At 60.0% G+C, this 57,503-nt stretch carries 50 protein-coding genes, 1 other RNA gene and 1 pseudogene (2 of these 52 cut by a window edge); 20 read left to right on the forward strand and 32 right to left on the reverse strand.

Going from position 1 to position 57,503, the window contains the following annotated elements; genetic code table 11:
• On the reverse strand, nucleotides 1-733 hold the 5' portion of the coding sequence (locus IB248_RS10885) for a D-alanine--D-alanine ligase (RefSeq protein ID WP_018858328.1). 194 nt of this gene lie to the left of the window's left edge; only the first 733 of its 927 coding nucleotides appear in the window; the start codon lies at nucleotides 731-733; its stop codon lies beyond the left edge, outside the window.
• 421 nt (nucleotides 734-1,154) lie between these two features.
• Between IB248_RS10885 and IB248_RS10890 the strand changes: the two genes are divergently transcribed.
• On the forward strand, nucleotides 1,155-2,459 hold the full coding sequence (locus tag IB248_RS10890) for an MFS transporter (protein WP_018858327.1): 1,305 nt from the start codon (nucleotides 1,155-1,157) through the stop codon (nucleotides 2,457-2,459).
• A 110-nt stretch (nucleotides 2,460-2,569) separates the two neighbouring features.
• Nucleotides 2,570-3,665, forward strand: a pseudogene (locus tag IB248_RS10895) (metallophosphoesterase).
• 2 nt (nucleotides 3,666-3,667) lie between these two features.
• On the opposite strand, the gene murB reads toward IB248_RS10895, so the two are convergent.
• The 12 genes from murB to mraZ all read right to left on the reverse strand — a co-directional run bounded on the left by murB (nucleotide 3,668) and on the right by mraZ (nucleotide 17,467).
• Nucleotides 3,668-4,642 (reverse strand): UDP-N-acetylmuramate dehydrogenase, encoded by a 975-nt coding sequence (gene murB, locus IB248_RS10900; RefSeq protein ID WP_018858326.1) that lies wholly within the window; start codon nucleotides 4,640-4,642, stop codon nucleotides 3,668-3,670.
• Nucleotides 4,639-6,054, reverse strand: coding sequence for a UDP-N-acetylmuramate--L-alanine ligase (gene murC, locus IB248_RS10905; RefSeq protein ID WP_113471581.1), 1,416 nt, complete (start codon nucleotides 6,052-6,054; stop codon nucleotides 4,639-4,641). Before murC ends, murB begins: the two co-directional genes overlap by 4 nt.
• Complete coding sequence (gene murG / locus IB248_RS10910; protein ID WP_113471580.1) at nucleotides 6,051-7,175, reverse strand: undecaprenyldiphospho-muramoylpentapeptide beta-N-acetylglucosaminyltransferase; 1,125 nt, start codon at nucleotides 7,173-7,175, stop codon at nucleotides 6,051-6,053. The genes murC and murG overlap by 4 nt, the downstream gene beginning before the upstream one ends.
• Nucleotides 7,176-7,181: 6 nt before the next feature.
• Complete coding sequence (ftsW, locus tag IB248_RS10915; RefSeq protein ID WP_018858323.1) at nucleotides 7,182-8,336, reverse strand: putative lipid II flippase FtsW; 1,155 nt, start codon at nucleotides 8,334-8,336, stop codon at nucleotides 7,182-7,184.
• Nucleotide 8,337: 1 nt separating this feature from the next.
• The gene (gene murD / locus IB248_RS10920; protein WP_192240797.1) at nucleotides 8,338-9,750 is read right to left on the reverse strand and encodes a UDP-N-acetylmuramoyl-L-alanine--D-glutamate ligase; all 1,413 of its coding nucleotides are present in this window, start codon (nucleotides 9,748-9,750) and stop codon (nucleotides 8,338-8,340) included.
• A 7-nt stretch (nucleotides 9,751-9,757) separates the two neighbouring features.
• Nucleotides 9,758-10,858, reverse strand: coding sequence for a phospho-N-acetylmuramoyl-pentapeptide-transferase (gene mraY, locus IB248_RS10925; protein WP_018858321.1), 1,101 nt, complete (start codon nucleotides 10,856-10,858; stop codon nucleotides 9,758-9,760).
• Nucleotides 10,859-10,880: 22 nt separating this feature from the next.
• Nucleotides 10,881-12,314 (reverse strand): UDP-N-acetylmuramoylalanyl-D-glutamyl-2,6-diaminopimelate--D-alanyl-D-alanine ligase, encoded by a 1,434-nt coding sequence (locus tag IB248_RS10930; RefSeq protein ID WP_018858320.1) that lies wholly within the window; start codon nucleotides 12,312-12,314, stop codon nucleotides 10,881-10,883.
• A complete protein-coding gene (locus IB248_RS10935) occupies nucleotides 12,311-13,771 on the reverse strand; it encodes a UDP-N-acetylmuramoyl-L-alanyl-D-glutamate--2,6-diaminopimelate ligase (protein ID WP_018858319.1) in 1,461 nt (486 codons plus the stop codon). The genes IB248_RS10930 and IB248_RS10935 overlap by 4 nt, the downstream gene beginning before the upstream one ends.
• A 67-nt stretch (nucleotides 13,772-13,838) precedes the next feature.
• The gene (locus tag IB248_RS10940) at nucleotides 13,839-15,581 is read right to left on the reverse strand and encodes a penicillin-binding protein 2 (protein WP_018858318.1); all 1,743 of its coding nucleotides are present in this window, start codon (nucleotides 15,579-15,581) and stop codon (nucleotides 13,839-13,841) included.
• A 2-nt stretch (nucleotides 15,582-15,583) separates the two neighbouring features.
• The gene (locus tag IB248_RS10945) at nucleotides 15,584-15,985 is read right to left on the reverse strand and encodes a hypothetical protein (protein WP_018858317.1); all 402 of its coding nucleotides are present in this window, start codon (nucleotides 15,983-15,985) and stop codon (nucleotides 15,584-15,586) included.
• A 1-nt stretch (nucleotide 15,986) separates the two neighbouring features.
• Nucleotides 15,987-17,012 (reverse strand): 16S rRNA (cytosine(1402)-N(4))-methyltransferase RsmH, encoded by a 1,026-nt coding sequence (rsmH, locus tag IB248_RS10950; RefSeq protein ID WP_018858316.1) that lies wholly within the window; start codon nucleotides 17,010-17,012, stop codon nucleotides 15,987-15,989.
• A gap of 17 nt (nucleotides 17,013-17,029) precedes the next feature.
• A complete protein-coding gene (mraZ, locus tag IB248_RS10955; RefSeq protein WP_025659370.1) occupies nucleotides 17,030-17,467 on the reverse strand; it encodes a division/cell wall cluster transcriptional repressor MraZ in 438 nt (145 codons plus the stop codon).
• Nucleotides 17,468-18,046: 579 nt separating this feature from the next.
• On the opposite strand from mraZ, the gene IB248_RS10960 reads away from it, so the two are divergent.
• On the forward strand, nucleotides 18,047-18,241 hold the full coding sequence (locus IB248_RS10960) for a hypothetical protein (RefSeq protein WP_018858314.1): 195 nt from the start codon (nucleotides 18,047-18,049) through the stop codon (nucleotides 18,239-18,241).
• Nucleotides 18,242-18,281: 40 nt separating this feature from the next.
• On the opposite strand, the gene rnpB is transcribed toward IB248_RS10960, so the two are convergent.
• From rnpB to IB248_RS10985, 5 genes are all read right to left on the reverse strand, one after another.
• An RNA gene (gene rnpB / locus IB248_RS10965) (RNase P RNA component class A) lies at nucleotides 18,282-18,677 on the reverse strand.
• Between the two features lie 98 nt (nucleotides 18,678-18,775).
• On the reverse strand, nucleotides 18,776-19,963 hold the full coding sequence (locus tag IB248_RS10970; RefSeq protein ID WP_113471578.1) for an FAD-dependent oxidoreductase: 1,188 nt from the start codon (nucleotides 19,961-19,963) through the stop codon (nucleotides 18,776-18,778).
• Between the two features lie 100 nt (nucleotides 19,964-20,063).
• Nucleotides 20,064-20,582, reverse strand: coding sequence for a lytic transglycosylase domain-containing protein (locus IB248_RS10975; RefSeq protein ID WP_026371940.1), 519 nt, complete (start codon nucleotides 20,580-20,582; stop codon nucleotides 20,064-20,066).
• Nucleotides 20,583-20,843: 261 nt separating this feature from the next.
• A complete protein-coding gene (locus IB248_RS10980) occupies nucleotides 20,844-21,608 on the reverse strand; it encodes an N-acetylmuramoyl-L-alanine amidase (RefSeq protein ID WP_113471577.1) in 765 nt (254 codons plus the stop codon).
• Entirely contained in the window at nucleotides 21,605-22,312 is a 708-nt protein-coding gene (locus IB248_RS10985) for a DnaJ family molecular chaperone (RefSeq protein WP_018858310.1), read from the reverse strand. The genes IB248_RS10980 and IB248_RS10985 overlap by 4 nt, the downstream gene beginning before the upstream one ends.
• A 413-nt stretch (nucleotides 22,313-22,725) precedes the next feature.
• Between IB248_RS10985 and IB248_RS10990 the strand changes: the two genes are divergently transcribed.
• From IB248_RS10990 to IB248_RS11000, 3 genes are all read left to right on the forward strand, one after another.
• Entirely contained in the window at nucleotides 22,726-23,937 is a 1,212-nt protein-coding gene (locus IB248_RS10990) for a pyrophosphate--fructose-6-phosphate 1-phosphotransferase (RefSeq protein WP_169681459.1), read from the forward strand.
• Between the two features lie 57 nt (nucleotides 23,938-23,994).
• Nucleotides 23,995-24,630, forward strand: a complete 636-nt coding sequence (locus IB248_RS10995; RefSeq protein ID WP_018858308.1) for a LysE family translocator — start codon at nucleotides 23,995-23,997, stop codon at nucleotides 24,628-24,630.
• Nucleotides 24,631-24,743: 113 nt separating this feature from the next.
• Nucleotides 24,744-25,679 carry a lytic transglycosylase domain-containing protein gene (locus IB248_RS11000; RefSeq protein ID WP_169681461.1) on the forward strand — a complete coding sequence of 312 codons (936 nt, stop codon included), beginning with the start codon at nucleotides 24,744-24,746 and terminating at the stop codon, nucleotides 25,677-25,679.
• Here the strand turns inward: IB248_RS11000 and IB248_RS11005 are convergent.
• Nucleotides 25,673-27,058, reverse strand: coding sequence for a serine hydrolase (locus IB248_RS11005; RefSeq protein WP_169681463.1), 1,386 nt, complete (start codon nucleotides 27,056-27,058; stop codon nucleotides 25,673-25,675). The genes IB248_RS11000 and IB248_RS11005 overlap by 7 nt on opposite strands.
• A 172-nt stretch (nucleotides 27,059-27,230) precedes the next feature.
• Between IB248_RS11005 and IB248_RS11010 the strand changes: the two genes are divergently transcribed.
• From IB248_RS11010 to IB248_RS11025, 4 genes are all read left to right on the forward strand, one after another.
• A complete protein-coding gene (locus IB248_RS11010) occupies nucleotides 27,231-28,475 on the forward strand; it encodes a DUF3419 family protein (RefSeq protein ID WP_169681464.1) in 1,245 nt (414 codons plus the stop codon).
• A 50-nt stretch (nucleotides 28,476-28,525) separates the two neighbouring features.
• A complete protein-coding gene (locus IB248_RS11015; protein ID WP_169681525.1) occupies nucleotides 28,526-29,143 on the forward strand; it encodes a class I SAM-dependent methyltransferase in 618 nt (205 codons plus the stop codon).
• A gap of 130 nt (nucleotides 29,144-29,273) precedes the next feature.
• Nucleotides 29,274-30,071 (forward strand): GH25 family lysozyme, encoded by a 798-nt coding sequence (locus IB248_RS11020; RefSeq protein ID WP_018858303.1) that lies wholly within the window; start codon nucleotides 29,274-29,276, stop codon nucleotides 30,069-30,071.
• 83 nt (nucleotides 30,072-30,154) lie between these two features.
• On the forward strand, nucleotides 30,155-31,387 hold the full coding sequence (locus IB248_RS11025; protein ID WP_018858302.1) for a lytic murein transglycosylase: 1,233 nt from the start codon (nucleotides 30,155-30,157) through the stop codon (nucleotides 31,385-31,387).
• A gap of 511 nt (nucleotides 31,388-31,898) precedes the next feature.
• Here IB248_RS11025 and metF read toward each other — a convergent pair.
• The 4 genes from metF to IB248_RS11045 all read right to left on the reverse strand — a co-directional run bounded on the left by metF (nucleotide 31,899) and on the right by IB248_RS11045 (nucleotide 36,585).
• Nucleotides 31,899-32,798, reverse strand: coding sequence for a methylenetetrahydrofolate reductase [NAD(P)H] (gene metF, locus IB248_RS11030; protein WP_113471575.1), 900 nt, complete (start codon nucleotides 32,796-32,798; stop codon nucleotides 31,899-31,901).
• A 4-nt stretch (nucleotides 32,799-32,802) separates the two neighbouring features.
• On the reverse strand, nucleotides 32,803-33,825 hold the full coding sequence (locus IB248_RS11035; protein ID WP_169681466.1) for a metalloregulator ArsR/SmtB family transcription factor: 1,023 nt from the start codon (nucleotides 33,823-33,825) through the stop codon (nucleotides 32,803-32,805).
• A gap of 166 nt (nucleotides 33,826-33,991) precedes the next feature.
• Entirely contained in the window at nucleotides 33,992-35,641 is a 1,650-nt protein-coding gene (gene ettA, locus IB248_RS11040) for an energy-dependent translational throttle protein EttA (protein ID WP_169681468.1), read from the reverse strand.
• A gap of 209 nt (nucleotides 35,642-35,850) precedes the next feature.
• Nucleotides 35,851-36,585 carry a ribonuclease gene (locus tag IB248_RS11045; RefSeq protein ID WP_192240799.1) on the reverse strand — a complete coding sequence of 245 codons (735 nt, stop codon included), beginning with the start codon at nucleotides 36,583-36,585 and terminating at the stop codon, nucleotides 35,851-35,853.
• Between the two features lie 158 nt (nucleotides 36,586-36,743).
• Here IB248_RS11045 and IB248_RS11050 point away from each other — a divergent pair, with 158 nt between their 5' ends.
• Genes IB248_RS11050 through IB248_RS11065 form a run of 4 tightly spaced genes read left to right on the forward strand, consistent with a single transcriptional unit; the run spans nucleotide 36,744 to nucleotide 41,522 of the window.
• Nucleotides 36,744-37,673 carry an alpha/beta hydrolase gene (locus tag IB248_RS11050; RefSeq protein WP_026371938.1) on the forward strand — a complete coding sequence of 310 codons (930 nt, stop codon included), beginning with the start codon at nucleotides 36,744-36,746 and terminating at the stop codon, nucleotides 37,671-37,673.
• Between the two features lie 16 nt (nucleotides 37,674-37,689).
• Entirely contained in the window at nucleotides 37,690-38,646 is a 957-nt protein-coding gene (locus tag IB248_RS11055; protein WP_026371937.1) for a DMT family transporter, read from the forward strand.
• An 18-nt stretch (nucleotides 38,647-38,664) separates the two neighbouring features.
• Entirely contained in the window at nucleotides 38,665-39,867 is a 1,203-nt protein-coding gene (locus IB248_RS11060) for a CaiB/BaiF CoA-transferase family protein (RefSeq protein WP_018858295.1), read from the forward strand.
• A complete protein-coding gene (locus IB248_RS11065; protein WP_169681472.1) occupies nucleotides 39,864-41,522 on the forward strand; it encodes a thiamine pyrophosphate-binding protein in 1,659 nt (552 codons plus the stop codon). Before IB248_RS11060 ends, IB248_RS11065 begins: the two co-directional genes overlap by 4 nt.
• A gap of 39 nt (nucleotides 41,523-41,561) precedes the next feature.
• Here the strand turns inward: IB248_RS11065 and IB248_RS11070 are convergent, their stop codons facing one another.
• The 3 genes from IB248_RS11070 to IB248_RS11080 form a co-directional block, all read right to left on the reverse strand.
• Nucleotides 41,562-41,906, reverse strand: a complete 345-nt coding sequence (locus IB248_RS11070; protein WP_018858293.1) for a RidA family protein — start codon at nucleotides 41,904-41,906, stop codon at nucleotides 41,562-41,564.
• 72 nt (nucleotides 41,907-41,978) lie between these two features.
• Entirely contained in the window at nucleotides 41,979-42,317 is a 339-nt protein-coding gene (locus IB248_RS11075; protein ID WP_018858292.1) for a TIGR01244 family sulfur transferase, read from the reverse strand.
• A gap of 69 nt (nucleotides 42,318-42,386) precedes the next feature.
• A complete protein-coding gene (locus tag IB248_RS11080; protein ID WP_169681476.1) occupies nucleotides 42,387-43,226 on the reverse strand; it encodes a DUF4432 family protein in 840 nt (279 codons plus the stop codon).
• Between the two features lie 232 nt (nucleotides 43,227-43,458).
• Between IB248_RS11080 and IB248_RS11085 the strand changes: the two genes are divergently transcribed.
• Nucleotides 43,459-44,811 carry a L,D-transpeptidase gene (locus IB248_RS11085; protein WP_026371936.1) on the forward strand — a complete coding sequence of 451 codons (1,353 nt, stop codon included), beginning with the start codon at nucleotides 43,459-43,461 and terminating at the stop codon, nucleotides 44,809-44,811.
• Between the two features lie 72 nt (nucleotides 44,812-44,883).
• On the opposite strand, the gene IB248_RS11090 is transcribed toward IB248_RS11085, so the two are convergent.
• The 6 genes from IB248_RS11090 to IB248_RS11115 form a co-directional block, all read right to left on the reverse strand.
• A complete protein-coding gene (locus IB248_RS11090; RefSeq protein ID WP_018858289.1) occupies nucleotides 44,884-45,597 on the reverse strand; it encodes a ParA family protein in 714 nt (237 codons plus the stop codon).
• Nucleotides 45,598-45,826: 229 nt separating this feature from the next.
• The gene (locus IB248_RS11095; RefSeq protein ID WP_169681478.1) at nucleotides 45,827-46,978 is read right to left on the reverse strand and encodes an iron-containing alcohol dehydrogenase; all 1,152 of its coding nucleotides are present in this window, start codon (nucleotides 46,976-46,978) and stop codon (nucleotides 45,827-45,829) included.
• Nucleotides 46,975-48,360 carry an aldehyde dehydrogenase family protein gene (locus IB248_RS11100; RefSeq protein WP_169681479.1) on the reverse strand — a complete coding sequence of 462 codons (1,386 nt, stop codon included), beginning with the start codon at nucleotides 48,358-48,360 and terminating at the stop codon, nucleotides 46,975-46,977. The genes IB248_RS11095 and IB248_RS11100 overlap by 4 nt, the downstream gene beginning before the upstream one ends.
• Before the next feature lie 104 nt (nucleotides 48,361-48,464).
• The gene (locus IB248_RS11105) at nucleotides 48,465-49,832 is read right to left on the reverse strand and encodes a glutamine synthetase family protein (RefSeq protein ID WP_018857116.1); all 1,368 of its coding nucleotides are present in this window, start codon (nucleotides 49,830-49,832) and stop codon (nucleotides 48,465-48,467) included.
• 148 nt (nucleotides 49,833-49,980) lie between these two features.
• Complete coding sequence (locus IB248_RS11110; protein ID WP_018857117.1) at nucleotides 49,981-51,528, reverse strand: amino acid permease; 1,548 nt, start codon at nucleotides 51,526-51,528, stop codon at nucleotides 49,981-49,983.
• Between the two features lie 125 nt (nucleotides 51,529-51,653).
• A complete protein-coding gene (locus IB248_RS11115; protein ID WP_018857118.1) occupies nucleotides 51,654-52,427 on the reverse strand; it encodes an N-formylglutamate amidohydrolase in 774 nt (257 codons plus the stop codon).
• A gap of 176 nt (nucleotides 52,428-52,603) precedes the next feature.
• Between IB248_RS11115 and IB248_RS11120 the strand changes: the two genes are divergently transcribed.
• The 5 genes from IB248_RS11120 to IB248_RS11140 all read left to right on the forward strand — a co-directional run.
• The gene (locus IB248_RS11120; protein ID WP_018857119.1) at nucleotides 52,604-53,476 is read left to right on the forward strand and encodes a MurR/RpiR family transcriptional regulator; all 873 of its coding nucleotides are present in this window, start codon (nucleotides 52,604-52,606) and stop codon (nucleotides 53,474-53,476) included.
• A gap of 181 nt (nucleotides 53,477-53,657) precedes the next feature.
• Nucleotides 53,658-54,761, forward strand: a complete 1,104-nt coding sequence (locus IB248_RS11125) for an ABC transporter substrate-binding protein (RefSeq protein ID WP_025659341.1) — start codon at nucleotides 53,658-53,660, stop codon at nucleotides 54,759-54,761.
• Nucleotides 54,762-54,836: 75 nt separating this feature from the next.
• Entirely contained in the window at nucleotides 54,837-55,730 is an 894-nt protein-coding gene (locus IB248_RS11130; protein ID WP_026371779.1) for an ABC transporter permease subunit, read from the forward strand.
• Nucleotides 55,727-56,515 carry an ABC transporter permease gene (locus IB248_RS11135; protein WP_018116406.1) on the forward strand — a complete coding sequence of 263 codons (789 nt, stop codon included), beginning with the start codon at nucleotides 55,727-55,729 and terminating at the stop codon, nucleotides 56,513-56,515. Before IB248_RS11130 ends, IB248_RS11135 begins: the two co-directional genes overlap by 4 nt.
• A gap of 14 nt (nucleotides 56,516-56,529) precedes the next feature.
• Nucleotides 56,530-57,503 carry the 5' portion of an ABC transporter ATP-binding protein gene (locus tag IB248_RS11140; protein ID WP_113471572.1) on the forward strand. The gene runs 88 nt beyond the window's last position, so the window shows 974 of its 1,062 coding nt (coding positions 1-974); it begins with the start codon at nucleotides 56,530-56,532; its stop codon lies beyond the right edge, outside the window.

Here is a 57,503-nt window from a genome sequence, read left to right on the forward strand (position 1 = left end):
AACCAATTGCTTGATGCGCCCTTAACGCCAATGATTGTATTTTTTGGTAAATATTCGGTGAAATTTCCGCCGGAATGACGTGTTTCGATCCACCTGCCACGTACTTGGCATCGTAGTCGTAGAAGCCATGCCCGACCGGCACGATTTCGGTGACGCCGAGCACTTGATCGCCCATCACACCGCAGGTCAGCTCTCGACCGTAGATGTAGCGCTCGACAAGAACCTGCTCGCCATAGCGCCATTCCGGAGAGCTGATGATTTGCGGAGGATGGGATTGATCTTCCTGAACGATCACTACGCCGAAGCTGGAACCCTCGCGCACAGGCTTCACGACGTAGGGAGGCTTCATCGGGTGCTCCGCCGGAAAGGCGAATCGATTGATCACCTCGGATTGAGCAACCGGAATGCCGACAGCAGCTGCAACGCCCTTGGCCTTCTCCTTGTCCATGGCGAGCGCTGACGCAAGCACGCCGGAGTGCGTATAGGGAATCTCAAGATATTCGAGGACGCCCTGGATCGTGCCATCCTCGCCATAGGGGCCGTGCAGCGCATTGAAGACGACATCGGGCCGCAAGGCAGCAAGCTTGGCAGACACATCGCGATCGACGTCAATCCGCGTCACCTGGAAGCCCTCAGCCTCGAGAGCATCCGCGCACGCCGTCCCGGAGGAAAGGCTTACCGGCCTCTCCGAGGAAAACCCGCCCATCAGGACAGCGACATGCTTGCGACTCATCAACACCCCCAAAAAATAACCTGCACTGTGAATTTCGACGCTTGCACCAAGCTTGTTTCCCGTCCGAATCTCGCTCGGTGATGCAGGTGTATTAGAGCCTGATTATGGTTAATGAAGTGTTTACTTTCGTTAATTTTTGGCTCGAACGCCCCTCCGGAAGGGGGCCGTGCAACATTCAGAAAACCCCTCGACAACGGCGGCTTTCGTGCAGGATCCCATCAGGAATCCGCACCAGTTCGATGGCTTTTCCGCCCGTCAACTTTGAGGGTCGGCCACCCAGAAGCGCTGAATCGTCGGAAAAATGCAAAGCGTGCTAATTTTTTTTTCGTTTGTTACTCGATGGGCATTTGCGCCGAATTAAAATTGCGTTAAGAGCCGCCTGCCTCCGAAGGGCACAGGTGTAATCCCAATTGGAATGAGAATGTCAGACGCGATATCAAGAGTATCGCCGACTCCCGCTTTATCGAACAATGCGCAAGTCAACTCGCCGGCGCGTGTTCTGATCGCGAGCCTTGTCGGCACCACGATCGAATTTTTCGATTTTTACGTTTACGCCACAGCCGCCGTGCTGATCTTCCCGACGCTGTTCTTCCCGAACAGTGATCCGACCACGGCCCTGCTTGCTTCCTTTGCAACCTTCTCGATCGCCTTCTTCGCCCGTCCACTGGGCGCCGTAGTCTTCGGCCATTTCGGCGACAGGATCGGCCGCAAGACGACGCTCGTCGCCGCCCTGCTCACCATGGGCATTTCGACGGTCGTGATCGGTCTTCTGCCCTCCTACGAGTCGATTGGCGTTCTCGCGCCGCTGCTGCTCGCGCTCTGCCGCTTCGGCCAGGGCTTTGGCCTAGGCGGTGAATGGGGCGGCGCCGTGCTGCTCGCCACCGAGAATGCACCGGAAGGCAAGCGCAGCTGGTACGGCATGTTCCCGCAGCTCGGCGCGCCGGTTGGCCTGTTCCTCTCCTCGGGCATCTTCTGGCTGCTGCTGCAGGTCATGTCGCAAGATGATCTGCTGAGTTGGGGCTGGCGCGTGCCGTTCATCTCTTCGATTCTGCTGATCGCCATCGGTCTCTGGGTTCGTCTCTCGATCACCGAAACGCCGGCGTTCCAGAAGGCGATTGACAAGCAGGAGCGCGTTGCAGTCCCGGTTGCCGAACTCTTCCGCAAGCACAAGCGCAGCCTGTTCCTCGGCACCTTCGTGGCGCTCGCCACTTTCGTGCTGTTCTACATCGGCTCGGCTTACCTTCTGTCTTACAATGTCAAGGTCCTGAAGATCCCGTTCCCGGACGCGCTTAAGATCCAGATCGTCGGTTCCGTCGCCTTCGGTATCTTCATCCCGATATCAGGCAAACTCGCCGAGCGCTTCGGCCGCCGCGAGATGCTGATCCTCACCACCTTGCTGATCGGTATCTTCTCGTTCTTCCTGCCCGGTCTGATGACCGGCGGCGAAGGCAGCATTGTTGTGTTCGCGATCGTCTCCATGGCGCTGATGGGCATGACTTACGGTCTGATCGGCACGGCGCTTGCTGCGCCCTTCCCGACTGCCGTGCGCTATACCGGCTCGTCGATCACCTTCAACCTTGCCGGCATCTTCGGCGCTTCGCTGGCGCCCTACATTGCCACTTGGCTGCAGGCAAACTACGGCATGCAATATGTCGGCTACTATCTCGGTCTTTCTGCCGTCATCACCTTGATCTGCATTCTGGCCTCCGGCCGCAACGAAGTCTGATCACGAAAACAGTCCAGTTCGAAGGGCCGCGACCGGAAACTGCCGCGGCCCTTTTCATTGTTGCCGGCTAACGCCTTGCCCCTAGATTCTCGAAAACGGGGAGAGCCGGGATGCTGACACGACGATCACTGCTGGCACAAAGTGTAGGCGCCGGAATCTCGCTGACACTGCCGTCCATTGCGAGCCGGCCAGCGTCCCGCCGATCAATGTCACCTTCCTTGTCATCAACGACGTCCATGCGTGCCGCTTCGGAGACGGGCTAAGTCCCAACTGCCAGTGTGAAGGCAAGACCGACGCAAATCTGCTCCGTCACATTCTTGCGCTCAACGGCATTCACCACCAGGCATGGCCCACTGAGATCGCAGGGGAGCCGAGCGGCCTTCTGCTCGCCGGTCAGCCGATTGCGAGGCCGCAGGGCATTACCGTGTGTGGCGATGTGACCGATGATCGCGGCGGCCAGACTGCGGAGTTCGCAGAAGGGTCGCAGCTACTGGAGTCTTCTCAACGCTACCAGCAAGGACGCGGTGCCGACCACGTGCACTTTCCCGTCTATGTTGGGCTCGGCAACCACGATCTCGATCAGGACGGGCGCCCGCCGCAAATCGATTGGTACCGCGACGAACTGCGTGATTACGTGCAGATGAACCACAAGCCGAGCGTCTTCTTCAAGCCGCTGGTGCCTGTCGACAACTACGACGAAGCATCGGACAACTACTCCTGGAATTGGGGTGGCCTGCATCTGATTCAGGCGCAGCGTTACGCTGGGACAACACAAGAGGTTCAGCGAGCAGCCTCGATTGGATGAAACGCGATCTCGAGACCTATGCGTCCGATGGCCGCCCGGTGGTCATCTTCCAGCACTATGGATGGGACCGGTTTTCCCTCGAGCGCTGGAATCCTGAAATGAAGACATTCACGTTAAGAGGAAGCGGTGCGCCCCACTGGTGGGGTGAATCGGAACGTCAGGAACTCCTCGCAACCCTCGAAGGCTACAACGTAATCGGTATTTTCCACGGCCACGAGCACAACACGCCGATGGCCTATCGGGTCGGCAAGCTGGAAGTTTTCAAAGCAAAAGCCGCCTTCATGGGCGGCTTCTGCCTTGTCCGGGTGACAAGCAACACGATGGATGTAGCGATCGGCGAAGCCAGTGACGACAGGGGCGGCGTAACTTTCTCCACCGCCTTCAGCAAACGCCTCACCTAACGTTACTCGTTGGTTACGCCTTGGAAAGGACGAACCTCACGTCCTGGCATGAAGACGCCGAGACGCTTGATTTCCCACTCGAGCTTGATACCGGATTTTTCGAAGACTTCGCGACGGACCTGTTCGCCGAGATATTCGAGATCATATCCCGTCGCCTGCCCCATGTTGATCATGAAATTGCAATGAAGCGACGACATCTGGGCGCCACCGATCACCAGCCCGCGGCATCCCGCTTCGTCGATGAGCTTCCAGGCGGAATGGCCGTCCGGATTCTTGAAGGTCGAGCCGCCGGTCTTCTCGCGGATCGGCTGGACCGTTTCACGATGACTGCGCACGGCATCCATCTCGGCCCGGATCTTGGCGCGGTCCTCGCTGTACCCTTCGAAGAGCACCGAGGTGAAAATCAGATCGCTCGGCACCGATGAATGACGGTAGGAATAGCCCATATCCGCGTTCGACAGGACAAGCTTGTTGCCCTTGCGATCAACCGCATTCACCTCGACGAGCCGCTCGCGCGTCTCCCCGCCGTTGGCGCCGGCGTTCATGCGCGCTGCGCCACCAATGCTGCCGGGAATACCGTAGTAGAAATGGAAGCCGCCGATGCCGTTGTCCATAGCCATGGCTGCGACATGCTTATCGGGGCAGATCGCACCAGCGCGTATGCGGTTCTCGCCCGCAAGCTCGACGGCGCCGAAGCCCTTTGCCGAAAGCCGCAACACCACGCCGGGAATGCCGCCGTCACGAACCAGGATGTTCGATCCGACGCCAACGACGGTGACCGGGACTTCCTCCGGCAAAAGCTTGAGGAAAGCAATCAGGTCGTCCTCATCATGCGGCTGGAACATCAACTCGGCCAGACCGCCAGCGTGGAACCACGTGACGCGGTCCATCGGCGCATCCGGCGTGATCCTACCGCGGATGTTCTTTACACCGTCGCCGAGCGACGCAAGAAGCTTTTCCCCATTCACCTGTTTCATGCAGATATTCCCGAAAGGCTTTCCAATTGCTTGGGCAACGCTGCCGCCCAGTATGTGATACTCCCAGCCCCCAACAGAACCACAAAATCCCCCGGCTTTGCAATCTCTGCGACCATTTCAGGCAAAAGCTCTTGGGAAGGCAGGAAGCGGGCATCGCGGTGACCGCCCGATTTGATCCGGGATACGAGTGCCTCGGAATTCACCCCTTCGATCGGATCCTCACCCGCCGCATAGACAGGCGCGAGGAAAATGCTGTCCGCATCGTTGAAGCAAGACGCGAACTCCTCGAAGAGGCTGGATAGCCGCGAATAGCGATGCGGCTGATGAACTGCGATCACGCGACCCTTGCAGGCTTCGCGCGCAGCGCGCAGCACGGCTTTGATCTCGACAGGATGGTGGCCGTAGTCGTCGAAGATCTGGACGCCATTCCATTCGCCGGTCAGCGTGAAGCGGCGCTTGACGCCGCCGAAGGAGGCCAGTCCCTTGGCAATGTCCTCGCTGGACATACCGAGGCGATTGGCAACCGCGATCGCGGCGGTGGCATTGGATATGTTGTGCCGTCCGGGCATCGGCATCACGAGATTGTCGAGCCTGATCACCTGCCCGGTTCTCCGGCGGCGGATCTCTACGTCGAAGATCGAGCGCGGACCCTCGACACGGACATTCATGAAACGAACGTCGGCCTGCGGATTCTCGCCATAGGTAACGATCTTGCGGTCCTCGATCCGGCCGACGAGCGCCTGGACTTCCGGATGGTCGAGGCACAGCACGCCGAAGCCGTAGAACGGCACGTTCTCGACGAACTGGCGGAATGCGCCGCGAACCGCATCGAAATTGCCGTAGTGGTCCAGATGCTCGGGGTCGATGTTAGTGATGACGGCAACGTCGGCGGGAAGCTTCAGGAACGTGCCGTCGGACTCGTCGGCCTCCACCACCATCCACTCACCCTCACCCATGCGAGCGTTGGTGCCATAGGCATTGATGATACCGCCGTTGATGACGGTAGGGTCGAGACCGCCTGCCTCCAACAGCGTTGCCACCAGCGACGTGGTTGTGGTCTTGCCATGCGTACCGCCGATCGCGATCGCATTGCGGAACCGCATCAATTCGGCAAGCATCTCCGCCCGGCGAACGACCGGCAGCAGCTTTTCACGCGCCGCGACAAGCTCGGGGTTGTTCTTCTTGATCGCAGTCGAGACGACCACCACTTCGGCGTCACCGAGGTTTTCTGCCTTGTGGCCGACGAAGACTTCGATGCCCTTGTCACGCAAGCGTTGCACGTTGGCGCTGTCGGCCTGATCCGATCCCTGCACGCGGTGACCGAGATTGTGGAGCACCTCGGCAATGCCGCTCATGCCGATGCCGCCGATGCCGATGAAATGAACGAGGCCGATGGCCTTCGGCATTTTCATGCGCGTTTCCCCTTGAACTCTGCAATTGTACGTCGTGCCGCAATAGCCTCTACCATGTCGGCAAGCAAGTTCGCAGCGTCGGGTTTACCCGCTTGCCTGGCTGCAGCGGCCATCCGGGCGAGCTTTTCCGGATCGTTCATCGCATGAGTGAGTATCGAAGCGATCTTCTCCGGCGAAAGCTCGGCCTGCGGAATGACCTTGGCTCCGCCGGTCGCCGCAAGCGCTGCCGCGTTCGCCGCCTGATCGTGGTCCAAAGCATGTGGGTAAGGCACAAGCACTGCCGGCCGCCCGATCACGGAAATCTCCGAAACCGTGGATGCACCGGAACGGCAGATGACGAGATGTGCCGCGGCAAGTCGTTCGGCCATGTCGCTGAAGAACGGCGCCGTATCAGCAGCCATCTTCAATTGAGCGACGCAAGCGCTCAACATGCCCATATCTTCCGGACGCACTTGCTGGGTGATGCGCAGGCGATCGCGAAGCCCGTCCTCGAGCAAGCTGATGGCTGTCGGCATCGCCTTGGAGAAATACTGCGCGCCCTGGCTGCCGCCAAAGACGACGAGATTGAAAGGCTCACCGGGATTGGACGGAGAATACGGCACTTTCGCCGCCTCGATGATGGCCGGTCGCACCGGATTGCCCGTTGTCACCGTCTTGCTCGGAAACTGGCCGTCGCCTTCGGGCAGGAACCCGCCTGCAATCGCCTGCATACGGCTAGCCAGCGCCTTGTTGGCGCGGCCCATCACGGCGTTCTGCTCGTGGATCATCGCAGGCACGCCGAGGCGCGTTGCAGCGAGCAGCGGCGGTACGGTGGGATACCCGCCGAAGCCAACGACCACCACAGGCTTGAGACGCGCGATAAGCTTCTTGGCAGCCCGCATTCCGGTCCACAGCGTCCACAGCGAGCGCGCGACAGCGACCGGATTCTTGGAGCCTATCGTCGACGACGGCACGACATGAATCTCATCGGCCGGGAATTTGCCGGCATAACGCTCGGCACGGCTATCGGTGACCAGGTGCACGGAATAGCCGCGCTCCTTCAGCTTGTAGGCCAGAGCCTCCGCAGGAAACACATGACCGCCGGTTCCCCCGGCGGCAAGCAGGACAATGCCTTTACTCATAAGCAATTACTCCGCCGGCATTCCGTGCGCGACGCGGAAGAGGCTCCGATCCTGCGCACGTTTTTCCGGCCTGTGACGCGTCAGCGCGAGAATGAACCCCGCGGTAACGCAGATGGCGACCATGGACGAACCGCCGTAGGAAATCAGCGGCAGGGTCATGCCTTTCGCCGGTAGCAGTTCGAGATTGACGCCTACGTTGATGATCGACTGTATGCCGATCTGCAGCACGAGGCCAGCGACGGCAAAGCGGTTGAAGTCGTTCCGCTCCTTGTAGGCATGCGAGAGACCGCGCAGCACGAGGACGGAAAACAGCGCAACGAGCGCCATGCAGAAGACGATGCCGAACTCTTCGGCCGCGACCGAGAAGATGAAGTCGGTATGCGCGTCGGGGATGATCCGCTTGACGATGCCCTCGCCAGGTCCCTGGCCGAACCAATCGCCACGAATGATGGCTTCGCGTGCCGTGTCGATCTGAAAAGTATCACCTTCGCCGGTCAGGAACTTGTCGATGCGCAGCGCCACGTGCGGGAAGATGTAATAGGCGCTGACAAGGCCGCCGACACCGCCTGCGCCGAGCAGGATGATCCAGATCCACGGCATGCCGGCCATGAAGAACATGCCGCCCCACACCGCCGTCGTCAGGATCGTTTGCCCAAGGTCGGGCTGCGCGACCAGAAGTGCAGCGACAATGCCGAAAAGTATGATGGCAAACAGGTTACCCGGAATCTCCGGCTGCCTTGCATGCTCGGCAAAGAGCCAGGCACAGACGACGACAAAGGCCGGCTTCATGAATTCGGAGGGCTGGATAGAGATGCCGGCAAGCGTGACCCAGCGGCGGGAGCCTTTGACCTCGACACCGAAAAACAACGCCAGCAACATCATGCCAAGGGCGACGATCAACAGGATGATCGCCGTTCGCCGCACCTGGCGGGGCGTCAGAAAGGAGAGGCCAACCATCACCGCGAGCGACGGGATCATGAAAGCGGCATGGCGCTTGACGAAGTGGAACGGCTCCAGCCCGATGCGCTCGGCGACGGCGGGCGACGCGGCGAAAGACAGCATGAAGCCGATGCCCATCAGGAAGATGAACATCGCCAGGAAGAAGCGGTCGATGGTCCAAAACCAATCGGCCAGAGGCCCACGTTCCGCGCGGCTTACCATGTTATTTATCTCCTGTTGCCGAATCGATCAGCATGGTGATTCCGTCGAGCGCTGCCACATGGCTGACAAATGCATCGCCCCTGACTTCGAAGTTCTTATATTGGTCGAAGCTTGCGCAAGCCGGGGATAACAGCACGGCCAGAGGACCGCTTTCGTCCTTTTCGGCATCGGCAGCTGCAAGAGCGACGGCGCGCTCCAACGTCCCCGAAATCTCATAGGGCACGGCCTCGCCGAGTGTCGCGGCAAACTCGGCCGCGGCTTCGCCGATCAGATAGGCCTTGGCGATCCGCGGGAAGAACCCCGTCAGTGAGGTAATGCCTCCGGCTTTCGGCAAGCCGCCGGCGATCCAGTAAATGCGGTCGTAGCTCGACAACGCCGGAGCCGCGGCATCGGCGTTGGTGGCCTTCGAGTCGTTGACGAAGACGACGTTGCCGCGACGCCCGACCGGCTGCATCCGGTGCTTGAGGCCGGGAAAGGATGCGAGCCCGGCGCGTATCTCTTCTTCGGAGACGCCGACGGCCAGGCATGCGGCAAGCGCCGCTGCGGCATTCTGTGCGTTGTGGCTGCCGCGCAGCGTCTGGATCCCGTCGAGATCGGCAATCGACTTTGTTGCGCCTCCCGAGGCCTGGATGAGCTTCGTTCCATCCGCGTAGATGCCGTAGGGAAGTGCATGACGGCGGGAAATGCGCATGACCTTGCCGCCGGCCCGCTCGATACGATCCGCGATCATCTGGCAGTGGCTGTCGTCCACGCCGATGATGGCGACGTCACTGCCGGCAACCAGCCGCTCCTTGATGTCGGCATAGTGCTGCATCGTGCCATGACGATCGAGATGATCCGGCGTCAGGTTGAGCAGGATGCCGGCGGACGGATTGACCGTCGGCGCGAGGTCGATCTGGTAGGACGAGCATTCGACGACGTAAAAACGTCCATCCTTCGGCGGGTCGAGCGTCAGCACCGCCGTCCCGATATTGCCGCCGAGTTGCGTATCGCGGCCGCTCGACTTCAGGATATGCGCGATCAGCGCTGTCGTCGTCGACTTGCCGTTGGTACCGGTAATGGCAATGAACGGGCAATCGGGCGCATGAGCCCGGCGCTCGCGCACGAAGAGCTGGACGTCGCCGACGACATCGACGCCGGCGGCACGCGCAAGATCAACGGTCCAGTGCGGCTTGGGATGCGTCAGCGGCACACCCGGTGAGAGCACGAAAAGCGACTGCGCGCTCCAGTCGATGGTGCGCAGATCGGCGGTATGGATGCCCTCGGCGGCGGCTTTGGTAACGCTATCCGGATTATCATCCCAGGCGGTCACCTCGGCGCCGCCCAGTTTCAGCGCGCGCGCCGTGGCAAAGCCGGAACCGCCGAGCCCGAATAGCGCGACCTTCTTTCCTGATAGCGTCGTAACGGGAATCATCGCCGCCTCACCGCAGCTTCAGGGTGGAGAGACCAAGCAGGGCAAGACCGACCGCGATGATCCAGAACCGGATCACCACCTGGCTTTCCGTCCAGCCCTTCTTCTCGAAATGGTGATGGATCGGCGCCATCAGGAAGACGCGCCGGCCGGTCATCTTGAAGTAGCCAACCTGGATGATGACCGAGAGCGTTTCCATCACGAACAGGCCACCGATGATCGCCATGACGATCTCATGCTTGGTAGCGACGGCAACCGTGCCGATCGTGCCGCCAAGCGCCAGCGAGCCGGTGTCGCCCATGAAGATTGCGGCGGGCGGCGCGTTGAACCAGAGGAATCCGAGGCCGGCGCCGATGACGGCCCCAAGCACCACCGAGAGCTCGCCGGTGCCCGGTACGAAGTTGATCTGCAGATAGTTTGCAAAGACGGCGTTACCCGCGAGATACGCAATCACCCCGAAGGATGCTGCGGCAATCATCACCGGCACGATGGCGAGCCCATCGAGACCATCGGTCAGGTTCACGGCATTGCCGGCACCGACGATCACGAAGCCGCCGAAGAGGACGAACATGATGCCGAGGTTGATCATGAAGTCCTTGAAGAACGGGAACGCGATCGATGAGCCGAAGGTCGAACCCGCGGTTCCGGATGCAAGCGCCGTTCGCATCATGAAGTAAACGGCAATGCCTGCGATCACGAACTCGATGCCGAGTCGCGCCTTGCCGGAGAAGCCCTTGTGGCTTTGCTTGGTGACCTTCAGGTAGTCGTCATAGAAGCCGATCGCGCCGAAACCGAGGGTGACGAGCAGCGTGGCAACCACGTAGACGTTGGAAAGATCAGCCCATAGCAGCGACGACCCGACGATACCCGCGAGGATCATCAGGCCGCCCATGGTCGGCGTACCTGCCTTCTTGAAGTGTGTCTGCGGACCGTCGGCGCGGATCGGCTGCCCCTTGCCTTGGCGGATGCGCAGCGAGTTGATGATCGTCGGACCAAAGAGGAAGACAATGAAGGCGGACGTAAACAGGGAGGCGCCCGTGCGGAAGGTAATGTACCTGAACAGATTCAAGAATTTCAGGTGTTCCGACAGTTCGACAAGCCAAATCAGCATTCAGGGCCCCTTGTTTACCCGCTCAAAAATCGCGTTGCGTGTCGGCAAATGGCGGGAACTTGTCAAGAAGCGCGGCGACGATCTTTCCGAAACCTATGCCCAGTGACGATTTTACCATCAGCACGTCGCCAGCCACGACGGAGTTCAGTACGTATTCGCTTAGTTCTTCTGTCGTCTCGTAGTGAACGACCTGGACGCTCTCCGGGAGCGATTCCTTCAGCGCAGCCATTTCACGACCGGCCAGCCAGACATGCTCAATGCCGGCAGCAAGCAACGGCCCCGCCAGATCCGAATGGACCCTTTCCGCGTAGTCGCCCATCTCCAGCATGTCGCCGAGTACGGCGATGCGCCGCCCCGCCCCCGTCGGCACCGCGCTCGCAAGCACGGCGATTGCCGCCCTCATAGAGGCGGGATTGGCGTTGTAGCTCTCGTCGATGACCGTGAAGGCGCCGTGGTCGATCATCAGCCGATGACGGCGGCCCCTGCCCTTCTCGGGCTGGAGCGTCGCGAGGGCGCCGATCGCCTGCTGCATGTCCGCACCGACTATCTTCACGACCCCGAGGGCAGCCAGCGCATTCTCCGCGATGTGCCGGCCCGGCGCACCGATTGCCACTTCCTTCGTGTCGCCGTCGATGGTGATCCAGAGCGTCGAACTCTGGTCCGAGCCGTTAAACTCTGCCAGGCGGAAATCCGCTTTCGCGTGCTGACCGAAGGAATGGATGTGGTGGATACCGCAAGCTTGTGCCGTCCGCTCCAGAAAGTTGAACTGGTCGTTGTCTCGATTGAGCACGACCTGCCCACCGGACACGACGCCTTCGAAAATCTCGGCCTTGGCCGTCGCGATCTCACGAATGCTCTTGAAGTTGCCAAGGTGTGCCGGCGCGATTGTCGTGATCACGGCGACATGCGGCTTGATCATCTTGACCAGCGGGCGGATCTCGTCCGGATGGTTCATGCCCACTTCGAAGACACCAAAATACGTGTCGAGCGGCATCCGGGCGAGCGTCAGGGGTACGCCCCAGTGATTGTTGAATGAGGCAACGGAAGCGTGCACCTTGCCCGATGGAGACAAGACCCGGCGCAGCATCTCCTTGGTGGTCGTCTTGCCGACCGAACCGGTGACGGCAATGATCTGGGCGCGCGAACGGGCGCGAGCAGCCTGTCCGAGCTTTCCGAGTGCCGCCAACACATCTTCGACAACGATCACTGGGACGGTGAGCCGCCCCATGGCTGGCAGGCGCGCTTCGCTGACGACGAGAAGAGCGGCTCCGTTTGCCATCGCCATCGACGCGAAGTCGTGGCCATCGACGCGGTCGCCCTTGATGGCGAAGAAGGCTTCGCCGGGCGCAATGGAGCGGCTGTCGATGGAAATCCCGGTAATGCCCTCAGGCAAAGTGCCGAACGGCCGCCCTGCCATGGCGGCAATCATGTCTTCCGTCGTCCAAAGCCAGTTCACGGTTTCAGCTCCTCCAAAGCCTTACGCAATTCGGCGTGATCCGAAAACGGCAGGGTGACGCCCCCTATCGTCTGCCCTTCCTCGTGCCCCTTGCCGGCGACGATCAGCGTGTCGCCGGATGTCAGCATCCCGACCGCCGTTCGGATCGCCTCGGCGCGGTCGCCGATTTCGGTTGCGCAGCCAGCGGCCGCCATGATCTCGGCACGGATGCTCGACGGCTCTTCGGAGCGCGGATTGTCGTCCGTGACAATCACCACATCGGCCAGACGGCAGGCGATTTCGCCCATGATCGGGCGCTTGCCGCGATCGCGGTCGCCACCGCAGCCAAACACGACGATGACGCGGCCCGTAGTAAACGGACGAACGGATTCCAGGACGTTGGCAAGCGCGTCTGGCTTGTGTGCGTAGTCAACATAAGCAAGCGCGCCGTCCCTGGTGTGGCCCACCAGCTCCAGTCGACCCGATGCGCCCTGCAGCTTTTCGAGGGCCGCCATGGCAACCTTCGCCGGCACACCCGTCGACATGGCGAGACCTGCCGCGACGAGCGCATTGGCCACCTGGAAGTCGCCCGCAAGCGGAATGTCGACCTCGAAGATTTCGTCCTCGGCATGGATTTCAGCCACCTGCTTGTGGCGGAAATGCTCGACGCGCTTCAGCGTCAGGTAGTCACCCTTGCGACCAACGGTGCGGACGTCATGACCCGAGTCGCGCGCCGCTTTGACGGCTTGCTCAGACCACGCATCGTCAGCGAAGATCACCGCCGGTGCGCCCTTTGGCAGCAGCGTATCGAAAAGCCGCATCTTCGCGGCCATGTAGCTTTCGATCGTCGGATGATAGTCCATGTGATCGCGGCCTAGATTGGTAAAGGCAGCGGCAGTGAGCCTGACGCCATCCAGACGGCCCTGATCGAGGCCATGGCTGGAGGCTTCCATCGAGGCATGTGTAACGCCCTCCCCGGAGAGCTCAGCCAGTAATTTGTGAAGCGAAACTGGATCGGGCGTCGTCAGCGAGCCATATTCATTGCGTGTCGGAGAGACGACACCAGTCGTACCGATCATCGCCGCCGGATGGCCGGCATAAGCCCAGATCTGCCGCGTAAAGGAGGCAACCGACGTCTTGCCTGCAGTACCGGTCACGGCAACCATCGTTTCCGGCTGCTTGCCATAGAAGTGAGAGGCCGCGATCGAGAGGAAGCGGCGCGGATCGTTCACGACGAGAACAGGTATGGAAGCATCAATGCCATGGGAGGCAATGGCCACGACAGCACCGCGCGTCGCCGCATCGGCGATAAAACCTGCTCCATCTGCCTTCGTCCCGGCGACAGCTACAAACACCATTCCGCGTTCGATCTTGCGGCTGTCGGACGAGATGCCCAAAACCGCCAGCGCCCCGACAGACCCGGCTAATTGATTTTCAAGTTCCGGAAATGCATCTCCGGCGATGTCTCGCAAGTTCATCGAATGTACTTTTCTCTTTCAAGCCGCCGCGCCCCCGTGGCGAATCGGCTCCGACATTCATTCAGACTCAATAAGACACCAACATGGCCGATCCGTCGTCACCGAACTTGGGTTCCACACCGAGAATTGGCGCTGCGCGGGCAATGATGTTCTTCACCATCGGTGCAGCAGTATACGCGGCGATGTTCTGACCCTTCTCGCCATTGTGCGGTTCATCGCAGAACGTCAGCACGACATACTTCGGATCCTCGATCGGAAATGCGGCGAGGAACGCATTGAAGTTGAGGTTCGTCGCATAGCGGCCATTGACCACCTTGTCAGCCGTGCCAGTCTTGCCGCCGACGTTGAAGCCGGGGACGTCAGCATTGCGGCCGGAGCCCTTGATGCCGTTCAGCTTGAAGAGATAACGCACGTCGTCGCTGGTCGACTTCTTGACAACCACTTCAGCAACCTCGTCCGCCTGTTCCCGATTGCGCGGCAGGAAGGTTGGCTCGATGAGCTTGCCGCCGTTGACGAGCGCCGCGCCGGCAACCGCCGTCTGCAGTGGCGTCGTGGAAACGCCGTGGCCGAAGGAAATCGTGATCGAGTTGATCTTCTTCCAAACCTTCGGTTGGCTCGGCATCTTCACTTCCGGCAGTTCGGTCTGCATCTTGGTCAAAAGGCCGAGCTTCGTAAGATAATCCTTCTGAGCATCCATCCCGACAATGTCGATGATGCGAGCGGTGCCGACGTTCGACGAATACTGGAACACCTCAGGCAGCGTCAGCCAACGGCGCTGGCCGTGGAAGTCGTGAATGGTGAAGCCGCCGATGCGGATCGGCTGCGTCGCATCGAAGCTGTCGTTCAGGCTGACCTTGCCCGTGTCGAGCGCCATGGCAAGCGAGAACGTCTTGAAGGTCGAGCCCATTTCGAACGTGCCGTTCGACATGCGGTTCAGCCAGCCCTCCTTGGCGCCCTCCAGCGGGTTGTTCGGATCGAAATCCGGGGCCGATGCCATTCCGAGCACTTCGCCGGTATGAATATCGAGGATGACAGCGCCGGCGCCCTTGGCCTCGTAGTTCTTGACCGCGTTGACGACGACATCGCGCACGATGTTCTGGACGCGGACGTCAATCGACAGGCGAACGGGCTCCAGCGGCTGGTCGCTTGTCATGCCGACGGAGGCGAGGTCGGCAAGGCCCTGATCGTCAATGTATTTTTCCATGCCGGCAACGCCGCGGTTGTCGATGTTGACGTAACCGAGAATGTGCGCTGCGGTGGCGCCACCCGGATAAAAGCGGCGCTTCTCAGGGCGGAAGCCGATGCCCGGAATGCCGAGCGCAAGGATCTGGCTCTGTTGCTTCGGCGTCAGCTGGCGACGCAGCCAGGCGAAGTGGGACGTGCGGTTCGCGAGCTTCTTGTAAGTCCCCTTCATGTCGAGGTCGGGCATAACGGTGGCGAGTTTCTCGACCGCCTCGTCGGGATCGACAACCTTGTTCGGCTCGGCAAATAGCGAGACGGTGCGGATATCGGTCGCCAGCACCTCGCCGTTTCGGTCCAGGATATCCGGGCGCGACGCCATCAGACGATCAGGCGGCAGGATACTGGACACGACATCGGGGTCGCGGACTGCGTATTCGACGAGACGCCCGCCGATCACGCAATAAACAGCAACGAAGCCGACGATCAGGAGCCCGACGCGGCTCTTGGCCTGTCCCGCCCTCTTTTTTCGCGATCCCTCGATCGGCCTATTGCCGCCGAGGCGGTTGTGCGTGCCGGCGGAGAAATGCGCCTGGCTCTTCAAGACCATGATGCGTGAAAGAAACGACATCTCTACTCCACCGATCCGGTTGCCATCATGTCTTCTTCTTCGGGTTCAGGCGCCACCGCCTTTGGCTTCGCCTTGGCACCGGCCTTCGCTTCGGTAATGTCTGGAACCGGAACTTGCGACTTCAGCATCGGCAGTTCCTTGGCATGAACCAGCGACGTGGAAGCCGTCGGCTGCAGCTGAAGCTCACCATTGTAGTTGTTGACGAGCCGCTCGAGCCTGTTCGGCTGGGACAACAGAGCCCAATCGGCCTTCAACAGATCGATGGTATCCTTCTCGAGCTTGATCTCCGCTTCAAGGCGATGAACTTCCTCGAGCTTGAGCTCGGCATGGTGCTTGATCGTATAGGTGACAGCAGCAGCTGCTGTCATGACACCGACGAGGATGAGGTCCAAGGTTCTCAGCATATCAGGCTCCGAGCTTTCCGAGACTCGCCAGATTCGGCAGCCCGAAGATGGAAATATCCGCCGCTTCAGCGGGTGCGGCAGTGCGCAGCCCTGCCCGCAGCTTGGCAGATCGCGCCCGCGGGTTTGCCTGCGCCTCCGCCTCGGTCGCAGCAACCATGGGTTTGCCGATCCGCTCGAAGGTCGCCGCACGCTCGTGCGCGACGGGCAGATGACGCGAGCCCGAAGCCTTGCCGGCGCGATCAGAGAAGAAGGTCTTGACGATCCGATCTTCGAGCGAATGGAAGGTAACCACAACGAGACGCCCGCCGGGCTTCAGCACGCGCTCGGCGGCAAACAGCGCCCGCGCCAGCTCGCCAAGTTCGTCGTTGACGAAAACCCGCAACGCCTGGAAGACCCGGGTCGCCGGATGAATCTTGTCCTTCATTTTACGTGGGGTAACGAGCTCGATCAGACCAGCCAGATCGCGCGTCGTCTCGAACGGCTTTTCAGCCCGCCGCTTTTCAATCGCATGCGCGATGCGCGGCGACTGATTTTCCTCTCCGAGAAAATGAAAGATGCGGATCAGATCAGCCACCTTGGCACGATTGACCACATCGGCCGCCGAAACGCCAGCCGCCGACATCCGCATGTCCAGCGGACCATTCTTCTGGAACGAGAAGCCGCGCTCGGCCTCATCGATCTGCATTGAGGACACGCCGATATCGAGCACGACTCCATCCAGCCCGCCCGATGGAGCAGCATCGGCCAATTGAGAAAACCGCGAATGAACGAGCTTCAAGCGGCCTTGGCTTTCAGCGACAAGGGCCTGACCGGCTTCGATGGCGGTCGGATCGCGATCCAGGGCGATCACATTGGCGCCAGCACCCAGAATGGCAGAAGTATAGCCGCCCGCACCGAAGGTGCCATCGAGAATGATCTTGCCGGGCAACGGCTCGAGCGCGGCAAGCACCTCATTGAGAAGAACCGGAATGTGGCGAACCGGTCCGCCACCGGCATCAGTTGAATCTCCGCCAGGATTCGCCGCCATTCCGTTCCCTCGTATTTTTAGGAACGCCTGCCCGCCAGCCGACGCCCTCCTCGTGCCTGCACCTGAGCAGCCTGAAATGCCTGCGGCTGCCACAGCTGAAAATGATCCGCCCGACCAACGAAGGTCACTTCGTCCGAGATACCGGTGAAGTCGCGGATGAAATCCGTGACCATCAGCCGGCCTTCCGCATCGAGCTTCATGAAGATACCGCCCCCGTGGATGAGAAGCGACATCTCGTTCGCGTCCGGCGAAAACGGATCTTCCGCAGAGATTTGACGCTCGAACCTCTCCAGGAGATCCGGACCGCCGACACTGATCGCCGGAAACACAAAGTCCTGGAAGCAATAGAGCTCCTGAACATTGCGCTGCGCCAACACGGATCGAAACGCCGCCGGCACGGAAACCCTGCCCTTGGAATCGATTCTGTTGGTCGCATTTGAAAGGAAGCGGCTCATGACAAGAAACATCCGTTCCCGAAAGAGCCCGGACTGAACTCAAAAGCCCGGAACCCTGAAATTCAGGCACAGCTTCGCGAGCCGAATGGGCAAGACCCCATCCGGAGCTTCCGGAACAGAAGACACCTTGGCTTTGCGATTGGTGGGCACCTACTTGCCCTTGCGCAGTGCATGAATGGGATAACATGGGACCATATGGGCGTCAATGGGAAACGCCCGTCTCACGATGAGCGCCGTATCGAAAATTTATAAGCTGTTAAGTTTAACAAAGGGTTAGTTCCGCACTTACCGATGCCGCGAACCAGCCCTGCCAGCACGCGCCCGAAGGCGACCGATGGCTCAGATCGGCACAACCAAATATGCAATTTCCAACAAAGGCTTAAGGCTTGCTCTTCAACAGTGGCAGGCGTCGATCCAAGGCGCCCCATGAAGAGGTATGCAGCCGCTATCCCCTTTGAAGTAAGCGACCAAGCTATTCGGATATTGCCATGTGCAAAATAATAAGGAGGCGGAGAATTGAATCGGTTCAGCGCTGCCGCATATTAATGAAGGCTAAATAAGTAACCGTGGAGTAATAGTATGACAAACTTCACATTAAAGGGACTTCTTTACGGGCGCTTTGAACCGGAAAAGCGTATTCCACTGTCGCAGTCAGGCATGACGACCGACATCCAATGCGATTCCTGCGGCAAGATATTCAAGCGCTGGTCCATTCTCGCGCGCAGCAGCACCACCTGCGATGAATGCCTGGCAAAGGCACCGACCGCCCACTAGCAATCGACGACATCAACAAGACGCGTCTTAGCAAAGGTAGTTCGCCAGTTGGCCTGTAAGCCGGGTTCTGTATGGCCCCGGCCGAAGCCGGAACGTGGCAGCCATTCCTCTGGGACAGCGTTCGCACGCTGCCTCACGCAACCCACCCGGATGACTGACCTGGAAACCAGCCGGAAGGCTTTCGCCTCCCACGTCATCCCTATTCGGTCTTGCTCCCGGTGGGGTTTACCTTGCCATCGCCGTTACCGGAGATGCGGTGGGCTCTTACCCCACCCTTTCACCCTTACCTGCCGAGGCAGGCGGTTTGCTTTCTGTGGCACTTTCCCTGAGGTCGCCCTCGCCGGACGTTATCCGGCACCGTGTTTCCGTGGAGCCCGGACTTTCCTCACCCTACCGCCTTTCGGCATTGGTAAAGCGCGGCTGCCCGGCCAACTGGCATGGCTCCCTTAGCGGAGACGCGAAGCGAATGCCACTGAAATATCTTCGAGCTCTGCGCGTACTCGCAACGGGCGCCCCTCCCCGACCGGAGCGTGCCTAGCGGAAGACCGGCGTCAGCTCCCTGCCGAAGTCCTCGGCGCCGAGCCAGCCTTGCGTCATGACGACCGCGCCCAGTCGGCCGAGCTCATCCGATGATTTCGCGGCAACGAAATTGCCACCGGCCAGAACCGCAATTCGTGGAGAATCCGTATAGCCCACATAGGGATAGGCTGTTGCCGTGAAGGTTGCCACACACGGCGCCGAGGTTGTTGCGCAACCCGCCAATGCGGGCATGTGCTGCAGGGCCGTTGACACCAGCAGGTCGCGCTCCGCCAGATCGCCATCGGAGCGAAACCATGTTCCGACATCCTCAAGCGTCTCGAATGAGCGCGTTTCCAACTCGCCGCCGAGTTTGAGATAGAACTTGCCGTCGGGATAGCACACCGGCGGAAGGATGTAGACATGGTCCTCGTCGCGGTCGCCGAAGATAATGGCTGAAGGCATTTCGGAAAAAACTGCCATCTCCCGGGCGCCAAGTTCGAAGAATGCCACGGTGCGCGCCGCGATCCTGACATCGATAGCAGCAGGGAGAAGACCGTTGAAATTGCTGAAACCGCCGGCAGCGACCAGCACCCGCTCGGCGGTATAGCGCTTGCCGCCGGCATGAACCTCCACGAACGTACCCTCATCGCGAACAGAGGCAACAGTCGCATCGATAACCGTCACGCCCGCCTGCTCGGCAAGCTTGGCTTGCGCTCGAACCAAAGCGCGCGGGTTGATGTGGCCCGCGCGTTTCGCTTCGAAATAACCATTGAACGACGGGTTGAGATCAAACGGAGGAAAGCGGTCCCGCAACGCCGTCGGCGTCAGCGTTTCGACGTCGAGACCGAGCGTTTCGCTGACCTGCAGCGCCCGTCCGAGATATCGCTCCCCCGGTTGGGCAGGTGGTCCGGCAAAGAGGCAACCCGCTTCCGTGAAAAAGGAAATGCCGCTCTTCGCTTCGATTTCGTGGTAGCGGTCGAGCGAGCGTGCCGCCAGCGTCGCCCAAACGGCATTGTCGTCGAAGGTCCGCGTGATGCGGGCCTCGTCGTAGTGGCTGGCAAAGACGCCATGATGGCTCTTGCGCTCGACTGGCTCACTGGGGCCGATGAGCGCAACACCCTCGATCATCCCGGAGAGATGGCGGGCCGCAGCCGCGCCCATCATTCCGCGCCCGACGATGATCACCTTGAAATCAACTGCCATGTATCACCTCATTTCGGAGGCCAGATAACACAGGCACCATGTTGAATCATATTCTTAAGTGCCCGGTCGAAGTAATTATCAGACAGGCAGTTTCAGGTGATCAGTCGAGCATCGCCAAGACCTTACCGCAATAGGCCTTGGAGACCGGGTTCATGCGGGTTGCGCCATGGCCGGCATTGTACTTCAGGATCGTGTCGCAGGTCTCACCACCGCCGAGTTCATGTGCAGCGGCCAGGTATTTCATGCCGAACCTGATGTTCGTCTCGGGATCGAACAACCCCTTGCTCGTCCCCGAGTAACCCATCATCCTTGCTGTCGCCGGCTTGATCTGCATGAGACCGATTTCACCGGCACTACCGCGTGCGTTCGGATTGAAATTGCTCTCGACGCGAACGACGGCCTGAGCGAGCTCGGCAGGAACGTTATATTGCTTTGCGTACTTGATAATGAGAGCCGAATATTTGTTGGCCGTGAAGTCCGGCATTGCATAGCCGCTAGTCCGATCAACAGTCTTCAAAGGAACCGTCTGTGCCCTTGCGCCCCATTCACCCGCGAAAGCGCAATTCATACCCATCAACAGTGCGCTTGCGCACACCGCAGCAGAAATAATCCTATTCATTCAGTCTAATTACTCCGACCCAAAGAATTTCTGGACCGCGTTTCAAATAACGATCCAGTTTTATGCGGCAGATATTTATTAGAGATACTGCAGCAATTCTTCTTGTTTCAATTGACGACCGCCAAGAACCCCAAACAACACAAGCGGCGCCGTTCGACGTTTGGCGTTAGACCATCGCAATGAGGAGATAATAGGGAAATGATGTGGCGAGCCGACGAACTCTCAGAATCCCGGTAAATTGGCGCGACTCAAAAGTACTACTTATGCGGAGTAGCGTGGAAGCGACGCCAGCAGACGGTGCAGGGTGTCTATCGTCGAAAAGTCCGCAATTCCGTCGATTCGGGCGGGCCGAAAATGACGCTGGAAGGCCTCGACCTCGCCTGCCATCTTGGCCGAGAATTCGCCAGTGATTTCAGTCGCATAGCCGTAGAGCGACAGCATCGACTGCAGGGCTTCGACCGGCTGGCCGCGGTCGCCGCGTTGGAAAAATCTTCCACCGGAGATCGGTGCGGGCTCGACCCAGTGGCCGATACCGGCCCTGGAGAGCTCCGCCCAGGGAAATTTTTCCCCCGGATCGACCTTCCGAATCGGTGCAACGTCGGAATGTCCAAGCACCCTTTCAGGGGCAATTGACCAACGTTGGCCGCAATCTCGACACAATTCGATCACGGCTTGGATTTGTTCTTGGGGATACTCTGGAAGGCCGCCGGGATGACCGGCATTGGCGATCTCGATCCCTATTGACAACGAGTTGATATCGGTCTCGCCCTGCCAGTAACTTTTGCCAGCATGCCAGGCACGGCGCTCCTCGGGCACGAGCTGCAGAACCTCGCCGTCTTCCTGGACAAAGTAGTGGCTGGAGACCTGGCTTTCGTCGCGACAGAGCCACTCCAGCGCTCCGTCGGGCGTTGGCATACCTGTATAGTGAAGAAGGATCATATCTGGCTTGCGTCCATCCGCACGCTCGCCGTGATTGGGCGAAGGGCGAACAATTGCCTTCCGGTAGTCGGCCTCGAACGAGGTCATGCTGCGCGGCGTTCCTTCTCGATCGCCTCGTAGGCGGCATTCAGCGCCGCCATGCGCTCATTGGCAATGGCATGGAACTCGGCCGGCACACCACGGGAAATCAGCCGATCCGGATGATGCTCGCTGACAAGACCATGGTAACGGCGACGGATCGTGGTGAAATCATCGGAGGGAGAAACACCGAGCACCTTATAGGGATCACGTCCCACGGAGACATGGCGCGCGGCGATCCTTTCGAAATGCTCGTCATTCATATGGAAGATCTGGCCGACGTGCCGCAGGAACGCCAATTCCTTCTCATGAATGAGCCCGTCAGCCTTGGCGATATGAAAGAGACCGTCCAGTACCTCTTCCAGTACCGGGCAATTGGCGGCGCATGTCACGCACAGGGACGACAAGCGCTCCGCATAGGCCTCATAGCCGGCCACGTCCTGGCGCGCCAGATTATAAAGACGCGCAACGTTCTTCGCCTGCTCGGGCGGGAATTCGAAGATCTCGCGGAAGGCGTCAACCTCCTTCTCACTGACGATCCCGTCCGCTTTGGCCATTTTTGCCGACAGAGCAATGATCGCGACTGAGAAAGCCACCTTGCGGCGGGTCTCCGGATCGCCTTCGAAAACTGTCCGGATAGCCTCGACCACCGCCGAAAGGACGTTGCCCGCGGTGTTGCCAATGGCATTCAGCAGTTTTTCCCAGAAGGACATAAGAGTCTCTCACAGTGCAAATAAGATTAGACACCTTGACCAAATAAAGCCTGCGTTTGCAAGGCGACGATTGGTCATAGGAGCGAATACTGCTTTCACAATTCGGTAATTGTCGCTCCGGCATCCAAGCATACGCCGTATTCGCACGGCGTCATATGACACCAAGGGATAGGCTGTTAACGCATCAGAGAAGCATGCAGTTGTACAGTCGGCTCCACGCGCTCGGGAATTTCCACAAGCCATCTGAACAGCTATCCTTGGCTTGAAACGATTATATCCGCGCTTCCATCTACCTTCGCCGTCAGGGGCGCGATTTTCACAATAACAACACTTTACATGGCCCTTTCCCTGCCGCATCCATGCGTTAGGTAAGCAGACGCGCTTGCACCGATACGAGACACAATGGAGGGATCATGGCCAAACAGAAAGTCGCATTGCTCACGGCCGGAGGCCTGGCGCCCTGTCTCTCCTCCGCAGTCGGCGGATTGATCGAACGCTACAGCGACGTTGCGCCCGACATCGAGCTCGTCGCCTATCGTTCCGGTTACCAGGGCGTACTCCTCGGCGACAGCATCAAGATCACGGCAGACATGCGGGAGAAGGCTTCGCTTCTGCATCGCTACGGCGGGTCGCCGATCGGCAACAGCCGCGTCAAGCTCACCAATGCAGCCGATTGCGTGAAGCGCGGTCTCGTCAAGGAAGGCGAAAACCCGCTGCGTGTGGCGGCCGAGCGGCTTGCCAACGATGGCGTCACCATTCTTCACACGATCGGCGGCGACGACACGAACACTACCGCTGCCGATCTTGCGGCATATCTGGCGGCCAACGGCTACAATCTGACGGTCGTCGGACTGCCGAAGACGGTCGACAACGACGTCGTCCCGATCCGCCAGTCGCTTGGCGCATGGACAGCCGCCGAAGTCGGCGCACACTTCTTCGACAACGTCAGCAACGAGCAGACCGCGGCACCGCGCACACTGATCATCCACGAAGTCATGGGGCGCCACTGCGGCTGGCTGACGGCGGCAACTGCTCGGGCCTATCTGCAGCGGACGAAGAACTATGAATATGTCGATGGGCTGATGACGAACGCCAGGATGAAAAGCATCGACGCCGTCTACCTGCCCGAACTGGCATTCGATCTCGATGCGGAAGCGGCCCGGTTGAAGGAAGTCATGGACCGCACCGGTCATGCGACCGTGTTCGTTTCGGAAGGCGCCTGCCTTGACGCCATCGTCGCCGAGCGCGAGGCCGCGGGCGAGACCATCAAGCGCGACGCCTTCGGCCACGTGAAGATCGACACGATCAATGTCGGCGGCTGGTTCCAGAAACAGTTCGCAGGCCTCATCGATGCCGAGCGCTCGCTCGTGCAGAAATCGGGTTACTTCGCACGTTCGGCCCCCGCAAACGGCGATGACCTTCGTCTGATTCAGAGCATGACCGACCTTGCCGTCGAAAGCGCCCTGAACAAGGTCTCCGGTGTCACAGGTCACGATGAAGCGGAGAATGGTAAGCTCCGGACAATCGAGTTCCCGCGTATCAAGGGTGGCAAGGCCTTCGACACCTCCACCAAGTGGTTCGGCGAAGTCATGGACACGATCGGGCAGAAATACAGCGCGGCATGATTGACTGAGGGTTAATATGGTGTCTTTGCTTTCCCTTAGGGAATAGGAGGAGATTCCATGTCGCTCGAAGCCTGGCTCGCTTTTGCCGCTGCGTCTGCAATCATGCTGGCGATACCGGGGCCGACGATCCTTCTCGTTGTTTCCTATGCGCTGGGCCATGGGCGCAAGACGGCGCTCGCGACGGTAACCGGCGTCGCGCTCGGCGACTTTACCGCGATGACTGCATCCCTTTTCGGACTGGGGGCCGTGCTTGCGGCCTCCGCGACCCTATTTACGGTGCTGAAATGGATCGGCGGCGCGTACCTGATCTGGCTCGGGATCAAGCTTTGGCGCGCACCCGTGATGTCCGAACCGATGGCGGACAATGACAACCTGCCCGAAAAGAAATCGATCAGGGTTTTCCTGCACGCCTATGTCGTCACGGCGCTCAATCCGAAGAGCATCGTGTTCTTCGTCGCCTTCGTTCCGCAGTTCCTGAATCCCGCTTTGCCGTTCTTCGGCCAGATGCTCATCATGGAAGCCACGTTCCTGGTCCTCGCAACCATCAATGCCTCGACCTATGCACTGGCAGCAAACGCGGCTCGCGGGCTTATTCGCAAGGCAAGCATCCAGCGTGCGGTTAACCGCACCGGCGGCACTCTGCTCATTGCCGCAGGCGCCGTAACAGCCGGTTATAGGCGGATAGCCGCGTAAATATTTCCAGCGGGTTGCAGCAACGCAACGAATACGTTAATTGCGGATTCCAGGCTTAAGGTTTTTGGTAACTTCTAACGCTGCCGGGGCGGCGCGTTCACGAAAGTGAGAGTATGGTAGCGATCGGTTTTTCCGGCCTGAAACGCAGTCTCATCGTTTCGACGATGCTCTGCGGCGTCGTTGCCGGATGCACGAGCGTCGAATACACGTCGGTGGAAGAACTGACCGCAATCCAGACCGTTGTTCCGACACCAAAGCCCGGCGAAGACGCCACGCTTGCAGCCGTGCCGGCCGGCGACGGAGCGGCCCAGACGGCGATGATCACCACCGCCGACCAGGCGACAACGGCCCTCGCGGCACCCGCCATGCCGGCAACCGATCCTTCTCAGTTGAGCGGTCAGGCCGGGGCGACGACGGCAACGGGTTACGCGCAGATTCCGCTCACGCCTGAAATGACAGCGATTCAGTCCGTTGTACCGATCCCGCGCCCGGGCACCCCTTCCCCGTCGACTCAACTCGCCTTTGCCGCAACACCTCAGGCTGGAAGCAGCGCGATTGCAGCTCTTTCCGCTATCGATACGACGCCGCACCCGATGATGGATTACGGTTTCGACACCTCAGGTCCCTCGGATCCACCGGCCGCACCGCCGATGTTCAGCGACAGCGACGACGATGGCGCGCCGACGGTTGAGAAAAGCGCAATCACCAAGATCATCGACAAATATTCGAAGCTCTACCAGGTGCCCGCCTCGCTGCTTCACCGCGTCGTGCATCGCGAGAGCCGCTACAATTCCAAGGCCTATAACAAGCGCGGCTATTTCGGCCTGATGCAGATCAAGTACAACACGGCCAAGTCCATGGGCTACGAAGGTGATCCCGCTGGCCTCTTTGATGCCGAAACGAACATCAAATACGCCGCCAAGTATCTTCGCGGCGCTTGGCTCGTCTCTGACAGCAGCGAAGACGATGCTGTCCGCCTCTATGCCCGTGGCTATTACTACGAAGCCAAGCGCAAGGGCATGGACGACGTCGCCCAGGGCAACTACTGATCACTGCCGGGCAGCGCGGCTAGGATCTCTTTGACCAGCATCTGCGGCTTGTAGCGAAGCCAGCTTGGCGTCAATCCGAGCCTGACGACGACAAGCTTCGCGGACGGCACGATCGCAATGCTCTGCCCATCGTGCCCCTCCATCCAGAACGTATCTTCGGGAAGACCGGCAACGGCGCTGGTGTCACCGCCCGGCGCGGCGAGCCAGGCCTGCGCCCGGGTATATTTGCCGCCCGAGGCCACGGTCGGCGTCCTCATCGCTGCCATGAACCGTTCCGGCAACAGCCTCTGGCCGTTCCAGACGCCGTCCTGAAGAAGGAACTGGCCGAAACGCGCCCAATCCCGCGCTGTGGCGTAAAGATAGGAACTGCCGGCGAAGGTGCCCCGTGCGTCGACCTCCAAGACAGCACTCGACATGCCGATCGGGTCGAACAGCGCCGTCTTGGGATAGGCAAGCGCCGCCTGCATGTTGCCAATCCTGTTCATCCATATCTTTGAGATCAGCACCGACGAACCGCTTGAATAGCTGAAACGCTGGCCCGGGCTTGCCTCCAATGGCAGACTTGCTGGCAGCGCCGTCATATCCGCATCGAGATAGAGCATCCGTGTGACATCGGCGACCGTGCCGTAGCTCTCGTTGAACACCAGGCCGCTCTCCATGCCGAGCAGGTCACTCAGCTTGATCGCCGAATGGTCGCCCCCCTTCCACTGCGGCAGAAGGCCAGCCTCATCGAACGCGATTTTGTTGTCGAGCATCAGCCGCCCGACGATGGCTGCATTCACGGTCTTCGTCATCGACCAGCCGGTGAGCGGCATCATCGGACCGAATCCATCACCATAGCGCTCCCCGATGATGCGGCCGTTGCGAACCACGACAACCGCGCGCATTGCAGGACCGATCAGCTCGGCATCTGAAAGCAGTGCATCGACACGGCTGTCATTGGCCTTCGCGACGGCATTTCCCTCCGGCCATGGGGCCTCATTTTGCGGCTCCGGAGTCACCGGAACCTCGGGCACGGCGCGCGCCGCGGCCTCGAAGTCACCATCCGGCACGCTGCTGCAGCCGAGTGCGCCGCGATAGATCGCATGGCCCGGCGCGAAGAGCCCGAGGATACGAGCGGTAACCCGCTTGTCCTGCCTGTCGACAGTGACGCGTACCAGTCGTAGCAACGGATTTCCCGGCGCCTGAACGTCCTCGTAAAGCACCTGTTCGGGGTCACGCCCTGCGAGGAATACGTTCGAGCAAACGATCTTGGCTGCGTAACCATCACCGACTCGCAGCAATTCAGGTGGCCGCGCATAAAGCCAAGCCGCGCTCATAGCGACGATCGCGACCAGCAAAAGAGCGAGTGGCCTCACGACACGCAGCACAAATCGCATATGCGATCCTCCTTGCCCACAAGAGAAGCAGGAAAGCCGGCAGCGCGAAAGCCCCCAATGCCCGGATGTTTTTCCATTTCCACCGACGGAAGCACGCGCCCACAGCTTGCGTCATCAAACTGTAGTGACGGCGCGCTAAACGCCCTGAACGCTAAAAGGGTGAAAGACTCATATGACGGAATTTGCACCGGATGCCGGCTTCCGCAAGAACCGGAAACTCAAGGCAGCTCTTCTCCGCCACAATGCCTTCTCCAAGGCAGGCTTTTCGGAACGGCTCTTTGGGCTGCTGTTTTCCGGCCTGGTCTATCCGCAAATCTGGGAAGATCCCGACCTCGACATGCTGGCGATGGAGCTTCAGCCTCACCACCGCATCGTGACGATCGGCTCCGGCGGCTGCAACATGCTTGCCTATCTTTCCAGGAGCCCGGCGTCGATTGATGTGGTCGATCTCAATCCGCATCATATTGCCCTCAATCGCCTGAAGCTTGCCGCGTTCAGCCACCTTCCCGCACACGCCGATCTCGTTCGCTTCCTCGCCACACCGCGCGAGTTGTCGAACAGCCACGCCTTCGACCAATTCCTCGCTGCAAATCTTGACGACGCGACCCGCAACTACTGGAACGGCCGCAAGTTCGGCCGTCGGCGGGTCACGGTTTTCGACCGCAACATCTACGAAACAGGTCTCCTCGGTCGGTTCATTGGAGCAGCACACCTTCTGGCCCGCCTGCATGGCGTCGACCTGACGGAAATGACCAAGACGCGCTCCCTGCGCGAGCAGCGCCAGTTCTTCGACGAGAAGATCGCACCACTCTTCGACAAGCCGGTCGTACGCTGGATCACCGGCCGCAAGAGCTCGTTGTTCGGCCTCGGTATCCCGCCACAGCAATACGACGAACTGGCAAGCCTCGCCGCCGAGCAGTCAATCGCGCCGGTCCTACGGCACCGACTTGAGAAGCTGGCCTGTCACTTCCCCATGCAGGAAAACTATTTTGCCTGGCAGGCTTTCGCTCGCCGCTACGCGCCGAAGGGCGAAGGCACACTCCCAACCTATCTCGAGCCCGCGAACTACGAGGCGATCCGTGGCAATGTGGATCGCGTCACCGTTCATCATGCAAGCTTCACGGAACTGCTCGCCGGCGAGCCGGCCGGATCGCGCGATCGCTACGTCCTCCTGGATGCACAGGACTGGATGACGGACCAGCAACTCAACGACCTATGGGCAGAGATCAGCCGCACGGCGCGCGAAGGTGCCCGGGCGATCTTCCGTACGGCGGCCGAAAAGAGCATCATCGAAGGCCGTCTGTCGCCTGCAATCCGCGATCAGTGGACGTACATGGAAAATCGCTCCGCCGAACTCACGGCGCTTGATCGCTCGGCAATCTATGGCGGCTTCCATATCTACGGGAAGAATGCGTGAGCGGGGTCGGCACGAATCCCGTCACCAAGGACGACGGCCACGCCGCCCTGATGGACGGCATGTACCGTTATCAGCGCCACATCTATGACCTGACGCGCAAGTACTACCTTCTCGGCCGTGATGAGACGATCCGCAATCTGAATGTGCCGGAAGACGGCACCCTGCTGGAGGTCGGTTGCGGAACCGGCCGCAACCTGGCGCTCGCCCATCAATATTACCCGCGGGCTCGGCTGTTCGGCCTGGACATCTCGCACGAGATGCTGATCTCCGCGCGCAAAACATTCGAGACCAAAGCAACGCTTCCGGATTTCCGCGTCGCGGACGCGACCGCCTTCACGCCGCGCGAGTTCGGCGTCAGCGGCTTCGACCGCATTCTCATTTCCTACGCCCTTTCGATGATCCCCGATTGGGAACGCGCCGTCGACTCGGCCATGGCCGCCCTCGCCCCCGGCGGCGAGCTGCACATCGTCGATTTCGGCCAGCAGGAGCGCCTTCCGGGCTGGTTTGCACGCTTTCTCAAGGCGTGGCTGCGAAAATTTCACGTGTCGCCGCGTGCCGATTTGCGGCAGGTTCTCGCGTCGCAAGCCTCTGAAAATCAAGCGCGACTGACCTTCGAGACCATTAGTGGCGGCTATGCCTGGCGGGCCGTCATTGTGACCAAACCTTGACATTTCGCTTGAAACTAACCGTTTTTTTACGTTGATATGGAAAATAGAGGGGACATTCCTCTGCTGGACGCGTCTTTAACGGGGTCGAGCTGTGGGGCAAAAAATCCATTCGTTTCGCGACGGAACATCTATGCGCCGGCTTCTGTTTTGCGTTTTGCCGTTGGCTGTCATGCTCGCCGGATGCACGTCATCGGGCTATGATTTTCTCGAAACAGCGTCCGTGAAGCCAAAGACGCGCTTCAAGGACACCGATCCCCAGGACTTCGGATCAAAGCATCCTGAGCAGCAGCCGATCCACGGTATCGACGTGTCGAAGTGGCAGGGCAATATCGACTGGCAGACGGTCAAGGGTTCCGGCGTTGCTTTCGCCTTCATCAAGGCGACCGAAGGCAAGGACCGCATCGATCCGCGCTTCAACGAATACTGGCAGCGCGCCCGCGCCGTCGGCATTCCGCACGCTCCCTATCATTTCTACTATTTCTGCTCGACGCCCGATGAGCAGGCTGACTGGTTTATCCGTAACGTGCCCAAGGAATCCATGCGCCTGCCGCCGGTCCTCGACGCCGAATGGAATGCGGAATCGAAGACATGCCGCTATCGCCCCGATCCGGCGACGGTCCGCGCCCAGCTTCAGCGCTTCATGGATCGCCTCGAGGCCCATTACGGCAAGCGGCCGATCATCTATACCTCGGTAGACTTCCACCGCGACAATCTCGTCGGCTACTTCCAGAATTACCACTTCTGGGTCCGCTCCACCGCCAAGCATCCCGAAGTCACCTATGCCGACCGCCGTTGGGCCTTCTGGCAATACACGTCGACGGGCGTCATCCCCGGTATCAAGGGTCCAACGGACATCAATGTCTTTGCCGGATCGACCCAGAATTGGCACAACTGGGTAGCGGCTGTATCAAAGGACACAAATTCTTAGTAACGTCGCCTCGTCTTTCTTGCTTCCGTCACAATCATTTGGGAAATCGACGGAAATTCCATTTTATGACGAGGATCGAAACTATGTACGTCTCGCCCGCAAGCCGCACGGCACTTGCACTCCTTTTCGCTGCCGGTCTGGCGACCGGCGCAGCCGCGCAGACGCCGGCACCGAGTGCCCCGGCTTCGCAGACACCGGCGGTAGCATGTGACGGCGACCTCAGCGAATTCTTGGCCGGCGTAAAGGCCGACGCCATCGCAGCGGGCGCATCGGCCGAAGCTGCTGACAAGGCTCTGGAAGGCGCACAGATCGACCAGAAGGTCTTGAGCCGCGACCGCGCTCAGGGCGTGTTCAAGCAGACTTTCCTGGAATTCTCGCAACGCACTGTCAGCCAGGGCCGGCTCGACATTGGCCGCCAGAAGATGAAGCAATACGCAGATGTCTTCGCCCGTGCTGAGCAGGAATTTGGTGTACCCGCAGGGGTTATCACCGCCTTCTGGGCGATGGAAACCGACTTCGGCGCCGTACAGGGCGACTTCAACACCCGCAACGCCCTCGTGACCCTGGCTCACGACTGCCGCCGTCCGGAGCTTTTCCGTCCGCAGCTGATCGCCCTCATCGAAATGGTTCAGCATGGCGACCTCGACCCGGCAACCAACACCGGTGCCTGGGCCGGCGAGATCGGCCAGGTCCAGATGCTGCCTCGTGACATAGTCGCCTATGGCATGGACGGCGACGGCGATGGTCACGTCCGCCTCAAGCAGAGCGGCCCCGACGCCATTCTGACTGCGGCCAAGTTCATCCAGCATCTCGGCTTCCAGAAGGGCCAGCCGTGGATCCAGGAAGTCACGCTTCCCGAGAACCTCCCCTGGGAGAAATCCGGTATCGGTGGCCCACTGACGGCCGGTGAGTGGTTCGCCCTTGGCGTCAAGCCGCGCGATGGCAACACGAGCTTCGGCAACCTGCATGGCGACCTGATACTGCCGCAGGGTCGCCTTGGCCCGACCTTCATTGCCTATCCGAATTTCCAGATCTATCTCGAATGGAACAAGTCGTTCATCTACACGACCTCGGCCGCCTATTTCGCGACACGCCTTGCCGGCGCTGAGACCTATCTCAAGGGCACGCCCGAACAGGGACTTTCCAACGACCAGATGAAGGAACTGCAGACCAAGCTCGGAACGCTCGGTCACGACGTCGGCAAGGTCGACGGCATCCTTGGTTCAGGCACGCGCGTCGCCATCCAGAAGGAGCAGCAGCGTCTCGGTATTCCCGCCGATGGCTGGGCAACGCCGACGCTCCTCAACTCGCTCTGATCACGTTTCCTCAAGCGAGCACTTTAAGGCCGGGTTTCGCACCCGGCCTTTTCATTTTCGGGGATTGTTCCATGGTTTCAGGCGCTTCAGGCAAAGCCTTCATCTTGCCGCAAGTGTGAAGGCTGGATCGCCGACCTTAACGGCCGGTTAAAATCTGTGAATATTTTTCCACGGAGATTTATCTTGCGATTTCAACAAATTAAAGAAAGCATCACGGCCGCAATGTGACATTTTCGCCGCAGCGCAATATAAAATCCGCTTTCCAAGCGACACAATCACGACATATTATCGCAACTGTTAACGCGAGGAGACAGACATGGGACTTACACAATCCTTGAATGTCCTTTTGGTCAGCGCGGCGTTTGCATTTGTATTGACAATGCTTTTCATCTGAACGCCGAGGCAAGCGAACAGTACCGAGACTCCTGAGTAGCGAAACAGTTCAATGAATCAGAAAAGCGCATCCCACGAGGAGATGCGCTTTTCTTTTTGTCGTCACTGACGGAGCAGCCTACGCGGCAGCGCCAGCCTTCCTGGCGCCTTCCCGTGTGAAGCCGAGATTGGTCAGCACGGCCGAAACGAGCGGCGCCCGGTTCATCGTGTAAAGGTGGAAATCGGTGAGCCCGCGGCGAGCCAGATCCTCGATCTGTTCGGCGGCAACCTCAGCGGCAACCTTGGCTCTTTCTTCCGGCTTGTCGTCGTAGCCTGCAAAGCGTTCATCGAGAAATGCAGGGATGACCGTGCCGCAGGCACCGGCGAAGCGCTTCAGCTGCGTCAGGTTCTGGATCGGCATGATGCCCGGCACAACCGGGATCTTGATGCCCGCAACCCGCACCTTTTCCAGGTAGCGCTCGAAATTGTCGTTATCGAAGAAGAACTGCGTCAGCGCGCGGGTCGCGCCGTTATCCGCCTTCTGCTTCAGCATCTCGATGTCGGCGGTGGTATCGCGGCTTTCCGGATGCTTTTCCGGGTAGGCCGACACCGAAATCTCGAAATCGCCGATCTCACGCAGACCGGCAACCAATGCCGCCGCATTCGCATAGCCGCCGGGATGCGGCTGATAGGGCGCGCCAACGCCGCCCGGAGCATCGCCACGCAGCGCCACGAAATGCTTCACGCCAACCTTGCGGAAGCTGTCGATGACGCTATGCGTTTCGTCCTTCGTCGCGCCGACGCAGGTGAGATGCGACGCCGTGGCGAGCGGGGTCTCGGAAAGGAACCGTGAGACAGTCGCCAGTGTAGGCGCCTTGGTGGTGCCACCGGCGCCATAGGTCACCGATACGAAGTCGGGATTCCAGTCCTGCAGATCGGTGACCGTATTCCACAGCTGACCTTCCATCTCTTCCGACTTAGGCGGAAAGAACTCGAAGGAAATGCCGATTTTGCGGCGCGCGTCGCTGTTCAAAGCCATATGATTATCTCCCGGCAAGTATGGGTTCGGCGCCTTCGCTCGCTGCGGAGGCCATAAGGCGCCGGGGGTCGCGCGCAAGCCAGACAGTGACGGTGAGCCCCTGCCCGCTTTCATGACCCGGATGAAGATCGACGACCTGCTCGACATCCAGCCCAGCCTTGCGCAGCCAGTCGGACATCGACTGATGCGAAAAGCCGAGGCGAACATGCGCATGCTCGTCGCGAAGATACTCCAGCCCATGCGGGGCAAGATCGATGATGACCAACCGCCCGCCTGGCCGCAGCATGCGCGCTGCCTCGCCGATCGCGATCTCGGGCTGGTCGAAGAAATGCAGTACCTGGTGGATCGTCACCACGTCGAAATCCTGCGCCTCGAACGGCAGGTTCAGGATATCGGCGTGTCGGACGGATGCCTTGGTAATCCCTGACTTGTCGAGGTTGGCGCGCGCCACGCTCAGCATGTCGCGGCTGGCGTCGACGCCGATCGCCCGGCGATAGAGGCCAGATAGAAGCTCGAGGATGCGACCCGTTCCGGTGCCGAGGTCGAGAAGCGAGTCTATGGGCTGGCTGCCGAGCAGCCGAATGACCGCGGCATCGACCTCTTCGTCAGCGGCATGCAGACGGCGAAGTTCGTCCCACTCGGCGGCATTGCGGCTGAAATAGGCCTGCGCCCGCTCAGCCCGCTGGCGCTTGACCGCCGCCAACCGTTCGCTGTCACGCAGGATCACAGCATCGTTCTCGGAGGCATGAGCCAGCAGGCTACGCACGAACGCGGCCGCCTTGCCATCCTGCCGAAGCCGGAAATAGGCCCAAGCGCCCTCCTGGTAACGGTCGATGAGGTCCGCTTCGCCGAGCAGCTTGAGGTGGCGAGAGATGCGGGGTTGGGATTGGCCAAGGATTTCTGTAAGATCGGTGACCGTCAGGTCCCCTGCTGCAAGGAGCGCCAGCAGGCGAAGACGCGTCGGCTCGCCGGCCGCCCTGAGGACGTCCACCAACGCATCCAATCCAAGTCTGATAGGCTCACCCATACCCGATCCAATCAACATATAAAGATATCTTTATGTGAAACGATTGAGTGTGGCAAGCCGCAATTCCATCCGTTCACGAAATTAGCTGCTCGGATCGCGACATCGATGCGCGCAAAAAAGCCCCGGCGAACCGGGGCTTCCAGGTCTCCAACGCGATCTTGGGTGATCAGCGCGTCAGGCGCTTGTAAGTCACCCGATGCGGGTTGATCGAATCGACACCGAGACGGCGCATCTTGTCCTTTTCGTAGTCTTCGAAGTTGCCTTCGAACCACTCGACATGGCTGTCGCCTTCAAAGGCGAGGATATGCGTCGCCAGACGGTCGAGGAACATGCGATCGTGGCTGATGATGACGGCGCAACCGGCGAAGTTTTCGAGCGCATCCTCAAGTGCTGCCAACGTTTCCGTATCGAGGTCGTTGGTCGGTTCGTCGAGCAGGATGACGTTGCCGCCGGCCTTCAGCATCTTGGCGAGATGAACGCGGTTGCGCTGACCGCCGGAAAGCGTGCCAACCTTCTGCTGCTGGTCGCCGCCCTTGAAGTTGAAAGCGCCGCAATAGGCGCGCGAATTCACTTCATGCTTGCCGAGCTTGATGATGTCGTTGCCGCCGGAGATTTCCTCCCAGACCGTCTTGTTGCCGTCGAGTGCGTCGCGGCTCTGGTCGACATAGCCGAGATCAACGGTCTCGCCGATGCGGATCTCGCCGCTATCGGGCGTTTCCTGGCCCGTGATCATACGGAACAGCGTCGTCTTGCCGGCGCCGTTCGGACCGATGACGCCGACGATACCGCCGGGCGGCAGCTTGAAGGTGAGGTTCTCGATGAGCACGGTATCGCCGTAACCCTTGGTGAGGTTCTCGGCTTCGATGACCACCTGGCCGAGGCGTTCGCCGACCGGGATGACGATCTGCGCATCGCCCGGACGACGGGCGTCCGCTGCTGCGACCAGTTCGTCGTAGGCGCGGATACGCGCCTTGGATTTTGCCTGACGCGCCTTCGGGCTGGAGGCGATCCATTCCTGCTCGCGGCTGATCGCCTTCTGGCGAGAGGCCTCTTCGCGGCCTTCTTGCTGCATCCGTTTGGCCTTCGCCTGCAGGTAGGCCGAGTAGTTGCCTTCGTAGGGGATACCACGGCCGCGGTCGAGCTCGAGGATCCAGCCCGTGACGTTATCGAGGAAGTAACGGTCGTGGGTAATCATCAGTACGGCGCCCGGATATTGGCGCAGGTGCTTTTCGAGCCAGGCGATCGTCTCGGCATCGAGGTGGTTGGTCGGTTCGTCGAGCAGTAGCAGGTCCGGCTGGGCGAGCAGCAGGCGGCAGAGCGCCACGCGGCGCTTTTCACCCCCCGAGAGCTTTTCGACCGAGGAGTCACCCGGCGGGCAGCGCAGCGCGTCCATGGCCATTTCAACCTGGCTTTCGAGGTCCCAGAGATTCTGGCTGTCAATGACGTCCTGGAGCTTGGTGCCCTCTTCCGCGGTCTCGTCGGAATAGTTCATCATCAGCTCGTTATAGCGATCGAGGATCGCCTTCTTCGGCGCAACGCCTTCCATGACGTTCTCAAGGACCGTCTTGGACGCATCGAGCTGCGGCTCCTGCGCGAGGTAGCCAAGGGTAGCGCCTTCGGCGAGCCACGCCTCGCCGGTATATTCCTTGTCGAGGCCTGCCATGATGCGCAGAACGGTCGACTTACCAGCACCGTTCGGGCCGAGGATACCGATCTTAGCATCCGGATAGAAAGAAAGGTGGATATTTTCCAACACCTTCTTGTTGCCGTACGCCTTGTTGAGGCCGGCCATATGGTAGATGAACTGACGTGCCATAGATAATTCGCTCCGCGCGGGAATTTGAGTTTTGCCGCTATTTAGGCGAATTGGGGCCAAGGAGCAACGCGCGGCGGCCAAAAATCAGAGGCTTTTGCAGCATTCATAGCCGAACTCGGCACGCTCCTCTACCGTAGCGTCGCATGATCAAGGCGCAGCTAGCCGCGGCGCGTGGACGGACGAAGGCTCGTTTTCGATGAGAGGCAGTCTCAGAACCCTGCAGCGTCCACGACGCCCTCATTGCAGCCGAACGACGACCGTCCTGCCCCTTGGATAAGGTCACGAAGGCTTGCTGGCTCGTTCGATGTCGCGTCCTCCGACAGCCCGATCGTAAGTTCGCTGATAACGCGGCCTCCGCTGGCCCGTCGGCAGCTCATCTTGACCCGATCTCCGGCACCCGGGCCGAAACTCTTGTCGAAAGCCGCCTTGATCGCGTCCGCCGTCAGTGACTTGCCGATATTGGTCGCGAACAGATCGCGGACTGCCGAGGCGTTCAGCTCGTTGATCAACCGAACCGACGCGCCGAAATAGTCGTCAGCGCTCATCTTCGTGCAGGTGCCGTGCTTGATCCACTCGTGCCGCTCCAGGCCGGATTGCGTACCGGGCATCGCCTTCTCGAGGGCCGCCTTGGTATCCGCCGAAAGCTCTACCTCAGGCAGCTTCCCCCATTCGCCGTCCTTGTCGGCGCTCCGCAGGGTACCAGAGACGTCGCAATAGTCCTTCCGCATCGGCCAGAGCCCGTGCAGCGAAAAATTGGTCGCGTCAAACCTCTCCCCGGTCTGGCTGCGGCATTCCGGCTTGCGCTGGTTGGTTTCACAGAACGCGGGTTGCCAGCTGGCCGCCAGAATGAAGCGCGTCCTTCCGCCGCCGTCCTGGGCTCCCGCAACGCCAGCGGCCGCAATTCCTATCAAGACTACAGCCATCCGCAGAAATGGATTGCTCATTCTCACCCCCACAAAGAACAATTCATGAACAGGAGATCACGCCGCGTTTGTTTTCACAACCCTCAATCCGTAGGGTACGAAAAATCCCTTGGCATAAATATCTGGGCGTGTTGCTTTTCACGGCCGATCTGGTCTTCTCCCGGCAACGGGAGGATATGATGTTCGCAGAAACGCAACGCCTTGAAACGGCGGACGCTTCACTCGCCTTTCATCATGAGCCGGCGCAATCCGAGGCACGCGGAATTCTCCTTGTGTCTCATGGGCTGGCCGAGCATTCCAGACGTTACTCCCGTTTTGCGGCAGCGATGGCAGCCCGCGGCTACCATGTGTTCGCCTTCGATCACCGTGGGCACGGCGAAACGACTGGCCCGGATGCGCCAATCGGACGTTTTTCCCGCCGCAACGGCATGCGACAGGTTATCGACGATGTCGGCTCTGTCCGCGAGCTTGCCGTAAAGCAATATCCCGGCCTCCCCGTCATCCTCTTCGGGCACTCGATGGGCGGGCTCATCGCGCTCAACGCGGCGATCACCTATCCGGAGAAATATGACGCCATTGCCGTCTGGAATTCGAATTTCAACCCGGGTCTATCGGGACGGGCCGCCCAGGCGGTCCTCTTGGCAGAACGAGCCCTTAAGGGCTCCGATGTTCCAAGCGGCATCCTACCGAAGCTCACCTTCGGCACCTGGGGGAAGTCCATTGCCAACCGTCGAACCGAGTTCGACTGGCTAAGCCGCGATCCTGTTGAGGTCGACAAATACATTGCTGACCCTCTGTGTGGCTTCGATGCTTCCGTGTCGCTCTGGCTCGATATTTTCGAGATGACGTTTCGCGCACCACAAGAGGCGCAACTGGACCGGCTGCCGAAGCACACGCCGATCCACCTTGTCGGCGGCGGACAGGATCCGGCAACAGATAACGGAAAAGCGGTGATCTGGCTGTCAAAGCATTTGAAAGCTCACGGCTTCTCCCGTATCAGGACACAGATATATCAGGACATGCGCCACGAAACGCTGAATGAAATTGGAGCGGACGCGGCCATCGCCGCATTCGCCGACTGGTGCGACGAAGCGATCGCAAGATCCTGAACTGAAGGGTTTCGCGATGAGCAATGGCATTTCGTCCCGTTCTGCCTCCGCTTCGGAGGTTTCGACCGGCATTCTCCTGATGTTCCTGTCGGTGCTGGTGTCCCCGATCATCGACATCTTTTCCAAGCTCGCGATCGCTACGATTCCTGCAGCGGAAATCACCGCCGCCCGCTTTGTGGTGCAGGCTCTCTGCATGTTACCGATCGTTGTCTGGCGAGGAAGCTGGAAGACCTTCTCCTGGCGAGCCAATATCTTTCACGCCATCCGAGGCGCCATCATTACCATTTCCATGGTCTCCTTTGTTACGACGCTGAAGTTCATGCCGGTTGCTGACGCCATCGCGATTTTCTTCGTCGAGCCGATCATATTGACGATCCTGAGCAGTATCTTCCTCAAGGAGACGATCGGCTGGCGCCGCTACATTGCCTGCGGCGTCGGCTTCTTCGGCGCGATGCTGATTATCCAGCCGAGCTTTCAAGAGGTCGGCTACGTCGCGCTTCTGCCCGTCGTCAGCGCTTTCTGCATCGCCATCTTCGCCTTGATGACCCGCGTGCTTTCGCACCGAGAAGATCCGTGGGCGATGCAGCTTCAGATGGGCATCTGGGGTCTGCTGTTCTGCGCGATCCTGCTTGCCTTTGGCAGCGGCACAGGTTCCGACATCTTCGACGCGGTGATGCCGGATGGCCGGGGCTACTTCTATCTGGTCGGCGTCGGTGTCACGGCGGCCATTGCCGGCATCTTCGGCGTCTATGCCTATCGTGCAGCACCTGCCTCCATTTTGGCACCACTGCAGTATTTCGAGATCGTGTCGGCGACCTTTTTCGCCTGGCTCGTATTCGATGACTTTCCGGATGCGCTCAAGTGGGTCGGTATCCTGATCATTATCGCATCGGGCTTGTACATCATCTGGCGCGAGCGCCGCTTTGCATCGAAGCCCGTATCCGATACACCTCAATCGGCCCTGGCGCCCTGATCTGATCGTGGGAGGAACATGACAGACAATCAGCTCCAAAAACCGCCGCTATCAGGCATACGCGTCATCGAGCTTGCGCGAGTGCTTGCCGGGCCATGGGCGGGCCAGATGCTGGCCGATCTCGGTGCCGACGTGATTAAGGTCGAAAACCCCGATGGAGGCGACGACACGCGGCATTGGGGGCCCCCCTTTGTCGAAGGTGCCGACGGCGAAAACCTCTCTGCGGCCTATTACCACGCTGCCAACCGCGGCAAGCGTTCGATCACCGCCGACCTGAAGCGCGAAGAGGATCAGGCCCTCGTCCGCCGCCTTATCGCCACGGCCGACGTCGTCATCGAGAACTTCAAGCTCGGCGGCCTTGTGAAATACGGTCTCGATTATGAGAGCCTGAAAAAGATCAATCCGAAGCTTGTCTATTGCTCGATCACCGGCTTCGGCCAGAACGGTCCCTATGCCAGCCTGGCAGGTTACGACTATATCGTTCAGGGCATGTCCGGCTTCATGTCGATCACCGGCGAGCCGGACGGACAGCCGATGAAAGCGGGCGTCGCGATCGCCGACGTCTTTACCGGTATTTATGCCGTCGCAGCCATCGAGGCCGCCCTCATCCACGCGCAGAAGACCGGCGAAGGTCAGCTGGTCGATATGGCGCTACTCGACGTACAATCCGCCGTGCTCGCCAACCAAAACATGAATTATCTCGTTTCTGGCCGAGCCCCGACCCGGCTTGGGAACGCGCATCCGAATATCTCGCCATATGAAGTCGTCCCCGCCGCCGATGGCTATCTGATCCTCGCAGTGGGCAATGACGGCCAGTTCCGCCGCCTCTGCGCGATCCTCGGCCTCCAGGGCATTGCCGACGATGCACGCTATTCCACGAACAAGGCGCGAGTCGCGAACCGCGACGAGGTACGCAAGCTGGTTTCCACCGAAACGCTGAAATGGCAGAAAGCCGACCTGTTGAAAGCCTGTGAGGCGGATGCGGTTCCGGCCGGTGCGATCAATACAATCGAAGAAATGTTTGAGGATCCGCAAATCCAGGCGCGTGGGTTGCGGGTAGATCTCGCGGACGCAAAGGGTACCGTCATTCCCGGTGTGAGGACGCCGGTCGTGCTGTCGCAAACGCCTTTGCGCTACGAGCGGCCGAGCCCGAGGCTGGGAGAGCATCAGGAGGAAGTTCTGGCGGAACTCGCCGAACTGGAGGGGAAAAGAGCATCATGAAGAAGACCGGCGGGGAACTGATCGTCGAGGCCCTGAAAGCAAATGGGGTGAAACGCCTCTCCTGCGTACCCGGCGAGAGTTTCCTTGCCGTCCTCGATGCGCTTTATGACAGCGACATCGACGTGGTGGTCTGCCGACAGGAAGGCGGAGCGGCCATGATGGCGGATGCCTGGGGCAGGCTCACCGGCGAGCCCGGCATCTGCATGGTCACCCGCGGCCCGGGCTCCACCAATGCAACGGCGGGTTTGCACATTGCCAGGCAGGATTCCATCCCGATGATCCTCTTCATCGGGCAGGTCCAGCGCGATGCCCGCGAGCGGGAGGCTTTCCAGGAGGTTGAGTATCGCCGCGCCCTCACCGAATTCAGCAAATGGGTCGGCGAGATCGACGACGCGGCTCGCATTCCGGAGTTCGTCACCCGCGCCTTTGCGATCGCAACATCCGGTCGTCCCGGCCCTGTTGTGTTGTCACTGCCTGAGGACATGCTGCGAGACGAGGTGGAGGCGCCCAGCGCAAAACGCTATTCGCGCGTCGAAGCCCATCCCGGCCGCCGCCAGATTGACGACTTCTATCTTCGCCTGCTGAAGGCGGAGCGACCGATGGTCATCGTCGGCGGCACGCGCTGGGATGCGGATGCGGTCGCCGACCTGAAAGCCTTCTCGGAACGCTTCGCGCTCCCCGTCGGATGCTCCTTCCGCCGGCAGATGCTGTTTGATCACCTACACCCGAACTATGCCGGGGATGTTGGCATCGGCGTCAACCCTGCGCTGGCGAAGGAAATCAAGGAGAGCGACCTGCTGATCCTGCTCGGCGGCCGGATGTCGGAAATGCCCTCCTCCGGCTATACGCTGATCGACATCCCCTACCCACAGCAATCGCTCGTCCACATTCATCCCGATCCTTCAGAACTCGGCCGTGTCTATCGCCCCGACCTGGCAATCTGCGCGAGCCCGAGTGACTTCGTGGCGGATCTTGCTGATCTCGAGGCGCCAAGCGAACTCAGATGGGCGGAGCGCACTGAACGGATGCACCAAGCCTACATCACCTGGTCGACACCGCCGCAGAGCGGCCCGGGACCGGTCCACATGGGACCGATCATGGAGTGGATCGAAGAAAACACACGCCCCGATGCGATCTTCACCAACGGCGCGGGAAACTATTCCACCTGGCTCCATCGTTTCCATCGCTTCCGCCAGTTCAACACCCAGGCAGCCCCGACATCAGGTTCCATGGGCTACGGCCTGCCGGCCGCTGTCGCGGCCAAGCAGCTCTTTCCCGAACGCGAGGTCATCTGCTTCGCCGGAGACGGCTGCTTCCTGATGCACGGCCAGGAGTTTGCGACTGCCGTACGCTATGGCCTGCCGATCATCGCGATCGTCATCAACAACGGCATCTATGGCACCATCCGCATGCATCAGGAGCGGGAATATCCCGGCCGCGTCAGCGGCACCGACCTGACCAACCCGGACTTTGCTTCACTTGCGCGTGCTTATGGCGGCCATGGGGAAACCGTCGAGACGACGGAAAGCTTCGCCGCCGCCTTCGAACGCGCGCGGGCAAGCGGCAAGCCCTCGATCATCGAGGTAAGGCTCGATCCGGAAGCAATTACGCCGACACGTACCCTTTCGGAAATTGCCCAAACAAAAAGCCGGTGAGTAAAACCCACCGGCCTTCGAGATTACAACACCGTCGACTTAGTCGAGGGCGGCGGTAACCGTGAACTCGACCTTGTACTTCGGTGCAGCAAGCTTGGCTTCGCTGGTAGCGCGAGCCGGCGTGTTGGCCGGGTCGACCCAGGCTTCCCAGGCAGCGTTCATTTCGGCAAAGTAGGACATGTCGGAGAGATAGATCAGCGTCTGCAGGATCTTCGACTTGTTCGAACCGGCCGCAGCGAGCAGACGATCGACTTCAGCCAGTGCCGACTTGCACTGTTCGGTGACGCTTTCGCCTTCGCCGACCTGACCTGCGAGGTAGACCGTGTTGCCGTGGACGACCGCGCCGCTCATGCGGGCGCCAACGTCGATGCGCTTAATGCTCATGATTGTCTCCTATTGGTGAAATGAAAGACGCCGCTGGAAAGAAGCGGCGTCGGACTCGGGTCAGTGATTGTGTTATGCGCGGATGTGCTGCGTCTTCTGATAGATCGCGGTCGAACGGGCACCGGAGCGGCAATAGCCGAGCATCGGACGCGGGAACTCATCAAGCGCGTCGACCATCCCGGCAATCGCCTCTTCGTTGACGCCCATCGGGCCGACCGGCACGTGTGCGATATCGAGGCCGAGTTCCTTTGCGCGCGCTTCGACCAGGGCATAAGGCGTCTGATCCGGGCTTTCGCCGTCCGGGCGATTGCAAACGATCGATTTGAAGCCCATGGCCTTGATCTGATCGAGATCCTCGACCGAAATCTGTCCGGAAACCGAATATTCGTCGTCGATTTGGCGAATGTCCATCGCTAATCCTCCTGAAATCATGGGCTGAATGACTACGCCGCCCCATGCCAAGCGTCAACCGCAGATCACTCACACGAAGGCAAAGCTGAGCGCATAATTTCGGCTCTCGCCGGGCTTCAGCATGATGAACTCACCCGCTGCTTCCAGCTCGGAGCGAGATACCCAGCGATGCGACACCGGCTCGATGCCGAGGACGTCGGCAGGTGCCTTCTGATTGCGCCAGACCTGCAGGTGCGGCAACGTCTCGGCAAGGACCCGCACTCGGAGGACCTTGCCGCCGATCGCGGCTATCGGGCCAAGACGCACCTCGGCAAAACCGCTGTGCGTTGCCGGCGCCTTAACGCAGAAGATGCCACCCGGCTCTTCACCAAAATTCCAGGGGAAGCCGCCACCCTCGAGCATCTTGCCTTCGAGACGCGTGCCGGCATCGAACCACTTGCCGCCAATATTCATATGGTACATCAGGAAAGTCGGCACGACCTTGTCGCTGGTGTTGACGACCTTGTCTTTAAGACTGACCTCGCCTGTCTGACCGTTGATGAACCAATGGCGTTCAATTCGAGCCGGCAAGCCTTCGACCGTTACGATATCGATATCCGCCCGGCACTCGGCATTCCCATTCTCGAATTTCGTCCAGAGGATCCTGGCTGCATGACCAGGGCCCGATCCATGCAAAGGATAGACCTTGCCGTCTGCGCGACCCGGAATCGGCTCGCGGTGACGGATATGGTCCGGTCCGCAGGTAAAGAGAAAGCCTTCGACAGAATGCGAGATGCGCGCGTCGCCGTCATCGGGGACCGCCTTCTTGGGAGCGATGTCGACACCATTGACGATACAGCCGCCGATATCCATCTGCGACGTCTCGTCCAGCATCAGCTTCGGCCCTCTTGCCGCGGCAAACTCGATCATTGTCCAACTTCCTCCCGGTTCTGGCGACTGATGCAGCGATATGTCTCGCAGCGGCATTCGTCAATCGCGGCTGCTATGCCGCTTCAGGGAACCGGCAGTTCACCCCAAAGGTTTATGAGCAAAGGAGAAATCACCAAATATTTATCTTTTGTTCAGTACGATTTCATAAATTCCACACTAGCGTCAAAATTCGCAGGTGTGTGTCGGCCAAGTCACTGAAGGATATGAAGACGTGAATCGCTTTGTAAGATCGGGATTGTCTGCCGCAGCTGCCGTGCTCGCCATCGCTGTCGCGCCTTCTGCCGATGCGCAGCAGTTTTACAACGGACGCCAGGGCGACATTGTCTTCGTGGCGCCGAACGGCGATATCCTCGACTACGTACCATCCGGCGCCGCCTACGCGCGCGACCGCAGGGGTAACCGCGTACTGGTCGATCCCTATGGCAATGTGATTGCGACCGAAATGCGCGCCCGCGGTTACTACCCGCGCCCGCCCGTGCGTGATGCCTACAATAACGACGCTTACTACGGCGACGATCCCTACGGCGATTCGCGCTATTCCGAACGCGGCGCCGTCACCGGCTCGATCCCGCGTGACGCTGCTATCGACCGACAGCCCCTGGACGAGCAGCCTTACCCGCAAGGCGGCGAAAACTACGCTTCCATCGAGCCGGACCAGCAAATGCCGGAGATGGCGCAGCCGAAGCCGCCTCAGGAGCCGGTGATCACGCTCAAGAACAAGTCGAAGTCCGAGATCGTCGCCCTTCAGGTGTTCCTCGACCGCGCCGGCGTGTCCCCAGGTGCGATCGATGGCCACATGGGCGCGAACGTGACCAAAGCGATCTATGCCTACCAGCAGATGACGGGTGAGACTCTCGACCCGAACAATACGGACGCCATCCTCGAGCAGCTTCGCATGACCGGCGGTCTGCCGCTGGTGAGCTACACGATCACGCCTGCGGATGCCGCTGGCCCCTATGTCGCGGAGATCCCCGAGGACTACGCACACAAGGCCGCGATGTCGTCGCTCGGCTACACCTCGACAACGGAAATGCTCGCTGAGCGCTTCCATATGGACGAAGGCTTCCTGAAGGAAATCAATCCGGGCATCGACTTCACGGTTCCCGGCACGGTCATCAAGGTTGTCAATCCTGGCGAAGTGAAAGCTGGATCGGTCGCGCGAATCATTGCCGACAAGGGCCGCAAGCAGGTCTTTGCCTATGACAACGCGGGCAATTTGGTTGCTGCCTACCCGGCCTCGATTGGCTCGACCGATACGCCCTCGCCTTCGGGTACGGTCACCGTCGAGCGCGTAGCTTTCAATCCGGGCTACACCTACAATCCGAAGATCAATTTCCAGCAGGGCGCCAACGACAAGATCTTGAACATTCCGCCGGGTCCGAACGGCCCGGTCGGCACGGTCTGGATGGCGCTCTCCAAGCCGACTTACGGTATCCACGGAACGCCGGAACCATCGAAGATCGGTCGGACCCAGAGCCATGGCTGTATCCGTCTGACAAACTGGGACGCCACCGAACTGGCGAAGATGGTCAAGCCGGGCGTAACAGTCGAATTCACCGACTGATCGATCCTGCCATTCCACCAACAAAAAATGCGCCGCAAAGGGCGCATTTTTTTGTTTAGCAGACAGTTTCCGCTAGGCGGCTGAGCGGATCAACGGGCCAGTGCTGCGCGCCGGCTCCGGGAGCTTTGCCGGGACCTTGCCCATGATCTCTTCAGCGAAACAGCGCGCGTTCTCGCGCGCCTTGTCGAGGTTGCTTACCCGGGCAGGATCGAGGGAATGCAGTGTGCCCCCACAGTCAAAGATGTCTCGGAAGGCAGACCGCTCGATGATTGCAGTATCCAACACCGGCACTTGGCGCTCGCTCAGCAGCGACTTGACGATGGAGAGCGCGCGTGTGGTCACCATCGAGTTGACACGGGTCAACACGACCGAGTGCCCAATACGGATGCCGGCCTTCTCGTCCAGATATTGCAGCAATTCGAGAACCTGCGCGCCGCCCCGAGCGTCCATGGCGCATCCCTGGATCGGGACCAGCACGTGATCGGAGAGGCCGATTGCCGTGGCAAGCAGCGGATTACGCGCACCGGGCAGATCGACGATGAAGTAGTCCGTATTGTGTTTGTTTTCCGATATGTGCAGCGGCAACGACGCCGACGTCACGAAATCGATGACCGAGATGTTGGCCACATGCCCGGATACTTCATGCCATCTCGTGATCCAGTGCTGCGGATCTGCGTCAAGGATTGTCACCCGATAGCCCTTCTGGGCAAGCTCGGTGGCGAGAAGAAGCACGGCTGTGGTCTTGCCGGCGCCGCCCTTGGTGTTTGCGAAAGTGATGACTGGCATGGACGGTCCTCGAAGGGAAAAGTGAGCCTCTCTATGGCCCTGTCGCGCACTTTCCGAAACATCGTGCGGTTAACGCATCCTTTACAATGATGGTTAACAACTCCTAAACACGGCGCCTGAAATTGCGGCTGACATTTCTTGCATCCCCTCGAAAACACGACGCCACGAATAAAAAGGCCCGGAAAGCCTAAGCTTTCCGGGCCAGTTGGGTCCGCCGTCTTGTCTAAATTCAGAAGCAGTCCTTGAAGAGCGCCTTCGTGTTTTCGAGCGTCATCTTGACCGGATTGCCGCCGGCGCTCGGATCTTCGATCGCCATCGCCGAAAGTTCATCGATTCGATCCGGCTTGATTCCCATCGCAGACAGGCTGTCGGGAACGCCAAGCTCGGCGCGAAGCTGCAGCACGTAGTTGTAGAATCCGTCGAAACCGCCGGAGATACCGAGATAGGCTGCAGCACGCGCAATCTTGTCTTCGATCGTCGAACGGTTGAAGCGAAGCACGGCCGGCATGACGACGGCATTCGTCATGCCGTGGTGGGTGTTGTAGACCGCGCCGATCGGGTGCGACAGCGCATGAATGGCGCCGAGGCCCTTCTGGAAAGCAACAGCGCCCATGGCGGCCGCCGACATCATGTTCGCGCGGGCTTCGAGGTCGGTGCCTTCCTTGTAGGCGCGTGGCAGGAATTCCTTGACGAGGCGCATGCCCTCCAGCGCGATGCCGGCAGACATCGGGTGGTAGAAGGGCGAGGAATAGGCTTCCAGGCAATGCGCGAAGGCATCCATGCCGGTGCCGGCCGTGATGATCTTCGGCATGCCGACCGTCAGTTCCGGATCTGCGATGACGACGCCCGGCAGGAACTTCGGGTGGAAGATGATCTTCTTCACATGGGTTTCGGAATTGGTGATGACGCTGGCGCGACCAACTTCCGAGCCCGTGCCCGCCGTCGTCGGCACGGCAACGATCGGCGCGATGCCTTCGACGCCGGCGCGTGTCCACCAGTCACCGATGTCCTCGAAGTCCCAGACGGGGCGCGTCTGGCCGGCCATGAAGGCCACGCACTTGCCGAGATCAAGGCCGGAACCGCCACCGAAGGCAACCACGCCGTCGTGGCCGCCATCCTTGAACGCCTTGACGCCGGCGTCGAGGTTCTTGTCGTTCGGGTTCGGATCTACATCGGCAAAGATTGCGCGACCGAGACCGGCGTCTTCCAGAACGTCGAGCGCCGTCTTGGTGATCGCCATGGACGCGAGGCCGCGATCGGTAATCAGCAGCGGCTTCTTCATGCCAAGGCTCTTGCAGGCGTCCGCCAGTTCCTTGATGCGCCCCCGACCTAACTTGAAGGCGGTCGGATAGCTCCAGTTGGCTGTGATGTTGCTGCTCATGCTGTGACTTTCTTCAGATGGTAGGATTTCGGACGCGTCAGATTGTGGAAGCCGATGATCGACAACGAGCCGCCACGGCCGGTTTCCTTGATACCGGTCCAGCAGAGCGCCGGATCGAGATAGTCTGCGCGGTTCATGAACACGGTGCCGGTTTCGATCTCGCGACCAAGCCGCCCTGCCCGCTCCGGATCCTTCGTCCAGAGCGAAGCCGTCAGGCCGTACTGGCTATCGTTCATCAGGGCCACTGCCTCGTCGTCGCTCTTCACCTTCATGATGCCGACAGCCGGACCGAAGGTTTCTTCGCGCATGAAGGCCATGGAGTGGTCGACGTTGACCAGGATCTGCGGAGCGAGATAAGCGCCGCCATCGTCCTGCGGGAACAGCTTGGGATCGACCAACGCCTTGGCACCCTTGGAGACGGCATCGGCGATCTGCTCGCGCACGACCTTGGCGAAACGCTTGTTCGCCATCGGCCCAAGCGACGTTTCCGGATCCAGCGGATTGCCGAGCTTGTAGTTCGATACCCAGGCGACCGACTTCTCGACGAAGCTGTCATAGAGCGACTCGTGCACATAGATGCGCTCGATTCCGCAGCAGCACTGGCCGGAATTGTAGGTCGCGCCGTCCATCAGCGTATCGACCGCCGCATCGAGATCCGCGTCTTCCATGACGTAGCCTGGATCCTTGCCGCCGAGCTCCAGGCCAAGCCCGGTAAACGTACCCGCCGCAGCGCGCTCCATCGAGCGACCGCCTTCGACCGAACCGGTGAAGTTGACGAAATTGAAGCTACCAGCAGCAATCAGGGCCGAGGTAGTCTCGTGATCGAGGAACACGTTCTGGAAGACATCCTCGGGAACGCCGGCCTCGACGAAGGCCTGCACCAGCCGCTCGCCGACCAGGAGCGTCTGCGAGGCATGTTTCAGAACAACCGCATTGCCCGCCATGAGCGCCGGGGCGATCGTGTTAATCGCCGTCATGTAGGGGTAGTTCCAGGGCGCCACGACGAAGACGACGCCATGCGCCTCGCGCTCGATCCGGCGCTCGAACTTGTCACTCTCTTCGACGACAAGCGGCGCCAACGCATCGGCAGCGATCGAGGCGACATAGTTGGAGCGCTCGTTGAAGCCCTTGTATTCGCCGCCATAACGGATCGGGCGGCCCATCTGCCAGGCAAGGTCGGGCACGACGACGTCGGACATTTCATTGAGCCGTGCGACGCCCTTCAGCACCAGCTGAACACGGTCTTCCAGCGGGCGTTTTGCCCAGGCCTTCTGCGCCTTGCGCGCACGCGCAACGGCCTCTTTCGCCGCCTCCAGCGAAAGCGCCGGGCGCTCGGCGTAAACCGATCCGTCGACCGGTGAAATGCATTGGATCATTCCCATGATCTTCATCCTATGTTTTAGCGTGCCGAAACCGGCGGACCTCCCAAACAATCTCCCGAGATATGGAAATCGTGTGACAGGACGCCGTCCGGCTTGGCTACGCTTTATGCTCTTTCGAAACCGCGCGCCACTTCCCAATCGGTGACGCGACGATCGTACTCTTCCTGCTCCCACTCGGCTGCGCGAGTATAGTGGTCGATGACATCATCGCCGAAGGCATTGCGCAGCATCTTCGATTTCGTCATGGCAACGGTTGCCGCACGCAACGTGCGCGGGATCTCGCGGACGCGGCGAGCGCCATAGGCGTCGCCGACAAATGGAGCCTCGAGTTCCACCTTGTTCTCGATGCCATCGATGCCCGCAGCAAGCAGTGCCGCAAAAGCGAGATAGGGATTGAGGTCAGACCCACCAACACGGCACTCGATGCGGATCGCCTTGGTGTCATCACCGCAGAGACGATAACCGGCCGTGCGGTTGTCCTTGCTCCAGATCGCTTTTGTCGGCGCGAACGTGCCGGCCATGAAGCGCTTGTAGGAGTTGATGTAAGGTGCCAGGAAATACGTGATCTCGCTCGCGTGCGAGAGCAGGCCGGCGATGTAGTTTTCCATTAGCGGCGACATGCCGTACTTGCCCTTCTCGTCATGGAAAAGCGGCGTCTTGCCGTCCACGCTCCAGAGCGACTGATGGATATGTGACGAGCTACCGGCGGCATTATAGTGCCACTTGGCGAGGAAAGTGATTGCCTTGCCCTTCGACCAGGCGATCTCCTTGCAGCCGTTCTTGATGATGGCATGGCGGTCCGCCATCGTCAGCGCATCGGCGTACCGGACATTGATTTCCTCCTGCCCGGCGGATGCTTCACCCTTCGAGTTCTCGACCGGAATGCCGGCCCCCTGAAGCCCCGTGCGGATTGCCCGCATAACCTCTTCTTCCTTGGTCGTCTGGAAGATGTGGTAGTCCTCGTTATAGGCGCTGGCGAGCTTCAGGTTGCGATAACCGGCTGCGTGCGCGGAGTCGTAGGTCTGGTCGAACAGGAAAAATTCGAGCTCCGAGGCCATAAAGGCCTTCATGCCCATGTCTTCCAGACGCTTGACCTGCTTCTTCAGGATCGCGCGCGGCGAATGCGGCACCTCTTCGTGGGAATGGTGGTCGAGCAGATCGCACAGCACGAGCGCCGTACCTTCAAGCCATGGAATCCGCCGCAGCGTCGAAAGGTCGGGCTTCATCGTGTAGTCGCCATAACCCTTTTCCCAACTCGTCGCCTTGTAACCGGAGACGGTTTCCATCTCCATGTCGGTGGCGACGAGATAGTTGCAGCTGTGCGTTTCCTTCCATGCGCTCTCGAGGAAGTATTCGGCCTGGAAACGCTTGCCCATCAAGCGGCCCTGCATATCCACCTGGCATGCCAGAACCGTGTCGATGCGCCCGTCGGCAACATCCTGCTTGAGATCGTCGAGAGTATAGATGCTCATATTGAATCCGCCTGAACCTGGAACTGAAAAAATCGGGTCAACGAAAGGGCATGCCGTCAAACGGGCGCGCCGCATCTGATGCGTTTTCGTTGAGCCGTTAAACGGGGCCGCCATCGCGGCCCCGCGGTTTGAGAGGGAAGTCGAAGCCTCAGCGTTCGCCAACTGCCTTTTCGGCAGCAGCAATCTCCGCCTGACGGCGCGCAACTTCCTCACCGATCGGCGGGCCCTTGAAGCGGCGGTTTTCAAAGCCGAACCAGATGATCGCAGTCAGTACGAGGAAGCCGACGGTGATGTAGAGAGCCCAATCATTCGGCGGCTGGATGCCGAGGACGAAGATCAGCACCATCGCCAGGATCGAAAGAATCGCGAACAGCTTGAACATGCCTTCGCCGAGGTTCCACGGACCCATCTTGTCCCACTTCGACGAACCCCAGGCGAGGAGGCCGAGGGTGATCGGGATCGCGAAGGAGAAGAACAGGAAGATAACCGTGCACGACACGACGATCGTGTAAACCGGCGTTTCGCCGATCGAAACGAGCGACGAGCCCCAGACGAACAGGACCGCGAGGATCGAGCCAGTCCAGATGGCCGCGACCGGCGTGCGGAACTTCGGGCTGACCTTGGCGAGTGCCTTGGAGGCCGGCAGACCGCCGTCGCGCGAGAAGGCGAAGATCATGCGCGAAACCGAGGTGACGGTCGCAAGGCCGCACAGCCACTGGCTGACGAAGATGGCAAAGTAGAGCACATCCTTGACGACGACATTGACCTGGCTGTCCATCGCCCAGAAGAACACGTTCCAGCCTTGCTTCGCCGCCTCTTCCATGTTCGGCAGCATCAACACGAAGGCGCAAAGCATGATGTAGCCGAAAAGCGCGGACCACAGAACGGAGGAGACCATGCCGCGCGGAACGGAATGAGCTGCCTTGACCGTCTCCTCCGACGTATGGGCCGAAGCGTCATAGCCGGTGATTGTGTAAATCGGCAGCAGAAGACCGAGCAGGAATACCCAAGCGCCCGAAGTCTCCGGCCACACGTTGCCGCCGGCTTCGCCGGAATAGTTGGCAAAGGTGAAAAGACGGCCGAACTCGTAGGACGGAGCCGCCAACAGGCACACCACTGCGAGCGCGATCGCCGTCGCGAAAATGAGATAACCGGAAAAGTCCGTGAGCTTCGCCGTCAGGCCGATACCCATGTGGTTCACGAGCGCCTGTGCGCCGGTGATGACGACCAGGAAAACGATACGAACGGTCGTCGTGTCCGTCAGGCCGAAGTAGCTCGTCCCAAGGGAGCCCATGAAGAAATAGTAGGTGCCGACGTTGATCGCGCCGAGAACGGTGACGAGGCCGAGCAGGTTGAACCAGGCGGTCAGCCAGCCGGTGAAGCGGTTGCCGAGGATCGAACCCCAGTGGTAGAGGCCACCCGCGGTCGGATAGGCCGAGCTGATCTGCGCCATCGCGACGGCGAACACCAGCGAAACGAAGCAACCAACCGGCCAGCCGATGCCGATGGCCGCGCCGCCGGCGCCGGAAGTCGCTTGCGCCAGCGAGTTGATACCGCCGGAAAGAATGCAGATAATAGAGAACGAGACGGCAAAATTCGAGAACGCGCTCAGCCTCCGCTCTAACTCCTGGGCATAGCCCATGGAGTGCAGGATATGCGTGTCCTGCTTCTTGTCGTGATCCGTGTAGTCGGACATGACTTCCCCCTGTTAGCGATCAGCCGCGGGATTGCGAGTGATCATCCAGTGCCAAAGTGCCCGTGACGTTTTCGCCTACGGGCGGATCGCAGTTAGACTGCTCCCTGGGGTCTTTTTCTTCGTTGTCAGGCGTCCAGGCTTTGCCGGAGAAGCCTCGTCAGATAGCCGGCCATGACCCCTTGGCCGTCTTCATCTGAGATGAGGTCGTTGCGGACCTCGATCATTACATTGCGCAGCCCGTTCGAAAGCCCGTGCAGGATGAGCGTGTGGGTCACGCCATCAACGGGGCCGTAGGGCTCGTTACGTTCGATTTTATAGAGAGGCGAGCCGGTCGATGCGGCGTTCAACACGCTGTCGGCAAAGCGGCTGTCTTCGTCATGCAATATACCAATTTCCACGGCACGTGTCTTGCCGTGGTAAACAGGAGTGAAGCTGTGGACCGTCGCAATCACCGTCTCCTGCCCCCTCGCCCTGCGATCGCGAATCAGTGCGCGAATGGCGTCGTGAAAAGGAATATACAATGCTTCGGTGCGCGCGAGGCGTTCTTCCGCGCTGAGATCGGCATTGCCCGGAATTTCATAGACTTCACTCTTCTCGGGCATGGCGCCGGCTGACTCCGGCGGCCTGTTGCAATCGTAAATCAATCGCGAAAATCGCTGGTAGACGAGCGTGGCGTCGAGCGCCTCGGAAATCCCGCGGGCGACTGCCAATGCGCCAGGGTCCCATGCGATATGGCTTTCCAGAGCCTCACGGGAGAGACCGAGGGTACCGTATCGCTCGGGCATCAAACGCGACGCATGCTCGCAGATCACCAGCAGCGGGCTCTCGCCATTCGGCCGCTCAACGGTAACGCAGTCGCCTTCCGCTTCACTTAGGACCTTGAACTGAGCAGGCACCACAGGCGCATCCCGATCATTAATTAAAGAATGTATAAGAAAAGAATTCTTCAGGTTTTGCCGACTGTCAAGCGCGACTGAAAATTTCTTTTCATGACAGCAGTTGACATGGATTGTGACAGCGTTGTTAACTTTCAGTGGGAAAGTGGCACAAGACCAATCCCGGGGAGCAAGAACGCGTGAGCGCTGCGTCGAAGACAGTTTCGGACGTAATCCATTCGCATTTTGGCATGCTTACGCGGGCCGAAAAGCAATTGGCCGAGAGCCTGCTGGACAACTACCCAGTCTCAGGATTGGGGAGTATCACGACGATTGCGGAGAACGCCGGCGTATCGACGCCAACGGTCGTACGCATGGTGCAGAAGCTCGGCTTCAAGGGCTATCCCGACTTCCAGGCGCACCTCCACCAGGAGGTCGAAGCGACAATCTCGAACCCCATCGCCAAGCATGATCGATGGGCCTCCAACGCGCCGGGCACGCATATTCTCAATCGCTTTGCCGACGCGATCATTGGCAATCTTCGCCAGACGCTGAGCGCGCTCGACACGGCGACGTTCGACAGCGTCGCCTCGCTCCTCTCGGATCGCAAACGCGGCCTCTATTTCGTGGGCGGGCGCATCACCGGCGCGCTGGCCGAATACTTCTTTACACATATGCAAGTCATTCGTCCGAACACTGCTTTGCTCTCATCAAACTCGAGCAGCTGGCCGCAATACGTACTCAATATGAATCCCGGCGACCTCCTGGTCATCTTCGATATCCGTCGCTACGAGCAGGAAATGGTCAGCCTCGCGACCGCTGCCCGAAAAAGCGGCGCGGAGATCGTCGTCTTTACCGATCAGTGGGGATCGCCCGCCGCCAAGCTCGCGCGTCACACGTTCCGTGTGCAGATCGAGGCGCCATCGGCCTGGGACACGTCCGTCGTCACTCTCTTCATCGTAGAAGCCCTGATCGAGGCCGTTCAAAGCTCGACCTGGGATGAGACGAAAGAACGCATGAAAACCCTGGAGGGCCTGTTCGAACAGACCAGGCTATTCCGCAAACTCAGTTAGGAGGGAAAATACGACAGTGAGATGACGTTCGGCGCTTGAGCGAATAATGTGTCGTAAATGAAACATCGCCGCCAACTGCCTGCTATACAAAGAAAAAAGAAGGTCATGAAACTGTCACGAAAGCTTCACGTAACGTAAGTAACAGCATCGTCGGACACTGAAAACCCGAAGGAGAACAACAGTGATCTCTAATATTTCGAAAATGCTTTCGCTTTCTACTGCAATTGTTGTTGCTTCGACTGCAATCGCAGCTGCTGAACCAAGCGCTGAACTTATCGCTGCCGCCAAGAAGGAAGGCACGCTGACGACCATCGCGCTTCCGCACGACTGGTGCGGCTACGGCGACGTCATCGCCGGCTTCAAGGCCAAGTACGGCCTCGAAGTCAACGAACTGAACCCCGACGCGGGCTCGGGCGACGAGATCGAAGCCATCAAGGCCAACAAGGGCAACACCGGACCGCAGGCTCCTGACGTTATCGACGTCGGTCTTTCCTTCGGCCCCTCCGCAAAGGCCGATGGCCTGATCCAGCCCTACAAGGTGTCGACCTGGGATTCCATTCCTGACAGCGCCAAGGATGCCGATGGCTTCTGGTACGGCGACTATTACGGCGTTCTCTCCTTCGTCGTGAACACCGACATCGTCAAGGACGTTCCGAAGGACTGGGCCGACCTGAAGAAGTCCGACTACGCCAACAGCATCGCGCTCGCTGGCGACCCGCGCGCTTCTAACCAGGCTGTCCAGGCCGTCTACGCAGCCGGCATCGCAGCTGGTGAAAAGGACGCGACCAAGGCTGGCGAAGCTGGTCTCGCGTATTTCGCCGAGCTCAACAAGGCTGGAAACCTCGTTCCTGTGATCGGCAAGTCCGCTTCGCTCGCTCAGGGCTCGACCCCCATCGTCGTTGCCTGGGACTACAATGGTCTCTCCTGGCGCGATACCCTCAAGGGCAACCCACCAGCTGAAGTCGTCGTTCCGGCTTCGGGCGTTGTCGCTGGCGTCTACGTTCAGGCGATCTCGGCCTTCGCTCCGCACCCGAACGCTGCAAAGCTCTGGATGGAATACCTCTACTCCGACGAAGGTCAGCTCGGCTGGCTGAAGGGCTATTGCCACCCGATCCGCTTCAACGATCTGGCGAAGAACAAGAAGGTCCCCCAGGAGCTCCTCGACAAGCTGCCGCCGGCCGCTGCTTACGAAAAGGCCGTGTTCCCCACCCTCGACGAACAGGCTGCCGGCAAGGCCGCCATCACGACGAAGTGGGACAGCGTCGTTGGCGCCAACGTCAAGTAATCTCTGACGCAAGACCTCTCCGCCTCTGTGGGCGGAGAGGTCTCATTTTTCATTGCCCCGATAAGGCCGTCGTCTATGAGCACTGTTTCAACATCCGTGGCTACGGCCACGCCCATGATAAACCGCGACAGGATCGTAGACTGGCTCGGCATCGCGCCCTTCATGATCTTCGCTGCGATGTTCCTGATCATACCGACGCTTTATCTGGTCGCCGGCGCATTCCTGACCCCGGAAGGCGAACTCACCCTCAAGAACATTGCCGACCTGTTCACGCCGTCGATCCTCAGTGCCTACTGGATCAGTATCAAGGTGTCGGTGGTTTCAGCCCTCGGTGGCGCGGTGATCGGCTCCCTTCTTGCCTGGGCTGTGGTGCTCGGCGGGCTCCCGACCTGGGTTCGTTCGGGCCTCCTGACCTTTTCCGGCGTTGCCTCGAATTTCGCGGGCGTACCGCTCGCCTTCGCTTTTCTCGCCACGCTCGGACGCACGGGTCTCGTGACCGTCTTGATGCGCGACTGGCTGGGCTTCAATCTCTATTCCACCGGTTTCAACCTCTTGAGCTTCTTCGGGCTCACGCTCACCTACATGTACTTCCAGATCCCACTGATGGTACTGATCCTGACGCCGGCGCTCGACGGCATGAAAAAGGAGTGGAAGGAAGCCGCGCTCATTCTCGGCGCCACCAACGGCCAATACTGGCGCATGGTCGCGTTCCCAATTCTCTGGCCGAGCCTGATGGGCACGACACTCCTGCTCTTTGCCAACGCTTTCGGCGCGATCGCCACAGCCTATGCGCTGACGGGAAGTTCGCTGAATATCGTCCCGATCCTGCTCTACGCACAGATCCGCGGCGACGTGCTTCATAACGCCAACCTCGGCTATGCGCTGGCACTCGGCATGATCGTCATCACCGGCCTGTCCAACCTCCTATACATCATGCTGCGCATGCGCGCTGAACGGTGGCAAAAATGAAGACTTCACGCCTTGGAGCCTGGATATCGATCGGATTCGGCGCGATCTACTTCGTCCTGCCGCTCATCGCCACCGTTGAATTCTCGCTGCGCATGCGCCGCGGCGCCTACAGTTTTGACGCCTACGCTTCGGTTTTTTCCGAGGCGCAGTTCCGCGAAACCTTCGGTTATTCGATGCTGATGGCGCTTCTGACGATCGTCTTTGGCATGCTGCTCGTGGTGCCTACGGCGTATTGGGTGCGCCTGCGCCTGCCGCAGATCCGTCCGATCGTCGAGTTCATCACGCTGCTGCCGCTCGTCATCCCGGCAATCGTGATCGTCTTCGGTTATCTCAGAATGTACAACTCGTCCTCGATCCTGCCGCTGACGGGATCGACCACGGGTACGAACATCCTGCTCGTCCTTTCATACATAACGCTGTCCCTGCCCTACATGTATCGCGCCGTCGACACCGCCATGCGTGCCATCGATGTCCGCACCTTGACGGAAGCTGCGGAAAGCCTTGGCGCCGGCTGGGCGACGATCCTGTTCAAGTGCATTTTTCCGAACGTCATGAGCGGCGTACTCTCGGGCGCCTTCATCACGCTCGCGATCGTCATGGGCGAATTCACCATGGCCGCGCTCCTCAATCGTCCGGCCTTCGGGCCTTACCTGCAGCTGGTTGGCGCCAACCGCGCCTATGAGCCGTCGGCCCTGGCGGTCATCGCCTTCTCGATTACCTGGCTCAGCATGGGCCTGCTGCAACTCGTCTCCCGCTTCCACAAAGCCGCTCCGGCTAAGTCGTAAGGTATCTGGTTTTCATGGCCTTTCTCGAACTCGCAAACCTCAAGAAATCCTTCGGCAACACGCAGGTCGTGCATGACTTCAACATGCAGATCGAGAAGGGTGAATTCATCTCTTTCCTTGGCCCGTCGGGCTGCGGCAAGACGACTGTCCTGCGCATGATCGCGGGCTTCGAAACACCCTCGGCCGGTCGCATCGCCATCGGCGGCAAGGAGCAAAACAATCTCAAGCCGAACAAGCGCAACATCGGCATGGTCTTCCAGGCCTACGCGCTGTTTCCCAACATGACCGTACACGACAATGTCGCCTTCGGCCTCAAGGTCGCCGGCACGCAGGCCACCGAGATTGACGCTCGCGTCAAGGATATGCTTGGGCTGATCAAGCTCGACCACCTCGCGGATCGCTATCCCTATCAGCTCTCCGGCGGCCAGCAGCAGCGCGTGGCGCTTGCCCGTGCGCTGGCGGTCCGCCCCCAGGTCCTGCTGCTCGACGAGCCGCTGTCTGCCCTCGACGCCAAGATCCGCGTGTCGCTGCGCGAGGAAATCCGCGCCATCCAGCAGAAGCTCGGCATCACCACCGTCTTCGTGACGCACGACCAGGAAGAAGCTCTCTCGATCTCCGACCGCATCGTCGTCATGAACGCCGGCCGCGCCGACCAGATCGGCACGCCGTTCGAAATCTACAACACACCGGCTACGCGCTTCGTCGCCTCCTTCGTCGGCACGCTCAACATGATCGAAGCGAAGGTTGTCGACCCCTCGGCCAACCGCATCCAGATCGGTGACCAGGGCGTGACGTTGAAGCAGTCCGTCGCCGCCTTCAAGGCTGGCGATACAGTCTCGCTGGCGCTGCGTCCGGAGGCAGGATCGCTGGCCGAGAGCGCGCCATGCGACACGAAGCTGACCGGTCAGGTCGTATCCGCCCACTTCCTCGGTTCGGTCATCCGCACGCGCATGAATGTCGGCGGCAATGTCATTTCCTTCGACATGTT

It is taken from the genome of Rhizobium sp. RHZ01, assembly GCF_014851595.1.
GTDB classification, from domain to species: Bacteria; Pseudomonadota; Alphaproteobacteria; order Rhizobiales; family Rhizobiaceae; genus Rhizobium; species Rhizobium altiplani.

What these genes read in the sequence shown, in the direction of transcription:
- IB248_RS10890 (WP_018858327.1), top strand. Translation starts at nt 1,155, where the DNA reads ATGTCAGACGCGATATCAAGAGTATCGCCGACTCCCGCTTTATCGAAC.
- murB (WP_018858326.1), bottom strand. Translation starts at nt 4,642, where the DNA reads ATGAAACAGGTGAATGGGGAAAAGCTTCTTGCGTCGCTCGGCGACGGT.
- murC (WP_113471581.1), bottom strand. Translation starts at nt 6,054, where the DNA reads ATGAAAATGCCGAAGGCCATCGGCCTCGTTCATTTCATCGGCATCGGC.
- murG (WP_113471580.1), bottom strand. Translation starts at nt 7,175, where the DNA reads ATGAGTAAAGGCATTGTCCTGCTTGCCGCCGGGGGAACCGGCGGTCAT.
- ftsW (WP_018858323.1), bottom strand. Translation starts at nt 8,336, where the DNA reads ATGGTAAGCCGCGCGGAACGTGGGCCTCTGGCCGATTGGTTTTGGACC.
- murD (WP_192240797.1), bottom strand. Translation starts at nt 9,750, where the DNA reads ATGATTCCCGTTACGACGCTATCAGGAAAGAAGGTCGCGCTATTCGGG.
- mraY (WP_018858321.1), bottom strand. Translation starts at nt 10,858, where the DNA reads ATGCTGATTTGGCTTGTCGAACTGTCGGAACACCTGAAATTCTTGAAT.
- IB248_RS10935 (WP_018858319.1), bottom strand. Translation starts at nt 13,771, where the DNA reads ATGAACTTGCGAGACATCGCCGGAGATGCATTTCCGGAACTTGAAAAT.
- IB248_RS10940 (WP_018858318.1), bottom strand. Translation starts at nt 15,581, where the DNA reads ATGTCGTTTCTTTCACGCATCATGGTCTTGAAGAGCCAGGCGCATTTC.
- IB248_RS10945 (WP_018858317.1), bottom strand. Translation starts at nt 15,985, where the DNA reads ATGCTGAGAACCTTGGACCTCATCCTCGTCGGTGTCATGACAGCAGCT.
- rsmH (WP_018858316.1), bottom strand. Translation starts at nt 17,012, where the DNA reads ATGGCGGCGAATCCTGGCGGAGATTCAACTGATGCCGGTGGCGGACCG.
- mraZ (WP_025659370.1), bottom strand. Translation starts at nt 17,467, where the DNA reads ATGAGCCGCTTCCTTTCAAATGCGACCAACAGAATCGATTCCAAGGGC.
- IB248_RS10960 (WP_018858314.1), top strand. Translation starts at nt 18,047, where the DNA reads ATGACAAACTTCACATTAAAGGGACTTCTTTACGGGCGCTTTGAACCG.
- IB248_RS10970 (WP_113471578.1), bottom strand. Translation starts at nt 19,963, where the DNA reads ATGGCAGTTGATTTCAAGGTGATCATCGTCGGGCGCGGAATGATGGGC.
- IB248_RS10975 (WP_026371940.1), bottom strand. Translation starts at nt 20,582, where the DNA reads ATGAATAGGATTATTTCTGCTGCGGTGTGCGCAAGCGCACTGTTGATG.
- IB248_RS10980 (WP_113471577.1), bottom strand. Translation starts at nt 21,608, where the DNA reads ATGACCTCGTTCGAGGCCGACTACCGGAAGGCAATTGTTCGCCCTTCG.
- IB248_RS10985 (WP_018858310.1), bottom strand. Translation starts at nt 22,312, where the DNA reads ATGTCCTTCTGGGAAAAACTGCTGAATGCCATTGGCAACACCGCGGGC.
- IB248_RS10990 (WP_169681459.1), top strand. Translation starts at nt 22,726, where the DNA reads ATGGCCAAACAGAAAGTCGCATTGCTCACGGCCGGAGGCCTGGCGCCC.
- IB248_RS10995 (WP_018858308.1), top strand. Translation starts at nt 23,995, where the DNA reads ATGTCGCTCGAAGCCTGGCTCGCTTTTGCCGCTGCGTCTGCAATCATG.
- IB248_RS11000 (WP_169681461.1), top strand. Translation starts at nt 24,744, where the DNA reads ATGGTAGCGATCGGTTTTTCCGGCCTGAAACGCAGTCTCATCGTTTCG.
- IB248_RS11005 (WP_169681463.1), bottom strand. Translation starts at nt 27,058, where the DNA reads ATGCGATTTGTGCTGCGTGTCGTGAGGCCACTCGCTCTTTTGCTGGTC.
- IB248_RS11010 (WP_169681464.1), top strand. Translation starts at nt 27,231, where the DNA reads ATGACGGAATTTGCACCGGATGCCGGCTTCCGCAAGAACCGGAAACTC.
- IB248_RS11015 (WP_169681525.1), top strand. Translation starts at nt 28,526, where the DNA reads ATGGACGGCATGTACCGTTATCAGCGCCACATCTATGACCTGACGCGC.
- IB248_RS11020 (WP_018858303.1), top strand. Translation starts at nt 29,274, where the DNA reads ATGCGCCGGCTTCTGTTTTGCGTTTTGCCGTTGGCTGTCATGCTCGCC.
- IB248_RS11025 (WP_018858302.1), top strand. Translation starts at nt 30,155, where the DNA reads ATGTACGTCTCGCCCGCAAGCCGCACGGCACTTGCACTCCTTTTCGCT.
- metF (WP_113471575.1), bottom strand. Translation starts at nt 32,798, where the DNA reads ATGGCTTTGAACAGCGACGCGCGCCGCAAAATCGGCATTTCCTTCGAG.
- IB248_RS11035 (WP_169681466.1), bottom strand. Translation starts at nt 33,825, where the DNA reads ATGGGTGAGCCTATCAGACTTGGATTGGATGCGTTGGTGGACGTCCTC.
- ettA (WP_169681468.1), bottom strand. Translation starts at nt 35,641, where the DNA reads ATGGCACGTCAGTTCATCTACCATATGGCCGGCCTCAACAAGGCGTAC.
- IB248_RS11045 (WP_192240799.1), bottom strand. Translation starts at nt 36,585, where the DNA reads ATGAGCAATCCATTTCTGCGGATGGCTGTAGTCTTGATAGGAATTGCG.
- IB248_RS11050 (WP_026371938.1), top strand. Translation starts at nt 36,744, where the DNA reads ATGTTCGCAGAAACGCAACGCCTTGAAACGGCGGACGCTTCACTCGCC.
- IB248_RS11055 (WP_026371937.1), top strand. Translation starts at nt 37,690, where the DNA reads ATGAGCAATGGCATTTCGTCCCGTTCTGCCTCCGCTTCGGAGGTTTCG.
- IB248_RS11060 (WP_018858295.1), top strand. Translation starts at nt 38,665, where the DNA reads ATGACAGACAATCAGCTCCAAAAACCGCCGCTATCAGGCATACGCGTC.
- IB248_RS11065 (WP_169681472.1), top strand. Translation starts at nt 39,864, where the DNA reads ATGAAGAAGACCGGCGGGGAACTGATCGTCGAGGCCCTGAAAGCAAAT.
- IB248_RS11070 (WP_018858293.1), bottom strand. Translation starts at nt 41,906, where the DNA reads ATGAGCATTAAGCGCATCGACGTTGGCGCCCGCATGAGCGGCGCGGTC.
- IB248_RS11075 (WP_018858292.1), bottom strand. Translation starts at nt 42,317, where the DNA reads ATGGACATTCGCCAAATCGACGACGAATATTCGGTTTCCGGACAGATT.
- IB248_RS11080 (WP_169681476.1), bottom strand. Translation starts at nt 43,226, where the DNA reads ATGATCGAGTTTGCCGCGGCAAGAGGGCCGAAGCTGATGCTGGACGAG.
- IB248_RS11090 (WP_018858289.1), bottom strand. Translation starts at nt 45,597, where the DNA reads ATGCCAGTCATCACTTTCGCAAACACCAAGGGCGGCGCCGGCAAGACC.
- IB248_RS11095 (WP_169681478.1), bottom strand. Translation starts at nt 46,978, where the DNA reads ATGAGCAGCAACATCACAGCCAACTGGAGCTATCCGACCGCCTTCAAG.
- IB248_RS11100 (WP_169681479.1), bottom strand. Translation starts at nt 48,360, where the DNA reads ATGGGAATGATCCAATGCATTTCACCGGTCGACGGATCGGTTTACGCC.
- IB248_RS11105 (WP_018857116.1), bottom strand. Translation starts at nt 49,832, where the DNA reads ATGAGCATCTATACTCTCGACGATCTCAAGCAGGATGTTGCCGACGGG.
- IB248_RS11110 (WP_018857117.1), bottom strand. Translation starts at nt 51,528, where the DNA reads ATGTCCGACTACACGGATCACGACAAGAAGCAGGACACGCATATCCTG.
- IB248_RS11130 (WP_026371779.1), top strand. Translation starts at nt 54,837, where the DNA reads ATGAGCACTGTTTCAACATCCGTGGCTACGGCCACGCCCATGATAAAC.
- IB248_RS11135 (WP_018116406.1), top strand. Translation starts at nt 55,727, where the DNA reads ATGAAGACTTCACGCCTTGGAGCCTGGATATCGATCGGATTCGGCGCG.